The 57,035-nt window shown below is 63.1% G+C and carries 51 protein-coding genes, 1 tRNA gene and 1 pseudogene (2 of these 53 running past the window's edge); 10 read left to right on the top strand and 43 right to left on the bottom strand.

Annotation, left to right across the window (positions count from 1 at the left end):
* Positions 1-71, bottom strand: the start of a protein-coding gene (locus AC0L2U_RS11765; protein ID WP_473601947.1) for a CoA-acylating methylmalonate-semialdehyde dehydrogenase. Its footprint begins 1,426 nt before the window's first position; only the first 71 of its 1,497 coding nucleotides appear in the window; its start codon is at positions 69-71; the stop codon falls past the left edge of the window.
* A 215-nt stretch (positions 72-286) separates the two neighbouring features.
* Here AC0L2U_RS11765 and AC0L2U_RS11760 point away from each other — a divergent pair, with 215 nt between their 5' ends.
* The 3 genes from AC0L2U_RS11760 to AC0L2U_RS11750 all read left to right on the top strand — a co-directional run bounded on the left by AC0L2U_RS11760 (position 287) and on the right by AC0L2U_RS11750 (position 3,984).
* Positions 287-1,168, top strand: a complete 882-nt coding sequence (locus AC0L2U_RS11760) for a LysR family transcriptional regulator (protein ID WP_292139743.1) — start codon at positions 287-289, stop codon at positions 1,166-1,168.
* A 219-nt stretch (positions 1,169-1,387) separates the two neighbouring features.
* Entirely contained in the window at positions 1,388-1,831 is a 444-nt protein-coding gene (locus AC0L2U_RS11755; RefSeq protein WP_292139742.1) for a hypothetical protein, read from the top strand.
* A complete protein-coding gene (locus AC0L2U_RS11750) occupies positions 1,828-3,984 on the top strand; it encodes a phospholipase D-like domain-containing protein (RefSeq protein ID WP_292694680.1) in 2,157 nt (718 codons plus the stop codon). Before AC0L2U_RS11755 ends, AC0L2U_RS11750 begins: the two co-directional genes overlap by 4 nt.
* Positions 3,985-4,414: 430 nt before the next feature.
* Here AC0L2U_RS11750 and AC0L2U_RS11745 read toward each other — a convergent pair whose 3' ends face one another.
* From AC0L2U_RS11745 to rsfS, 10 genes are all read right to left on the bottom strand, one after another.
* Complete coding sequence (locus tag AC0L2U_RS11745; RefSeq protein ID WP_127397566.1) at positions 4,415-5,671, bottom strand: D-amino acid dehydrogenase; 1,257 nt, start codon at positions 5,669-5,671, stop codon at positions 4,415-4,417.
* 121 nt (positions 5,672-5,792) lie between these two features.
* Complete coding sequence (locus AC0L2U_RS11740) at positions 5,793-6,335, bottom strand: GreA/GreB family elongation factor (RefSeq protein WP_245469536.1); 543 nt, start codon at positions 6,333-6,335, stop codon at positions 5,793-5,795.
* A 14-nt stretch (positions 6,336-6,349) separates the two neighbouring features.
* Entirely contained in the window at positions 6,350-6,772 is a 423-nt protein-coding gene (gene rnk, locus AC0L2U_RS11735) for a nucleoside diphosphate kinase regulator (protein ID WP_473601946.1), read from the bottom strand.
* Positions 6,773-7,045: 273 nt separating this feature from the next.
* Complete coding sequence (gene alr / locus AC0L2U_RS11730) at positions 7,046-8,185, bottom strand: alanine racemase (protein ID WP_127267090.1); 1,140 nt, start codon at positions 8,183-8,185, stop codon at positions 7,046-7,048.
* 76 nt (positions 8,186-8,261) lie between these two features.
* Entirely contained in the window at positions 8,262-8,783 is a 522-nt protein-coding gene (locus AC0L2U_RS11725) for an RNA pyrophosphohydrolase (protein ID WP_473601945.1), read from the bottom strand.
* A gap of 30 nt (positions 8,784-8,813) precedes the next feature.
* Positions 8,814-9,983 carry a divergent polysaccharide deacetylase family protein gene (locus AC0L2U_RS11720; protein WP_292681686.1) on the bottom strand — a complete coding sequence of 390 codons (1,170 nt, stop codon included), beginning with the start codon at positions 9,981-9,983 and terminating at the stop codon, positions 8,814-8,816.
* A 212-nt stretch (positions 9,984-10,195) separates the two neighbouring features.
* The gene (locus AC0L2U_RS11715; protein ID WP_292636152.1) at positions 10,196-11,527 is read right to left on the bottom strand and encodes a S41 family peptidase; all 1,332 of its coding nucleotides are present in this window, start codon (positions 11,525-11,527) and stop codon (positions 10,196-10,198) included.
* Entirely contained in the window at positions 11,528-12,865 is a 1,338-nt protein-coding gene (locus tag AC0L2U_RS11710) for a murein hydrolase activator EnvC family protein (RefSeq protein ID WP_473601944.1), read from the bottom strand.
* Positions 12,866-12,989: 124 nt separating this feature from the next.
* Positions 12,990-13,472: a 23S rRNA (pseudouridine(1915)-N(3))-methyltransferase RlmH gene (gene rlmH, locus AC0L2U_RS11705; protein ID WP_127267094.1), complete on the bottom strand. Its 483-nt coding sequence runs from the start codon at positions 13,470-13,472 to the stop codon at positions 12,990-12,992.
* A 27-nt stretch (positions 13,473-13,499) separates the two neighbouring features.
* Positions 13,500-13,877, bottom strand: a complete 378-nt coding sequence (gene rsfS / locus AC0L2U_RS11700) for a ribosome silencing factor (protein WP_013529073.1) — start codon at positions 13,875-13,877, stop codon at positions 13,500-13,502.
* A 242-nt stretch (positions 13,878-14,119) separates the two neighbouring features.
* Between rsfS and AC0L2U_RS11695 the strand changes: the two genes are divergently transcribed.
* On the top strand, positions 14,120-14,971 hold the full coding sequence (locus tag AC0L2U_RS11695) for a mechanosensitive ion channel family protein (protein WP_473601943.1): 852 nt from the start codon (positions 14,120-14,122) through the stop codon (positions 14,969-14,971).
* A 9-nt stretch (positions 14,972-14,980) separates the two neighbouring features.
* Here the strand turns inward: AC0L2U_RS11695 and AC0L2U_RS11690 are convergent, their stop codons facing one another.
* The 5 genes from AC0L2U_RS11690 to obgE form a co-directional block, all read right to left on the bottom strand.
* A complete protein-coding gene (locus AC0L2U_RS11690) occupies positions 14,981-16,264 on the bottom strand; it encodes an MFS transporter (protein WP_128288069.1) in 1,284 nt (427 codons plus the stop codon).
* Positions 16,265-16,332: 68 nt separating this feature from the next.
* Positions 16,333-16,920, bottom strand: a complete 588-nt coding sequence (locus AC0L2U_RS11685) for a nicotinate-nucleotide adenylyltransferase (RefSeq protein ID WP_128288084.1) — start codon at positions 16,918-16,920, stop codon at positions 16,333-16,335.
* A 72-nt stretch (positions 16,921-16,992) separates the two neighbouring features.
* Positions 16,993-18,279, bottom strand: coding sequence for a glutamate-5-semialdehyde dehydrogenase (locus AC0L2U_RS11680; RefSeq protein WP_128363439.1), 1,287 nt, complete (start codon positions 18,277-18,279; stop codon positions 16,993-16,995).
* A 3-nt stretch (positions 18,280-18,282) separates the two neighbouring features.
* Positions 18,283-19,458: a glutamate 5-kinase gene (proB, locus tag AC0L2U_RS11675; RefSeq protein ID WP_128288071.1), complete on the bottom strand. Its 1,176-nt coding sequence runs from the start codon at positions 19,456-19,458 to the stop codon at positions 18,283-18,285.
* A gap of 4 nt (positions 19,459-19,462) precedes the next feature.
* Positions 19,463-20,494 carry a GTPase ObgE gene (gene obgE / locus AC0L2U_RS11670; RefSeq protein ID WP_127266818.1) on the bottom strand — a complete coding sequence of 344 codons (1,032 nt, stop codon included), beginning with the start codon at positions 20,492-20,494 and terminating at the stop codon, positions 19,463-19,465.
* A gap of 134 nt (positions 20,495-20,628) precedes the next feature.
* On the opposite strand from obgE, the gene AC0L2U_RS11665 reads away from it, so the two are divergent.
* Entirely contained in the window at positions 20,629-21,573 is a 945-nt protein-coding gene (locus AC0L2U_RS11665) for an endonuclease/exonuclease/phosphatase family protein (RefSeq protein ID WP_473601942.1), read from the top strand.
* 102 nt (positions 21,574-21,675) lie between these two features.
* Here AC0L2U_RS11665 and AC0L2U_RS11660 read toward each other — a convergent pair whose 3' ends face one another.
* The 3 genes from AC0L2U_RS11660 to AC0L2U_RS11650 form a co-directional block, all read right to left on the bottom strand.
* Positions 21,676-22,263 (bottom strand): GNAT family N-acetyltransferase, encoded by a 588-nt coding sequence (locus AC0L2U_RS11660; RefSeq protein WP_164873766.1) that lies wholly within the window; start codon positions 22,261-22,263, stop codon positions 21,676-21,678.
* 120 nt (positions 22,264-22,383) lie between these two features.
* Positions 22,384-22,653, bottom strand: a complete 270-nt coding sequence (rpmA, locus tag AC0L2U_RS11655; RefSeq protein ID WP_013529063.1) for a 50S ribosomal protein L27 — start codon at positions 22,651-22,653, stop codon at positions 22,384-22,386.
* A 97-nt stretch (positions 22,654-22,750) separates the two neighbouring features.
* Positions 22,751-23,431, bottom strand: coding sequence for a 50S ribosomal protein L21 (locus AC0L2U_RS11650; protein ID WP_128288073.1), 681 nt, complete (start codon positions 23,429-23,431; stop codon positions 22,751-22,753).
* A gap of 404 nt (positions 23,432-23,835) precedes the next feature.
* Between AC0L2U_RS11650 and AC0L2U_RS11645 the strand changes: the two genes are divergently transcribed.
* A tRNA-Ser gene (locus tag AC0L2U_RS11645) sits at positions 23,836-23,925 on the top strand.
* Positions 23,926-24,025: 100 nt separating this feature from the next.
* On the opposite strand, the gene AC0L2U_RS11640 is transcribed toward AC0L2U_RS11645, so the two are convergent.
* Positions 24,026-24,685, bottom strand: coding sequence for a hypothetical protein (locus AC0L2U_RS11640; protein ID WP_473601941.1), 660 nt, complete (start codon positions 24,683-24,685; stop codon positions 24,026-24,028).
* Between the two features lie 385 nt (positions 24,686-25,070).
* Here AC0L2U_RS11640 and AC0L2U_RS11635 point away from each other — a divergent pair, with 385 nt between their 5' ends.
* On the top strand, positions 25,071-27,017 hold the full coding sequence (locus AC0L2U_RS11635) for a TIR domain-containing protein (protein WP_473601940.1): 1,947 nt from the start codon (positions 25,071-25,073) through the stop codon (positions 27,015-27,017).
* A gap of 227 nt (positions 27,018-27,244) precedes the next feature.
* Here the strand turns inward: AC0L2U_RS11635 and AC0L2U_RS11630 are convergent.
* The 3 genes and pseudogenes from AC0L2U_RS11630 to AC0L2U_RS11620 form a co-directional block, all read right to left on the bottom strand.
* A pseudogene (locus tag AC0L2U_RS11630) lies at positions 27,245-27,454 on the bottom strand (HRDC domain-containing protein); the annotation flags it as partial.
* Positions 27,455-28,209: 755 nt separating this feature from the next.
* Positions 28,210-30,054, bottom strand: coding sequence for a DNA helicase RecQ (recQ, locus tag AC0L2U_RS11625; RefSeq protein WP_292337284.1), 1,845 nt, complete (start codon positions 30,052-30,054; stop codon positions 28,210-28,212).
* A complete protein-coding gene (locus AC0L2U_RS11620; protein WP_292337262.1) occupies positions 30,054-30,992 on the bottom strand; it encodes a sulfotransferase family protein in 939 nt (312 codons plus the stop codon). Before AC0L2U_RS11620 ends, recQ begins: the two co-directional genes overlap by 1 nt.
* Before the next feature lie 116 nt (positions 30,993-31,108).
* Between AC0L2U_RS11620 and AC0L2U_RS11615 the strand changes: the two genes are divergently transcribed.
* The gene (locus AC0L2U_RS11615) at positions 31,109-32,530 is read left to right on the top strand and encodes a coniferyl aldehyde dehydrogenase (RefSeq protein WP_292337261.1); all 1,422 of its coding nucleotides are present in this window, start codon (positions 31,109-31,111) and stop codon (positions 32,528-32,530) included.
* A 190-nt stretch (positions 32,531-32,720) separates the two neighbouring features.
* Here AC0L2U_RS11615 and AC0L2U_RS11610 read toward each other — a convergent pair whose 3' ends face one another.
* The 8 genes from AC0L2U_RS11610 to uxaC all read right to left on the bottom strand — a co-directional run bounded on the left by AC0L2U_RS11610 (position 32,721) and on the right by uxaC (position 39,882).
* Positions 32,721-33,059, bottom strand: a complete 339-nt coding sequence (locus AC0L2U_RS11610) for a cupin domain-containing protein (protein WP_292337260.1) — start codon at positions 33,057-33,059, stop codon at positions 32,721-32,723.
* Between the two features lie 67 nt (positions 33,060-33,126).
* Complete coding sequence (kduD, locus tag AC0L2U_RS11605) at positions 33,127-33,885, bottom strand: 2-dehydro-3-deoxy-D-gluconate 5-dehydrogenase KduD (protein ID WP_292337259.1); 759 nt, start codon at positions 33,883-33,885, stop codon at positions 33,127-33,129.
* Positions 33,882-34,733 carry a 5-dehydro-4-deoxy-D-glucuronate isomerase gene (gene kduI / locus AC0L2U_RS11600; RefSeq protein WP_127395856.1) on the bottom strand — a complete coding sequence of 284 codons (852 nt, stop codon included), beginning with the start codon at positions 34,731-34,733 and terminating at the stop codon, positions 33,882-33,884. The genes kduD and kduI overlap by 4 nt, the downstream gene beginning before the upstream one ends.
* 22 nt (positions 34,734-34,755) lie before the next feature.
* A complete protein-coding gene (locus tag AC0L2U_RS11595; protein WP_127808813.1) occupies positions 34,756-35,532 on the bottom strand; it encodes a FadR/GntR family transcriptional regulator in 777 nt (258 codons plus the stop codon).
* A 7-nt stretch (positions 35,533-35,539) separates the two neighbouring features.
* On the bottom strand, positions 35,540-36,820 hold the full coding sequence (locus tag AC0L2U_RS11590; protein WP_127269374.1) for a TRAP transporter large permease: 1,281 nt from the start codon (positions 36,818-36,820) through the stop codon (positions 35,540-35,542).
* Between the two features lie 4 nt (positions 36,821-36,824).
* Positions 36,825-37,355 carry a TRAP transporter small permease gene (locus AC0L2U_RS11585; RefSeq protein WP_127269376.1) on the bottom strand — a complete coding sequence of 177 codons (531 nt, stop codon included), beginning with the start codon at positions 37,353-37,355 and terminating at the stop codon, positions 36,825-36,827.
* A gap of 100 nt (positions 37,356-37,455) precedes the next feature.
* The gene (locus AC0L2U_RS11580) at positions 37,456-38,433 is read right to left on the bottom strand and encodes a TRAP transporter substrate-binding protein (RefSeq protein WP_127808812.1); all 978 of its coding nucleotides are present in this window, start codon (positions 38,431-38,433) and stop codon (positions 37,456-37,458) included.
* Between the two features lie 36 nt (positions 38,434-38,469).
* Positions 38,470-39,882, bottom strand: a complete 1,413-nt coding sequence (gene uxaC / locus AC0L2U_RS11575) for a glucuronate isomerase (RefSeq protein WP_189367524.1) — start codon at positions 39,880-39,882, stop codon at positions 38,470-38,472.
* A gap of 143 nt (positions 39,883-40,025) precedes the next feature.
* Here uxaC and AC0L2U_RS11570 point away from each other — a divergent pair, with 143 nt between their 5' ends.
* Positions 40,026-41,555, top strand: coding sequence for a mannitol dehydrogenase family protein (locus AC0L2U_RS11570; RefSeq protein ID WP_292136215.1), 1,530 nt, complete (start codon positions 40,026-40,028; stop codon positions 41,553-41,555).
* A 45-nt stretch (positions 41,556-41,600) separates the two neighbouring features.
* On the opposite strand, the gene lepB is transcribed toward AC0L2U_RS11570, so the two are convergent.
* The 9 genes from lepB to AC0L2U_RS11525 all read right to left on the bottom strand — a co-directional run bounded on the left by lepB (position 41,601) and on the right by AC0L2U_RS11525 (position 51,539).
* Positions 41,601-42,347, bottom strand: coding sequence for a signal peptidase I (gene lepB / locus AC0L2U_RS11565; protein ID WP_127270502.1), 747 nt, complete (start codon positions 42,345-42,347; stop codon positions 41,601-41,603).
* 326 nt (positions 42,348-42,673) lie between these two features.
* Positions 42,674-43,081: a F0F1 ATP synthase subunit epsilon gene (locus tag AC0L2U_RS11560; RefSeq protein ID WP_127267285.1), complete on the bottom strand. Its 408-nt coding sequence runs from the start codon at positions 43,079-43,081 to the stop codon at positions 42,674-42,676.
* Positions 43,082-43,184: 103 nt separating this feature from the next.
* Positions 43,185-44,777, bottom strand: a complete 1,593-nt coding sequence (gene atpD, locus AC0L2U_RS11555) for a F0F1 ATP synthase subunit beta (RefSeq protein WP_164873751.1) — start codon at positions 44,775-44,777, stop codon at positions 43,185-43,187.
* Positions 44,778-44,847: 70 nt separating this feature from the next.
* Positions 44,848-45,732, bottom strand: a complete 885-nt coding sequence (locus AC0L2U_RS11550) for a F0F1 ATP synthase subunit gamma (protein ID WP_127261419.1) — start codon at positions 45,730-45,732, stop codon at positions 44,848-44,850.
* A 46-nt stretch (positions 45,733-45,778) separates the two neighbouring features.
* Positions 45,779-47,308 (bottom strand): F0F1 ATP synthase subunit alpha, encoded by a 1,530-nt coding sequence (gene atpA / locus AC0L2U_RS11545; protein WP_023811756.1) that lies wholly within the window; start codon positions 47,306-47,308, stop codon positions 45,779-45,781.
* Positions 47,308-47,868, bottom strand: a complete 561-nt coding sequence (locus AC0L2U_RS11540) for a F0F1 ATP synthase subunit delta (protein ID WP_292703439.1) — start codon at positions 47,866-47,868, stop codon at positions 47,308-47,310. The genes atpA and AC0L2U_RS11540 overlap by 1 nt, the downstream gene beginning before the upstream one ends.
* 246 nt (positions 47,869-48,114) lie before the next feature.
* Complete coding sequence (locus tag AC0L2U_RS11535) at positions 48,115-48,510, bottom strand: AGROH133_08824 family phage infection protein (protein WP_127322863.1); 396 nt, start codon at positions 48,508-48,510, stop codon at positions 48,115-48,117.
* 95 nt (positions 48,511-48,605) lie between these two features.
* Positions 48,606-49,301: an aspartate/glutamate racemase family protein gene (locus AC0L2U_RS11530; protein ID WP_473601939.1), complete on the bottom strand. Its 696-nt coding sequence runs from the start codon at positions 49,299-49,301 to the stop codon at positions 48,606-48,608.
* A gap of 54 nt (positions 49,302-49,355) precedes the next feature.
* Complete coding sequence (locus AC0L2U_RS11525) at positions 49,356-51,539, bottom strand: primosomal protein N' (RefSeq protein ID WP_128287928.1); 2,184 nt, start codon at positions 51,537-51,539, stop codon at positions 49,356-49,358.
* Between the two features lie 90 nt (positions 51,540-51,629).
* Between AC0L2U_RS11525 and fsa the strand changes: the two genes are divergently transcribed.
* A complete protein-coding gene (fsa, locus tag AC0L2U_RS11520; RefSeq protein WP_127270489.1) occupies positions 51,630-52,286 on the top strand; it encodes a fructose-6-phosphate aldolase in 657 nt (218 codons plus the stop codon).
* A gap of 77 nt (positions 52,287-52,363) precedes the next feature.
* Here fsa and AC0L2U_RS11515 read toward each other — a convergent pair whose 3' ends face one another.
* The 3 genes from AC0L2U_RS11515 to leuS all read right to left on the bottom strand — a co-directional run.
* Positions 52,364-55,036 carry a DNA translocase FtsK gene (locus AC0L2U_RS11515; RefSeq protein WP_473601938.1) on the bottom strand — a complete coding sequence of 891 codons (2,673 nt, stop codon included), beginning with the start codon at positions 55,034-55,036 and terminating at the stop codon, positions 52,364-52,366.
* Between the two features lie 310 nt (positions 55,037-55,346).
* On the bottom strand, positions 55,347-55,925 hold the full coding sequence (gene lptE / locus AC0L2U_RS11510; protein ID WP_127269446.1) for an LPS assembly lipoprotein LptE: 579 nt from the start codon (positions 55,923-55,925) through the stop codon (positions 55,347-55,349).
* Positions 55,912-57,035, bottom strand: partial view of a leucine--tRNA ligase gene (gene leuS / locus AC0L2U_RS11505; RefSeq protein WP_473601937.1) — the 3' end only. 1,501 nt of this gene lie beyond the right edge of the window; only the last 1,124 of its 2,625 coding nucleotides appear in the window; its start codon lies beyond the right edge, outside the window — the gene reads right to left on this strand; the stop codon is at positions 55,912-55,914. The genes lptE and leuS overlap by 14 nt, the downstream gene beginning before the upstream one ends.

Here is a 57,035-nt window from a genome sequence, read left to right as displayed (position 1 = left end):
ATGACATCCTGCTTGCAGCCGCTGGTCCCGGCGACATGCTTGCCGCCAATGAAATGACCATAGTCGATCATGATTTCTCTCCCTTGTTTGTGATGCTGCATTGTCCGCCTTTGGCCGGCGGATGGCAACGCGACGGAGAACGCAACCGTTGTGCGGAGAATAGATAACGATTGACGAGCGAGCATCAATTCCCGCAAATGGTGGGATGCAATTGCTGCCGTGCGGATTGAGAGATTGAGTTCCACCACAGAACGCAGCGTCGATAATTGTGATCTGGACCCTCCCCATGAACTGGGATGACGTCCGCATCTTCCTCGCCGTGGCGCGCGCAGGCCAGATCCTTGGCGCCGCCAAACGGCTGGAGCTCAACCACGCCACCGTCTCACGCCGCATCGCCGCACTCGAGGAAGCGCTGCGGACAAAGCTGTTTCGCCGCTTGACCACCGGCAGCGAGCTGACGCCCGCCGGCGAGCGTTTTCTCGACATTGCCGAGCGCATGGAGGGCGACATGATCGCCGCGCGCTCGACCATTTCAGGCGAAGGCGACGACGTTTCCGGCACGGTGCGCATCGGCGCACCGGACGGTTTTGGTGTCGCCTTCCTGGCCAAGCGCCTCGGCGAACTGACCGCCCTGCACCGCGAACTGACGATCCAGCTTGTGCCGGTGCCGCGCTCCTTCTCGCTGTCGCGTCGCGAGGCCGACATCGCCATCACCGTCGAGCGGCCGACCGAAGGCCGGCTGGTGGCGGGAAAGCTGGTCGACTACTCGCTCGGCCTGTTTGCCTCGCGCGCCTACGCCGATGCCAATGGCCTGCCCAAAACCGCCGCCGAACTCGGCCAGCACACGCTCATTGGCTACGTGCCCGACCTCATCGTCAGTCCCTCGCTCGACTACGCGGCCGAATTCAGTGCCGACTGGCGCACCAGCTTCGCCATCTCCTCGGCGCTCGGCCAGGCCGAGGCAGTGCGCTCGGGCGCCGGCATCGGCATCCTGCACACCTTCGTCGCCCGCTCGATGCCGGAATTGGTACCCGTCGACGTAGTCGCGCCGATCCGCCGTGCCTACTGGCTGGTCTATCACGAATCGGTCAGGCCGCTGCGCCGCGTCCAGATCGTCGCCAGCTTCATCACCAAGATGGTTGAGCGGGAGCGAAACCTGTTCGTCTGATGCATGTCGCCCAAAAGTGATCTCGGTTTTGGGAGGACTACATGCATAAAACAAAGACGCCAAAGCGCATCGCATGAATCCGGTCAAACGCGATGCGCTTTAGCCGTGCCGCCTTTTCCTTGCCACAAAACCGGCCAGTGTGACATCAGGCGTGCGGTCGCCGGCTGTGGGCGGACGCCGCACGCGGAGAGATCTTTCAGAAAGCTGGCGCGGATAGACATGCGAGCCGTTCTTGCCATCCTGCCGCTGCTTCTCGTTTCCGCTTGCGCCAACCCGTGGACGAAGGTCCCGGAGGCCGAGCTGCCCAAGCCGATCCGCTACGCAATGGCGCGGCCTTCGCCTTTCGTCCTGGGCAATTATTGCGGCCCTGGCACCCGCACCGGCGACCTGTCGGCCCGGCCGGCCGACCGCCTCGATGCGGCCTGCCAGACGCATGATGCCTGCTATATCGCCCGCCACAACCATTGCGACTGCGACGGCACCCTGGTCGCCTCGGCGAAAGCGATCCGCGACGACAAGACAACGCCACGCAAAATGCGCGGCGAGGCCGAACTGTTGATCGCCACCTTCGCCATTCCCGTCTGCAAGGTCTTCCCGCAAGGCTTCATGCCGCCGCGCGATCCCGCGCAATTGAGCGCCCTGAAGGCCGGAGTCGCCGGGTGAAGGGTCGCGCATCCATCGCCATCGTTTTGTTCGGGCTGGCTGTCCTTGCCGGCTGTGCCGGCGCTGGCCGCAATGCCTGCGATCTCCTGCAAGGCCAGAGCGCTTGCGCGCGACCCGCGCTCTCGGCCGGGACAGCTGGGCCGCGGATCGCCGCCGCGCAGTTTTTCGGTGACGCCGGCACGAGCGACTATGAAAAACGCTTCCTGGCGCTGCTCGCCCACCACCAGCTTGGCGCCATGGACCGCGCCAACGGCACCGGCCCTTTCGGCCATGACCGCCATGAGATCGCCAACAGCGATTTCCAGGCGACCTACCGGACACTGCAAAAACTGGCCGGACCGGTTGCCGAAACGCATCTGCCGCCGGCCGGCGCCAGCAGCGGCGAGGGCCATTTCGACGGACGCTGGCGGGTGTCGCGGCAGACACTCTACATCGATGCGGCTGCGCGGCCCTCGGCGCCCAGGATCTTCGATTTCTCCGGCCTGCAGGCGCGCAGCGTCGAGGTCGTGCTGCGCCAGGCCGGCAAGCAACCGGCCGACATCGAAGGCATCTGCGACGGCACGCTGGCGATCCGTGCCGGCGGCGGTTCACGCACCATCGCCATGGGCACGGCATTCCGTTTTCGCCTGTCCGGCGAGGACGACACGGTCAGCCTGTTTCCGAGTGACGGCCTGAACCGCTGCACCGCAAGGATCCGCTCCAGCCTTGCCCCGGCCGGCGCGCCGCTCACCATTCGGCGCGAAGAGGCCGCCGATCCGGCTCTCGCCGCCTTCGACAGTCGCTACGAGCGTTGCACGACGCCTAACCCCACCGGCCTCGATGCGCTCAGCCGCGCCTTCTATGCCAGCCGCTGGCTGTCGCAGACCTGCGCCTTGCCGATCGGAAAGCCGCGCCTGCTGCGCAAATCGCGCGATGGCTTCAACGCCAAGGTCGAGGCGCTGATGGGGGCGCCGCTGTCCGACAGCGCCATCGACAAGGGCGACCCGGAGCTGCCGCTCGACTTCTCCAAGGCGCCAAGGCTGAAGCTGATCTATCTGTCGTCCCTGGAGTTCAAAGCCGACTTTTCCGGCCGCATCATCGAACGGCTGATCCGTCATCATGCGGCCCTCGGCACCAAGGTGCGCATCCTGGTCACCGACGTGCTGGAGCGCGACAAGGACGACGCCATGCTGCATCGGCTGGCGGCCGAATTCCCCAATGTCGAGCTGCAGGAATATCGCTGGCGGGCGGACCGGGGCGCGCCGATCGACGAGCAGATTTCACAATTGCACAAGGTCCATCACGTCAAGATGCTGGCGACGCTTGCCGACGATCCACGGCGGTCGCGCGCCATCATCGGCGGCCGCAACATCCATGACGGCTTCCTGTTCCACCAGCCGATCGATCTGTCGCGCTATCCCGATCTTGAGCAATACGGCAAGACCGACGGGCTCTCGCTGAACTACTATTCGAACTGGAGCGACTTCGACATCGAGTTCGCCGATCCGGCCACGGTCGAGACCCTTGCCGCGCATCTTTCGACAGTGTGGCTGCGCGACGCCGACACCAATCTGGCGCGCCCCTTCTCCATTCCGGTCCGGTCCGACGGCGCCCGCCCGTCAGGCACGGCACGACACTTCATTTCGGTGCCCTACGAGGACGGCCATGCGCTGGAGGACTATTTCGTCGAACTGGTCGACGCTGCCCAGCACCATATCCAGATCGTCAATCCCTACCTCAACCTGACGCCCAAGCTTGCCCAGGCTGTTGACCGGGCGCTCGCCCGCGGCGTCAGGATCGACATTGTCGGCCGCATCGATCTCAAGGGCGATATCGGCGGCAAGTTTCTCACCGCGCTCAACAAGCTGTTCGTCGAGAAATATGGCGACCGCATCAACATCCGCGAATTCAAGGCGCCTGACGTGGTGCTGCATTCCAAGATCATGATGATCGACGAAAGGTTGGTCGCCATCTCGTCGGTCAATCTCAACAACCGCAGCTTCTTCCACGACAGTGAGAACGGCATGATGGTACTCGATCCGGCCTTCTACACCAGGATGAAGCCGATCTATGACGACTATGTCGCCCACTCCAATCCGGTCGCCACCAATGTAGCGATACCGTGGGCCTATCGGCTGCTGTTCGAAGAAGACTGGGTCCGGCAGGCGTTCTGACGGCGATTATTTGACCAACCCAAATTGAGACAGGGATATGGTCCTAACAGGCTGGCAACTAGCGCGTTCGACGCAGCGAGCGAATAAAGAGCATGAGGGATACGAAAGTGAACGCCGGGTTGCGATTGGAGACCCACCATCCTCCTGACCGTTCTAGGAACTCCGCCTCTAGTGGGTCTGTCGGACCAAGCGGGCCGCCTGCGATATGCTCTCCCTCAGGATGAGGCAGCCTTGCGGCCCTAAGTTCTGCAACGCGCGCACCCAGTTGGTTTAGCCGCGCTCGCAACTCTCTCTCAGTGAAGTCTGCACCCATTCGCGTATCATCGCACCACTCAGGATCGGGCGCCAGACTACTCAGCCGTAGGAGATGGCTAGAAGCGCCTCATAAGTGGAGGATAGCGCGCTCTCGCCATTCTGACCAACACATGACTTACCGAAAATAACGCTCCTGCGCGAGGTCGCGGACGTCGATGTCAGGCACCCGGCTGGAGATAATGTCGGCCAGAACCTTGCCCGAGCCGCAAGCCATGGTCCAGCCGAGCGTGCCGTGGCCGGTGTTGAGATAGAGGTTGGAGAGCTCGGTGCGGCCGATCAGCGGCGGACCATCCGGCGTCATCGGCCGCAGCCCACACCAGAACGTCGCATCCCGCATGGCGCCGGCGCCCGGAAAGAGATCGCCAACCGAGTGTTCCAGCGTGCGCCGCCGCGATTCGTGCAGCCTGAGGTCGAAGCCGGAAATCTCGGCCGTACCGCCAACCCGGATGCGGTCGCCGAGCCGGGTGATCGCCACCTTGTAGGTCTCGTCCATCACCGTCGACACCGGCGCCGCCGCGGCGTCCTTGATCGGCACGGTGATCGAATAGCCCTTGACCGGATAGACCGGGATCGGCCGCTTCACCCGGCGCATGAAACCTGCCGAATAACTGCCCAGCGCCATCACATAGGCATCGGCGGTCTTCCAGCCCTTGCTGGTGCTGAGATTGGCAATGCGGTTGCGGCTGCGGATGACGCGCCAGATCGTCACGTCGTATTCGAACTTGACGCCGCGGGCCACACAGAGTTCGGCCAGCCTGTCGGTGAACATCTTGCAGTCGCCGGTCTCGTCGTGCGGCAGCCTGAGGCCACCGACGAACTTTTCGCGCACCCCGGCAAGGCCAGGCTCAGCCGCGATGCAACCGTCCTGGTCGAGGATCTCGTAAGGCACGCCATACTTCTTCAGCACCTCGACATCGCCTGATGTGCCGTCGAGCTGCTTTTGCGTACGGAACAATTGCAGCGTGCCCTGGGTGCGCTCGTCATAGGCGATGCCGGTCGCTTCGCGCAGCGCCTTCAGCGTGTCGCGGCTGTATTCGGCGAGCGGAACCATGCGCGCCTTGTTGATCGCATAGCGCTCGGCCGTGCAGTTGCGCAGCATCTTGATCAGCCATGTCCACATATGCGGATCGAAGGCCGGCCGCACCACCAGCGGGCCATGCTTCATCAGCAGCCATTTGATCGCCTTCAGCGGAATGCCGGGGCCGGCCCAGGGCGAGGCGTAGCCGGGTGATATCTCGCCGGCATTGGCGAAGCTGGTTTCCAGCGCCGGGCCTTTCTGGCGATCGAGAACCGTCACCTCGTGACCGGCCTCGGCAAGAAAGTACGCCGTGGTCACTCCGATGACGCCGCCGCCCAGCACCATGATCTTCATCGTTCACTCCTTGCCGCGCCGCACGCCCTTGAGGACGCCTGGACGCGGCCGTATTTCCGATTTGCGCACGATCCCCAGCGAAAATCGATGCCGACTTTCGGGATCGTGCAGTGTTGCCTGTTCACGCCGCCGTGGGACCGGGGTCGTCATCCCCTGTCTGCCGCATTCCGGCCCTTTCGCCAAGGGGCCGCCAATCGGCTGCGGCGCTGTAGACGAGGGTGAGCCCATGCGGCCGTCGCGCCTCGTCTCGGGATTTCTCCCTGACGGCACGCCGCGCGGCCTCCGGCTGGTAGAGCACGGTCGCGATCAGGACCGACTCCCGCCTGCCGTCGGCCTGTTCGATCCATGCAGTCTGACCCTCGGCCATGCCGAGCATGCAAAGCCCCCGCCTTGTCATGATCGACAGGCTGGAGCCGACCGGACCGCGCACCTCATTCTGCACCAGAGTTCGGGTCTCGGCAGGGCCGGCATCGACACGAAACACCAGCCTGCTGTTCAGCGTCACGATATCGGATCCGACCGAATCGATCGCGACGACCTCGGCTTTGGAAAGCTTCTCTTCAAGCATTGGAACAATCGGATCCGCGAAAGCCCGCCAACGCTCCAGCATGATCTCGAGGACGGCGAAGTCCTTCGTCGTCAGCCGGAAATTCGCGCCTGTCATCGCCGTCTCCATGCTCAGGACCCTTCCCGCCCGCAGGCCGGCGCATCGACCGCTTCGATGGTCGCCGACAGTTCCCGGCCGCCACGGCTGCTCCAGCACACTGTCTGCCCGATCGACGCGCCGATAAGCGCCGTCCCCATCGGCGTCAGCACCGAGATCCTGTTTTCACTGATGTCTGCTTCGCCGGGATAGACCAGCGTGATGCGCTGGGTGTGGCCGCCATCGTTGCGGATTGTCACCGTCGAACCCATCCGCACCACGTTGGCCGGCATGGAAGCCGCTGCCGTCACGAAGGCACGGTCCATCTCCGAAAGCAGTTCTTCGGCCGTCTCGGGCACGCGGTCGAGCAACGCCCGCGCCAGGCCCGTCAGCCGGTGGTGGTCGGCATCGCTGACCAGAAGCCGGCTCGGTGGACGCAATCCTGTTGCATGTTGCATGGCAAACCTCATGACTTGGCGCATCCAACAGACGCGCGCCTGCCGCCGCACAAACGGTGGCTTGATGAAAGCCGGCAGCCGCGAAGCTGTCTGGCTCGGGAATGATGATGTCAGGTAGAAATGCCCCGGTTCGGACGGACGCCAAAAGGCGGCCGCGCCGGGGCTACGATCCCGCGATCGGGCAGACCCGGAACAAGGTTCTGATATAAGCGAGGTTGCTCATGCCCGGAGCCTTGCCGACAGGCGTCCGCTTGTCAAGCGCGGCCAAACCGCTCAACCGCCGACATAGCGCCGATGGAAGCGCGGGCCGAGGCTGGTCAGGATCTCGTAGCCGATGGTGCCGGCATGGCCGGCGGCGTCATCGACGCTTTGCGAGGGACCGAGCAGTTCGACGAGATCACCCTCGCGCAGCCTGCCGACCGGCAGGGCGGAAATGTCGAGAATGATCGAATCCATCGACACCCGCCCGAGGAAAGGCAGCCGCACGCCCTCGAACCAGGCGGCGGACGCGGCGCGGCGTTGCCAGCCATCCGCGTAGCCGAACGAAATCGTCGCCAGCCTGAGCGGGCCTTGCGCATGATAGGTGTGGCCATAGCCGACGCCGGCGCCTTTTTCGACGCTGCGCGTCTGTGCCACCTTTGCCTGCAGCCGCACCACCGGCAGCATCGGATTGGACTTTGCCGGCGTCGGATTGATGCCGTAGAGCGCGGCACCGGGGCGGGCGAGATCGTAGTGAAAGCGCTCCCCAAGAAAGATGCCGGAGGAATTGGTCAGCGATGCCGGCGCCTCCGGCAGCATCTTGCGCAGCCGCTCGAACGCCAGCCGCTGCTTCTCATTGGCCGGATGCTCCGGCTCGTCGGCGCAGGCCAGATGGCTCATCACGTAACGGATGTCGATGCCGTCGAAGGCCTGCGGGTCGGCGGCGATGCGATCCACATCCCGAGGCGCCATGCCGAGCCGCGACATGCCGCTGTCGACCTGGATCGCGGCCTGCAGTTTTCGGCCGGCGCGGCGAGCCGTCACACGCCAAGCCGCCAGTTGCTCGGGGCTGTTGATAACAGCGCAAAGGTTTGCTGCCACGGCGTCCGGCTCGGCACCGGGCGGAATGCCGTTCAACACGAAAATGGCAGGGCCCGGCCCAAGCGAGTGGCGCAGGGCGACGCCTTCGCCCAGAAGCGCAACGAAGAAGATATCGCAGCCGTCGCGCAGCAGCGCCGCCGCGACCTGGCCGGCGCCCACGCCGTAGCCGTCCGCCTTGAGCACCCCAGCGCAGGCAACATCGCCCAACCGCGCCTTCAGCCGCCGGTAGTTTTCACGGATTGCACCGAGATCGATGGTGAGGATGGCCCCAGCCGCCACTTCGCTTGTGGCGGTGACCTCTTCTGGGGGCGACTTTTGGGGGGCGTCGTTCATGGCGACCCTTCGCGTGGTAGTGGAGACATCAATAGGACCGCCGGGCCGGCGCGGCAACCGCGGTTGTTGTATAGCGCTATTGCACCAGATGCCGGAACGCCGCCACCACGTCCTCATAGACATGGCGCTTGAACGGCACGATCAGGTCGGGAAGGTCCCGCATAGGCCGCCATGCCCATTTGTCGAACTCTGCGGTGTGGCCACCCGGCGGCGGGTTGATCTGGATCTCGCTGACATCGCCGTGGAAGCGAAAGGCGAACCATTTCTGCGTCTGGCCGCGATACCGGCCCTTGAAGGCGATGCCGACGAGATGGTCCGGCAAATCATAGTTGATCCAGTCCGGCGCCTCGGCCAGCAGCGAGACGCCTCGCATGCCGGTCTCCTCATAGAGCTCGCGCTCGGCCGCCTGCAATGGCTCCTCGCCCTCGTCGATGCCGCCCTGCGGCATCTGCCAGAGCTGCGTCGTGCCGGCAAATTCGCTGTCCGGTTCGGCAATCCGGTGGCCGACCCAGACAAGGCCCTCGGCATTGAGGATCATCAGCCCGACACATGGACGGTAAGGCAGCGTTTCGCGGTCGATCTTGTTGGTCTTTGGCATCAGTCAGTCTTTCCAGCCGTCTTACGATGGCTAGCCTTTTTGCGGATCTATAGCCACCGCTGAAATCGGCACGATCTCTATGCCGCGCTTCTTGGCCTCGACCACCCAGGACGACACGGTATCGACCGTCAAGTCGAAGGCCGAACCGATGCCGACGGCAGTGCCTTTGGCCCGCGCGGTCGCCTCCAGGCTGTCTAGCTTCTTCAGGATTTCGCCGCGATCCTGCACGGCATCGATCGCCATGTCGCCGGCGACGAAGGGCACGCCATCCTTCAGCGCCAGGTCCGGCGCCAGGCTGCGCGCCGACGAGCCGTCATCGATATAGGCGAGGCCGCGTTTGCCGAGCTCGGCGATGAACGGCTCCATCGCCGCGGCATCGGCGGAAAAGCGGGCGCCCATATAGTTCATGACGCCGGTATAATTGGTCGTCCGCGACAGCGCCCAGTGCAGGCTCTTCAGGTTCTCATCCGCGCTCGCCGCCACCGTCAGCGTGTTGCGGCCCGGATTTACCTTCGGATAATCGAACGGTTCGAGCGGCACCTGCATGACGATCTCGTGGCCACTCTGCCTGGCTGCCTGCATCCACCGGCCGATGCTGTTGCCTTGCGGCGCGAAAGCCAGCGTCACCTCCGCCGGCAGCTTGGCGATGGCCGCCTGGGTGCCGGTCTGCGAAACCGAAAGCCCGCCGATGACGATCGCCACCCGTGCGCCGCGCCCGCCCGACCAGGGCCGCGCATAGACGTCGAACGGCCGCCTGCCATCCGTGGCGCGCACCGGCAACGGCCCGGTCTCGCTGGCCTCGATCAGCGCCCTGTCTGGAATATGCGCGACCTTCAGGTTCTGGCCGATAGTCGACGGATCGCGAATGACGATCGCTGCCTTGGGCGGCCCATCGCCCTCCTCCGTCTGCACATGGATGATCTGCGGCCCGCCTGATTTGACCGGCGCCTCCGGCTTCGGGGTCGATGCGGGCGGCGCAGGGGCAGGCTCGGCCGCCGCGGTCACTTTCGGCGTTGAAACGGCAACCTCTTGCGGCTTTCTAAACGGCTTTTCCCTGAGCGCGATCGCGCCGGAGACGCCGGCCACCGCCAGCACGGCCACTGTCGCCATGATCGCACTGCCGCTGATCTTGCCGGCGGCGCGCGGCGACCGGACTGCCTGTCCGAGCGGGCGTTCGATGTCCTTGCCGATATCAGCCAAGCCTAATCCCCGGGCACATGGCTCCGAAGACGAAGCCGCTTCGAAAAGACATGCGCGAATTCATCAGTCCCGGCGCACCCCGCGCCATGTCTCGGGAGCTTTGCCTCGCCCCCCGAATCAAACTGCCGGAACCTCTCGGTCCCGGCAGCATCGCATTGCTTCCATCTGGCTCAAACAGAAAGATGGGGCGGCGCGTGCGCCGCTCCAGATCCTTACTGGTTGAGAACCGCCTTTTGCGGATTGGGCGGGAAGGACGGATTGGTCTTCTGGCCACGCAGCAGCTGCTCGGCATAGATGAGCTGCAGATCGTCTTTCGGATCCGGCGGCACATAGGCGGCCGAGCCCGAACCCGTCGTGCTCTCGTCGGCGCCCTTGATGTGGCCCTTGAGATCGGATTCGCCACGTGTCAGATCCCTGCCCTGCAGTTCCGGCGGCAGCGGCTGTTCGACCTTGATGTCGGGCGTGATGCCCTTGCCCTGGATCGACTTGCCGGACGGCGTGTAATAGAGCGCCGTCGTCAGCCTGAGCGCACCATTCTCGCCGAGCGGAATGATGGTCTGCACCGAACCCTTGCCGAAGGACTGCGTGCCGACCACCGTGACACGGCGCAGGTCCTGCAGCGCGCCGGCGACGATTTCCGACGCACTGGCCGAACCGCCATTGACCAGGACGATCATCGGCTTGCCGTTGATGTCGTCGACCTGCTTGGGCTTGGCGTCGAAGCGGGTGACGTCTTTGGGGTCGCGGCCGCGTGTCGAGACGATCTCGCCGCGGTTGAGGAAGGCATCGGACACGCTCACCGCCTGGTCGAGCAGGCCACCTGGATTGAGGCGGAGATCCAGAACGTAGCCCTTCAGCTTGTCGTCGGGAATCTGCTTCTTGATGGTGTCGATGGCGTTCTCGAGGTCGTCATAGGTCTTTTCGGTGAAGGAGGTGATCTTCATGTAGCCGATGTCGTTCTCGACCCGGAACTTGACCGCCTTGACCTTGATGATGTCGCGCACGACCGTCAGTTCGATCGGCTTGTCGGCGCCCTGGCGCAGGATGGTCAGCTTGATCGGCGTGTTGACCAGGCCGCGCATCTTGTCGACCGCATCGTTGAGGGTCAGGCCGCGAACCTCTTCGCCGTCGATCTTGGCGATGTAGTCGCCGGCCAGCACGCCTGCCTTGGCGGCCGGCGTGTCGTCGATCGGCGTGATCACCTTGACCAGATCGTTCTCCATGGTGACCTCGATGCCCAGGCCGCCGAACTCGCCCTTGGTCTGGACGCGCATATCCTGCGCCTGCTCGGCATTCATGTAGGAGGAGTGCGGGTCAAGCGAGGCCAGCATGCCGTTGATGGCATTCTCGACCAGCGACTTGTCGTCGGGCGGTGTCACATACTGTGCCCGCACCCGCTCGAAGATATCGCCGAAGATCGCCAGTTGCTTGTAGGTCTCCGACCCTGCAGCGTTCGCCGCCGAGCCGGGCGCGCCATAGACCAGGCTCATGGCGGACGCGCCCATCAGCGCACCGGCAAACAGAAGCGACAGTTTCCGCATTATTCACGTCCTTCCAGAAAAACGGTCCGCCCACCATGGGGCCGGATCGACGGGTTTTCCATCCTTGCGGAACTCGACATAGAGTTCCGGCGTGGCATTTCCATTCTTCGAAACCGAGGTGCTCGCCACCCGGGCCTCTCCCATCGCACCGATCGGCTCTCCTGCAAGCACTGATTGACCGGTCGCGACGCTGATTCTGCTCATCCCCGCCAAAACGACATGATAGCCGTCGCCTGCGTTCAGGATCAAGAGTTGACCATAAGAGCGAAACGGCCCCGCATAAAGCACATTTCCATCCGCCGGCGCGGTAACGATGGCTCCCGATTGTGTCGCAACCATGTCGCCAAGCATCACCGCGCCGTTACCGTCATCGGCGCCGAATCGCCGCTTGATACGCCCGGTCACCGGCAGCGCGATCTGTCCCTGAAGGGCCGAAAAGGGCACCGCGGCGGCAAGTTGGTTGCTTTCCGGAACGGGCAGCGACGCCAGTTCCGCCGGCGCCGATGTGTTGTCGCCGCTTGCCGTCTTCTGCTCGGCGGCCTTGGCAGCATCGGCAGCCTTGCGGCTCTTTTCGGCCTGCGCTTCGAGCGACGCGATCAACTCCTTCAGGCTGCCGGCCTTGGCCGCCAGCGCTTCGGATCGCTGCTTTTCGGCGGCCATTTGCGTCTGCGTGTCGGCTTCGAGCTTCTGCTTGGCCTCCAGCAGCATGCCGAGCCGCTTCTTTTCCGCCGTCTGGTCGCCGACCGCCGCCGTCAGCCGCGCCCGTTCGGCCTCGATCGACGCCGTGATCCTGGTCTGTTCCTTGAGATCGGCAAGCAGGCTATCGGTCTGCTGGCGCAGTTCCGGCACCACCGCGCCGAGCAGGATGGCGCTGCGCACCGACGACAGCGCGTCCTCGGGCTTGACTAGGATCGCCGGCGGCGGGTTGAGGCCCATGCGCTGCAGCGCGCCCAGCACTTCGGCCAGAACGTCGCGCCGCGCGATCAGCGAGGCGCGGATCTTCTGTTCCTGGCCCTTCAGTCCTTCCAGCCGGGCGCCGATGTCCTCGATGTCCTGGCCGAGCTTCTGCTCGGTCATCGCCGACTGGATCAATGCGGCGGTGATCGAGGCGTGATCCTTCTTGATCGTCGCGATATCGGCGGAGAGTTTGGCCAATCGTTCCGACGACAGCGTGATCTCCTTCGAGACCCGTTCATATTCGGCCCGGCTCTGATCCGGATCGGGAGCCATGTCGAGCGTGTTTTCCGCCCGCCCCGCATGCAGCGACAGCACAAGCACCGCCACCGCGATGCCGCAGCGCGCGCGCCAGGAGCCCGTTCTTGATTTTCTGTCTTCAGACATTGAAGCCCGACTCTATGCGTGGCTTCGTTAACGAACAATCAACCATGTTCGAAACCGCCCACTCGATGCAATCTTGCCTCGGCATTGGGGCGGAAATCCGGGTGTACTGCACCAATTCACCGGTTCACGAGCGATGATAGGGATGTCCCGAAAGGATGGTGGCCGCCCGATAAAGCTGCTCTCCCAGCATCACGCGCACCAGCTGATGCGGCCATGTCAACAATCCGAACGACATCACCAGTTCGGCCTGGTCGCGCAGCGACTGATCGTGACCGTCGGCGCCGCCGATGGCGATGACCAGCGCCTTGCGGCCACCGTCACGCAACAGGCCGAGGCGCCCGGCGAAATCTTCCGAGGAAAAGCTTTTGCCGCGTTCGTCCAGCAGGATCAAAGCGGTGCCGGGCTGCAACTGCGTCTGCAGTTTCTGGCCTTCCTCACGCCGGCGCTCGTTGGCGGTCTGGCTGCGCCCCTCGGCAATCTCGGCAATGCCGCCAAATTCAAGCCCCACGGCCGGGCCGCTCTTGGCGAAGCGCTCGAAATAGCGGTCGGCAAGCAGCTTTTCGGGGCCGGCTTTCATCCGGCCCACGGCATGAACTGATATCTTCATCCTCGCCTTGTAAGCCGCGCGAACGACTTAGTGGAGCGTTTCTTCCTCGAGGTCCGGCGCCTGCCACATCTTTTCGAGATTGTAGAATTCGCGGACTTCGGGGCGGAAGACATGGACGATGATGTCGCCAGAATCGATCAGGACCCAGTCGGCGCCGGACAGCCCCTCAACGCGCGCGGTGCCGAGACCGGCATCCTTGATCGCTTTGAGAAGATGATCGGCGACAGCCGCGACATGACGGTGCGATCGGCCCGAAGCGACGACCATGTAGTCGCCGAGGCTCGATTTCCCCTGGATGTCGATGGAGACAATGTTTTCGGCCTTGGAGTCTTCCAGACTGGCAAGGACTGTCTTGATGGCGCGGGACACGGCGTCGTCTACGCTGATCCTGGCCGGCGAAGGCATGATATCGGCCTTCTTCCGCAGTGCTGTTCTCAGTGTATTTCCTTTCGCAGCAAGAACAACCAAATCACCCCTTGAAGCAGGTGACACCCCTTAGATAGGCAGAGTTCCCTGACAGTTTCAAGACGGGACCCTGCCTCGGACGAACGTATTGTCGCTCTTGTGGTTCCGCTGCACGCCGGAAAAGATCGGAACCCTCACCGCCCGCATGGGTTATCGGCTCACCGACCAACCGGATTCCCCCCATGCCGATCGACCCGCAAAACGCCTTTCTCAGCGTCCAGGCTGGCCTCGCCCAACTGAGCACGCTGACTGTTTCGTACTCCTTCTCGGCCATCGGTGCCGTCATCCTCTTGATTGTCGGCTACATCGTCGCCGGTCTTGCCGAACGTTCGATCTTCGCCGGTCTCGGCCATATCCATGGTTTCGATGCGACGTTGCGGCATTTCTTCTCCAAGATCGTCCGCTACGCCATCCTGATCCTCGTCACCATCATGGTGCTCGGCCAGTTCGGCGTGCAGACGGCCTCGATCATTGCCGCGATCGGTGCCATTGGCCTCGCCATCGGTCTGGCGTTGCAGGGCACGCTGCAGAACATCGCCGCCGGCATCATGCTTCTGGCGCTGCGGCCGTTCCGCATCGGCGAATCCGTCGAGGTTGGTTCGATCGCCGGCACGATCGAGGAAATCGGTCTGTTCGCGACCAAGCTCAGGACCGCCGACGGCGTCTACATCCTGGCGCCCAACTCGACGTTGTGGAACCAGCCGGTGCGCAACTTCTCGCGCAACGGCGTACGCCGCAGCGACATCACACTCTCCATCGGCTCCTGGAACGACATCGACAGGGCGCAGAAAACCTTGCTTGCCACTGCCGCGGCCGAACGGCGAGTGAAACGTGAGCCGGCGCCGATCGCTTTCGTCTCGACATTGGGTGACAGCACTGTTTCGATTGCCTTGCGCTATTGGACATCGTCGGCGGACTTCTTCGCCACCCAGACTGATCTCACCAAGCGCGCCAAACAGGAATTCGATAGCGAAGGCATATCGATCCCGCTGCCGCCGCCGGAAGCGCCCCAACCCGAAGCCCGCCGGCAATAGTCGGTTGGCTCAGTGCCGGCCCTCATCGTCCGGTGAGAAGGCAAGTTCGACCGGCAAAGGCGCCTGCGCCGTCATCGGTGCGAAACTGCCGGTTTCACCGACCGGGACCGCACCCGTCGTGAACACGCGCAGAAGCACGAACAGGCAGAAGGCTGCGGCGATGAGAACAGCCACATAGATGAAAGCCTGCGTGCCGAAGACGGCCGAAAGCGCCGTCACGATGCCGGGCACGACGAAACCCGACAACGACCAGGCAAACAAAAGCGAACTGGACAGCGCCACCATGTCATCCTTGCCGGCGCGGTCGGCGGCATGTGCGCTGGCCAGCGAATAGATCGATTCCGAGGCGCCGTCCCACACGATGTAGATCACAACCAACGCGGCCAACGCGCCGCCATCGAACCCGAGCGCAAACAGGCCGGCAACCATGGCGAGCGCGGATGCGGCGATCAGCACATAGCGGCGGTCGGTTCGGTCGGAAATCCAGCCAAGCGGGATCTGCAGGATCAGAGTGCCGAGAGGCATCGCCGAAAGCAGCAGCGCCACATCGGCCTGGCTGTAGCCCTTGGCCGTGGCGTGGATCGGCGCGAAGCCCGCAATCGACATCGACAGGCCGCCAACCGCAAGCATCCCGGCGACGCCGACCGGTGAAACCCGCCAGGCACGGCGCAGCGCCACCGAGGCCGCCTGCGGTGCCGGCGGCTGGGCAAGTCGGGTCATCCCGACGGGAAGGATCGATAGCGCCGTGAAGGCGATGCCGATCAGCGGCGCATCCGCTGTCCTGATATCGACCAGCGCCAGCGTCGCGTAGCCGACGCCGAGCCCGGCGACATAGGCAACGTAGAAGAAAGCCATGACCCGGCCACGGATGGCGTTGGCAACGGCGTCGTTGAGCCAGCTCTGCGCGACGATGAACAGGCCGCAGATGGCAAAGCCGTAGAGCGCGCGGGCGGCAATCCACAGCAGCGGATGGACCCCGGCGCCGACAGCGGCGTTGGCCAGTGCGATCAGTGCCGACAACACCATGAAGGCACGGGCATGGCCGACCCTTCGCACCAGCGGTCCGGTCAGGATGCAGCCCGCCAGCCCGCCGGCCGAAAGTCCGGTGATGATCAGCCCGGCCCAAGTCGGATCGAAACCCTCGGCGCCGAGCCGAACCGGGATATAGGCAAACATCAGCCCGTTGCCGACGGCTATCAGTGCCATCGACACGATGACGCTGGCAATCGCGATCAGCGGTGTGGGCTCGGCGCCCTGCTCGGCTTCGCTACGGGTTTTCCTGGGAATCGACATGCCTGCTCAGGATTGCCCATGAAACGGGCAAAGGGAGCGATAAAAGCGACATGGGCGGGCGGTCGGGCTCACCCCTTCGCCAGCTTGCGGATCGCACTTGATGACAGCGACGAGCGCGGGCCGTGGATGAAGGTCCAGGCCGGTGCTTTCATGCGGGCAAGCCGCGGTGCATCGCCCTCGTCGATGCGGGCATAGTCGAAGGTCTTGGCGACGACGGAGGACAGGAACGACAGCGTCGCGCCCGGACGGTCGATGACGGCGATCGGGAAGGTCATGACGATCTCGCGCCAGCGCTGCCAGCGGTGGAAATCGCGCAAACTATCCGCCCCCATGATCCAGACGTAGTCGACGCCGGGATTGCGCGCCTTGACCAGCGCCAGCGTGTCGGCGGTGTAGCGGACGTGATGGGCGGTTTCGAAGGCGGTGACCTTGATCTTCGGGTTCTTGGCGATCTGCTCCGACAGCTGCAGCCGTTCGCCGAGCGGCGCCAGTTCCCTGGTGTTCTTCAGCGGATTGCCCGGCGTGACCATCCACCACAATTGGTCGAGCGCCAGGCGTCTGAGCGCGATCTCGGCGACCAGCGCATGGCCGGCATGCGGCGGATTGAACGAGCCGCCGAACAGGCCGACGGCGAGGCCTTTCTCGGCATGCGGCATCTTCAGGTAACGGGAGGGTACCGCCGGTTCGGAAGATGCCAGCATTGCCTCAGGCTCTGACAACGAAAAGATTCAAGGCCTCACCTGTCCCGACCCGCGCACGCGGTATTTGAACGAGGTCAGTTGCTCGACGCCGACGGGTCCGCGCGCATGCATCTTGCCGGTGGCTATGCCGATCTCAGCGCCCATGCCGAACTCACCGCCATCGGCGAACTGCGTCGATGCGTTGTGCAGCAGGATCGCCGAATCGATCTCGTTGAAGAATCTTTCGACGGCTTGCGCGTCCTCGGCGACGATCGCCTCGGTGTGATGCGAGGAAAACGTCTCGATATGCTCGATGGCACCGGCAACGCCGTCGACCAGCTTCACCGCGATGATGGCGTCGAGATATTCGGTCACCCAGTCGGCATCGATCGCCGGCTTGGCATCGAAAAACACTTTCAGCACGTCGGCATCGGCATGGATTTCGCAACCGGCGGCGCGCAGTGCGTCGAGGATCGGCACCAGATGGGTGGAGGCGACCGCCTGGTCGACCAGCAGCGTCTCGGCGGCACCGCAGACGCCGGTGCGCCGCATCTTGGCGTTGACGGCTATCCGCACCGCCATGTCGAGATCGGCCGAGCGGTCGATGTAGAGATGGCAGATGCCTTCGAGATGCGCGAAAACCGGCACCCGCGCCTCGCTCTGCACCCGCCCAACGAGGCTTTTGCCACCACGCGGAATGATGACATCCAGCGTACCGCCGAGGCCCTTCAGCATCTCGCCGACGGCGGCGCGATCGGTGGTCGGCACCAGTTGGATGGCGTCGTCCGGCAGGCCGGCTTCCTTCAGCCCTTCGACCAGGCAGGCATGGATGGCGGCCGACGAATTGAGCGAATCCGAGCCGCCGCGCAGGATCACCGGATTGCCGGCTTTCAGGCACAGCGCGCCGGCATCGGCGGTGACGTTCGGGCGGCTCTCATAGATGACGCCGACGACGCCGAGCGGCGTGCGCACACGCTCGATATGCAGGTCGTTCGGCCTGTCCCATTGCGCCATCACATCGCCGACCGGATCGCGCAGCGCGGCGATTTCCCGGATGCCGTCGGCCATGGCGCGAATACGCGCCGGATCGAGCTTCAGCCGATCCATGAAGGAGGCGGAAAGCCCGGATTCCTGGCCGTTCGAGACATCGATGGCGTTGGCGTCGAGAATGTCCTGCTCACGAGCGACGATCGCCTCTGCCATGGCGAGGAGTGCGGCGTTCTTGGCGGCGGTCGTGGCAATGGCCAGCGGTCGGGCGGCAGCGCGGGCACGACGGCCGATATCGGCCATCGTTGCTACGGTGTCATCCCCGGATTTTTCATGCAGTTTCAGCATGGCTCATCCTCCGCTGGTTACCTGGTCACTGGCCAGTACTTGGTCGCCGGCCCGTACTTGGTCACCCGAATGGCTTACCACAAGGTCGTCGCGGTGGATCATCGCCGAACGCGCCTCGTAGCCGAGCACGGTTTCGATCTCGGTCGTCTTCAGGCCCGCGATCCTTACGGCATCGGCCGCATCGTAGGCAACCAGCCCGCGCGCGATCTCGCGGCCCTCGGGCGACAGGATAGCCACCGTGTCGCCGCGCGAGAAATTGCCGCTGACCAGCTTGACGCCGGCCGGCAGCAACGACTTTCCCGACAGCAGCGCACCGATGGCGCCGGCATCGACCGTAAGCCGGCCGGCCGGTTCGAGCTGGCCGGCGATCCAGGTCTTGTAGCCCTTGACCGGGTTGCTGCTCGGCCGAAAGAAAGTAGCGCGCTCGCCGCGTTCGATCGCCATCAGCGGCGACAACCGCGTGCCCGACGTGATGATCATCGCGGTGCCGGCGGCGGTGGCGATCTTGCCGGCATCGAGCTTCGTGCGCATGCCGCCGCGCGACAGCTCGGAAGCAGCCGCCCCCGCCATCGCCTCGATATCGGGCGTGATGCGGTCGACCACCGGAATGAATTTAGCTTGGGGGTCACGCGCCGGCGGCGCCGTATAGAGGCCATCGATGTCGGAGAGCAGTACCAGGAGGTCGGCGCCCATCATGGTGGCGACGCGAGCCGCCAGCCGGTCATTGTCGCCATAGCGGATTTCGGACGTCGCCACCGTGTCGTTTTCGTTGATGACCGGCACCGCCTTCATCTTGAGCAGCGTCGAGATCGTTGCCCGTGCGTTGAGATAGCGGCGGCGCTCCTCGGTGTCGCCGAGCGTCAGCAGGATCTGGCCCGATTTCAGGCTGCCCTTGCCGAGCGCATCCGACCACGCGCCGGCCAATGCGATCTGCCCGACGGCTGCCGCGGCCTGGCTCTCTTCGAGCTTCAAGGCGCGCTTGCCGAGACCAAGGATCGTGCGGCCAAGCGCAATGGCGCCGGACGAGACGACGAGGATTTCAGCGCCGCCCTTGGCCAGCCCGGCAATGTCGTCGGCGAGCGAGGCCAGCCAGTCGCGATTCAGCCCCGTCGTGCGGTCGACGAGCAGCGCCGAGCCGATCTTGACGGTGATGCGCCGATATTTTCCCAGCGACTGCATCGTCCTACTTTTCCCAGCGCGTCTCGACTGGCGCAGCGATCTGCGCACGCGCCTCGGCCACCACCGACATCAACGCCCGCAGCACCGCCTCGACGCCTTCGCCGGTGACGGCCGACAACAGCATCGGTGCGCGGCCGGCGGCACGCTTCAGCGAGGCGACTTTTTTCTTGCGCGCATCGGCGTCGAGCGTGTCGACCTGGGACAGTGCCACGATCTCGACCTTGTCGGTCAGGCCGTTGCCATAGGCCTCGAGCTCCGCGCGCACGGTCTTGTAGGCTTTGCCCGGATTTTCCTCCTGCGCCGAAACCAGATGCAACAGCACACGCGTGCGCTCGACATGGCCAAGGAAGCGGTCGCCGATGCCGACACCCTCATGCGCGCCTTCGATGAGGCCCGGAATATCGGCGATGACGAATTCGCGCGCATCGATGCGGGCAACGCCGAGGCCGGGATGCAGCGTCGTGAACGGATAGTCGGCGATCTTCGGCTTGGCCGCGGTGACCGCCGCCAGGAATGTCGACTTGCCGGCATTCGGCAGCCCGACCAGTCCGGCATCGGCGATCAGCTTCAGCCGCAGCCAGATGTTGAGCTCCTGCCCCGGCAGGCCGGGGTTGGCGCGGCGCGGCGCCTGGTTGGTCGATGTCTTGAAATGCTGGTTGCCAAAACCGCCATTTCCGCCCTTGGCCAGCAGAAAGCGCTGGCCGACCACGGTCAGATCGCAGATCAGCGTCTCGTTGTCTTCTTCGAACACTTGCGTTCCCGCCGGCACTTTCAGCGTGACATCGGCGCCCTTGGCGCCGGTCATGTTGCGGCCCATGCCGTGGACGCCGGTCTTGGCCTTGAAATGCTGCTGGTAGCGGTAGTCTATTAGCGTGTTCAGCCCGTCGACCGCCTCCAGCCAGACATCGCCGCCACGGCCGCCATCACCGCCATCCGGCCCGCCGAACTCGATGAACTTTTCGCGCCGGAACGACACGGAACCGGCGCCACCGTCACCGGAGCGGATGTAGACCTTGGCTTGATCGAGAAATTTCATGGGATTGTACAGTTTCTACTAGTGGCCTTGCGGCATTGCTCTAAACCTTGGCCCTTGCTCTAAACCAAGGCGCGGCGAAGGGCGAGGCCGTTTTGTGACAATGGCCGCGCGGGATCGGCCGGAGAGATGCCGGAATGAAGCTTGTAACCTACAATATCCAGTACGGCGTCGGCCTCGACGGGCAGTACGATGTCGGACGCATCGCTGATGCCGTGCGCGGCGCCGATGTGATCGCTCTGCAGGAAGTGACCCGCAACAATCCCAGGAACGGCGGCCGCGACATGGTCGCCGAGATCGGCGAGGCGCTGCCCGACTACTTCGCCGTCTATGGCAGCAATTTCGAGGCCAATATCGGTTCGCACATCGACAATGGCCGCGCCATCACGAAAACCTTCCAGCTCGGCAACATGGTGCTGTCGAAAACGCCTATTCATCTGTCGCGCAACCTGCTTTTGCCGCGCAGCCGCAGCTTCGAGATGATGAACTTCCAGCGTGGCGCGCTGGAAGCGCTGATCGAGACGCCGCTTGGTTTCATCCGCTTCTATTCCATCCATCTCGATCACCGCAGCCCCGTCGAACGCGCCAGCCAGATCCAGTTCCTGCGCCAACGCATGCTGAACTACGCGCTCGAAGGCGGCGCGCTGTCCGGCGTCGCCGAGATCGGCCTGCCGGAATTGCCGCATCCCGAAGCCTTTGTGGGCATGGGCGATTTCAACATGTTGGCCGGCTCACCCGAATATATCGAACTCGCCGGCCGGCCGGATCATGAATTCGGCATGCCGCTGACCGCCGACTTCGCCGTCGATGCCGCCTTGCGCTTGAACGCCACCGGCGACGATCTCATCAGCTGGGTCGACCCGAAACAACCCACCGATCCCAGCCGCCACAAGCGCATCGACTACATCTTCACCAGCGCGTCGCTCGCCAAATCCCTGCAGCGCCTGTGGGTCGACCGAAAGGCCGTCGGCTCGGACCACCTGCCGGTCTGGGTCGAACTGGCTGATCCAAGTTTGCCTCCCATTGGTTTCGCGCCGTACCCGATGTGTGTCGAGATTCAGGTCAGGCCGAGCCGAGAATAGTGGCTTCCGAGAACCGGAGCGGAGCGTACTTTTCGTACGCGAGCACCGGAAGCGCAGGAAGCCGCCATTCGCAGGCCGGCCTCACCTGAATATCGGCACACATCAAAAGTGGACCCAGTTCCGCAGGCTCGTCCAGGTCTTGCGATCGAGCCGGTAGCGCTCGACCGGCACCTGGCCGGCGACAATCGAATTCAGCATGCCCTGGCCGGCATACTGGAACCCGCACTTGTGGATGACGCGGCGCGAGGCGGGATTGATGACCCGCGTCGAGGCATGCAGAACCTGGATCGACGTCCTCTGGAAGGCGAGATCGACCAGCGCGTGCGCCGCCTCGGTCGCATAGCCCTTCTTCCAGTGCGGCTCGCCGATCCAGTAACCGAGTTCCAGCCCGCGATCGGTGGTGTTGAGACCGGCGCAGCCGACGAAGGTGTCGGTGCCGGCCAACGTCAGGGCATAAGCGATGCCGGCCCGGCGCGACTTGGTCATGGCCAGGAAAGAGCGCGCCTCGGGCTCGCCATAGGGGTGCGGCATGCGGGCCAGCATTTCGGCGACATGGCGGTTGTCGGCAAGTTCGACCAGTTGCGCGATATCGCCTTCGTGAGGCGCCCGCATCACCAGTCGCTCGGTGACCAGCACCGGACAATCTATCGCGTAACTTTCGTCTTCTGAGTCTTCCGCTTCGGCAACCATTTGAAAGTCCTCCAGGCACAAGAAAAAGGGGAGATGGAAACCCATCTCCCCTGATCCTTTTCCTGGCTTTGCCAGACACCGGTTCCCGAGATGGGCGCCGGTGTTCTAGTGCGGAACCGGCTACTCCGCGGCTTTGGCAATCGGGTTGACCGATACGTAGGTTCGGCCGTTGGCTTTTTTGTTGAACGTCACGGCGCCGGTCTCGAGCGCAAAAAGCGTATGGTCCGTGCCCATGCCGACATTGACGCCGGGATGCCACGTGGTGCCGCGTTGACGAATGATGATGTTGCCCGGGATGACGGCTTCGCCGCCGAACTTCTTCACGCCCAGACGCTTGGAATGCGAGTCGCGACCGTTGCGCGACGAGCCGCCAGCTTTCTTGTGTGCCATCTAACTAACTCCGTTGCGCCGCAAGGCGCCTAAAAGGCCTTATGAACGCGTTCGCGTTCCGTTTCAAGTCCGATCCGGCGACCAGGTCGCCAGAAAATTACTTCGCAGCCAATTCCTTGGCCTGCTCGCGCCAGTCCTTGATCTGGTCGGAGCTGAAGGACATGTGCTCGTCGATCTTGGCGACATCCTTGTCGGTCAGCTTGGCGAGCTGCGCGAAGGTGATGATGCCCTGCTCGTTGAGATCCTTGGCTGCGACCGGGCCGATGCCCTTGATCACGGTCAGATCGTCCGGCTCACCCTTCGGCGCCTTGAACAGCGGCGCTGCCGCGGTCTCGGCTGCCTTTGTCTCGGCTGCCTTGGCCTTGGGCTCCTTCTTCGGCGCGGCTTCCGCCTGCACCTCGGTGGCGGCCTCGGCCTTCACCTTCTTCGGCGCCTTGACCGATGCCGTCTTCGTCGGCTTGGCGCCACCCAGCAGGATCTCGGAGATCCGCACGGTGGTCAAAAGCTGACGATGGCCGATCTTGCGGCGCGAATTCTGCCGGCGGCGCTTCTTGAAGGCGATGACGGTGCGGTTCTTGCCCTGTTCGACGACTTCGGCGGTGACCACCGCGCCGTCGACGAACGGCGCGCCGAACGTGACATTCTCGCCCTCGCCATGCGCCAGCACATGGCCGATCTCGACCATATCGCCGACATTGGCTTCGACTTTTTCGATCTTCAGGAGATCGTTGGCGGCAACGCGATACTGCTTGCCACCCGTTTTAATGACTGCGAACATTTTTTGCCTTTCGCTGTTCGGTCGGCCTTGATGAACCGCATCTGGCGGTTCGGCCGTCTTTTTGTCAGTCTGCGGGTTCAAAAAACAAGCGGCGCGGAAGAACCCTCCACGCCGATTGCGCGCTGTCCCTAACCGAAGGTTGGGGGCGAGTCAAGGCAAACAGCTGTTGTCGGGACTGTTGTTGGGAGCCGAAGGACCGAGCGTGTCAGCACGACTGCACGGCGTCACCGTCGTCGAGGCAAGGATGCGTGACTGGTCACCAACCTACCCAGGCCTCGCCGCAGCTGAACCGTCGCGAATCCGCTGCTTGCCCGGCAAGCCAAATAACTGACGGATTGGCCTTGTAACCTGCCCGTTCAGCCGTTATCTAGTGCGCCGCGCCGGCAACGGCCGACCATGACCGCGGAGAGGTGGCAGAGTGGTCGAATGCACCGCACTCGAAATGCGGCATGGGTGCAAGCCCATCGGGGGTTCGAATCCCTCCCTCTCCGCCATATTTCCTTGCGTGTAACGGGTTAGAAAAACGGGCTTATTCAAGCGAGCTATTGACCCAGGTGCCCCACACCGGTGCTCCAATATTAGCAATTCGGCCCGCTATTTCGCGTCCCCTTCAGGTTTCTTGACGGCCCGGCTACGGTATTCCTCCCTTTGCTTTTGCCTATCCCTTTGCTCTCGGGCTCGGTCCTCGGATGAGTAAACGTCTGCCCTGAGCTTCCGCGATCCGCTTGCGACGTATTGCCAGTCCTCGCGAAGCTTCTTAACTTGCTCAGCTATCTGAATGAGCGGAGAGCGAGCCCCTAAGGTACCAAACCCCTCATAGTCGTCCAACGATTGTTCGTAACTGAGCGATAGGCGCCGCTTCTCAGCCGGACGATGTTTCCAGCTTGTCGTGATCTGGTAGGTCTTCTTGTTGTATAGGCTAAACTCTCCGACATAGCTGGATAGCGACTGGCCTGGCTTCAGCACGCTCACGCGCTTTAGTGGCCGTTCTCCTGACAGGTTACCTTTATATTTCTCCAGCTCGGGACTAAAGGTCACTTCAACGTCGTGCGCAGCAGCATTTCCTGTGTTGGTAACGATCAAGTCTAGGTGGTTAATAGCCCAATCATTCGGCTCGAGGGTTGCTACGACGTGCGCCTGAGCCGTCGCATTCGAAAGCCGCTTAGTTTCCCGCGCCAACACCCAAGTGAAGATGCCGAGGCCTATAGTTGCAATGGCGGTGACAACCATAGACGCGGTCTGCACATCTGCCATAGCTCGCAAGCCCGCCAACAAATAGGATAGAACGTCTCCAACCATACTGGCACCCCCCCAATTCTAGGCAGATAACATGAACGCAGAGGATGATCTACTGGCCGCGAAGATAGCTGGTCGGCACCTGTTCTAGTACCTGTTTCTCGGGCTGTAAGATCGAGGGTACTATCAACGCCCATGACTAGGGTGGCGGACAAGCTGTAGATCACCAGTGCATAAGCTGGCAAAACGCAGGCCCGGGTGGGGCAACTGAAACGGCCGCCGGTGCCCTCACGAGAGAACGTCTCAAATGTGTAACACCAGATTTCTTAATGCATGCCTTGAGGTGGAATCAAGTAATCAAGCGACAGCAATTGCGACTGACCCACTCCATTTGGACCGATAAATGAGCAAGCCAAAAATATTCATCGCTTCGTCACGAGAGAACATCGAAACTGCCCGGGCGATCCAAGACGCGTTCGACCACGACGCATTGGTAACGACCTGGGACCAAGACACGTTTGGGCCGTCCGAGTATCCTCTGGAATCCCTCGATAAGGAACTCGATAAGGCTGATTTCGGTGTGTTCGTTTTTTTCCCCGACGACGTGACGGTGATGAGAGGGGAACAGCTAAGCACGGTTCGTGACAACGTGATTTTTGAACTTGGGCTTTTCGTTTGGCGCCTAACTCGGCGACGAACCTTTATTCTGAAGCCTCGCGGAACTGACATTCATTTGCCGTCCGATCTCAGCGGAATCACGCCTGTTGAATACGACCATAAGCGTGAGGACGATAATCTATTGGCGGCGGTTGGACCTGCGGCGCGAAAAATCCGCAAGGCTATGAGAGAAATGGGAACACGGCTCAAGGCCGATACAGCTGGCCTCGTCGAAGCAGAAGACCGTGCAATACCGGCAAACGTCGAGCCAAGCACATCGTCGTACTTGATAGAGCCTGAGCCCTCTTGGTCGCGTTCGAGATTCGAACGAGCTCTTATGATGGCTGTCTTCAGCGACAGTAAGCTTGACGAGGAGGCCGTGGATTCTGCGTTCAGAAGAAGTCCAATGGCGAACTCTGACGAGTCAATTGCAATATGGGAAGCTTGGCAAATCTACGCTCATATGATCGCTGGTGAGCCAGGGGCAATCAATAACATTCAGGAAAAAGTTCACGCGTTTCCAAACAGCAGCAGGCTTCTGCAATTGCTCGGGCAAGCGCTTGCCCACTATGGCGATAAAGAGGCCGCCTCTCATACATTCATGAGTGCACTAACCAATGCCTCAAACATTGAAGCTGCTCAGTCATCTATTTCCAAATTGGTTGACATTCATCAAGACACTCCAGAACTGTTGGACCATGCCAAGCTGCGCGCCCAGTTGATCGCCTTTCCACACACCGCGCCAACGGATCAAAAGCAATTTAATGGTGCGATGAGAAGCTTGGCGGGGTACGCCGGGTTGAAGCACATAGCCCAGGCCATTGATGAGGTACGTGTCAAAAGCGCTCCCGATGACGGATCCTTGAGATTTAGCCTAGCCCATGGCTATAGCGAAAATGATCCAGAACTAAGTTTGCTGCACTATGAATGCATTCCAAACTCAGAGCGGTCAGGCATGGTTTGGAACAATCTTGGGGTGGCGTATTCAGCTTTGACTATGCGAGGGGCCGCAGTTGCAGCCTATCGGATTGCATCCGAAAAGGGCGAGACAATCGCGGACGGAAATCTAGCCCACAATCTCATTCACGCTGGCCTATTTGACGACGCCCGAAAGCAGGCGGAGTCTGCAATCAAAGTGCCAAACCATAACGAAAACGTTGTGACAGCGCTTAACACGCTTAGCGCAGCTATCGCCGAGGAGGAAAAGAAGGCCCAACAAGCAAGAGTCGCTGCGTCTCAAAAGCAAGCATTTTTCGAACGGCTTGGACGAGCAAGCTTGACCTCGGGCGAAAGAGGTATCGTTGGGAATTGGCAGACCCAAGATGGGACGATCAATTTCGAACTGGTGGGGGGTGACAGATATGTTGGAACGGGTGAATTCAAACGCGAAGTACCAAATAACAGTCTAATCGGCTTGTTCGCACCTCAACCTAATACGCGAATTGAAACAATCCTTGTGGAGGTTCATCTCCGCAGATTCGGAGACGCCTTCGAAGGCACAATAACACGCCGCTCTGAAGATGTTAGCGCATACAAAACGATCCTTGGCTCGTTTGGTCGAGACAACTCTGTGACCATTTATCTTGCCGATGACCACATCCTTCTTGGCCAAATCAATAGCTATGAAAAAGAAACAATAAGTTGGCGTAAGGTCGGAGAATCGCCCCTCCAGATTGAGGTGGCGTCGGCATAACGTGTCGATTTTGTTAATCAGCCCGAGAGGTTATTTTGAAGGTCGGGCGGGAGCTTCACGGCGCCCACGAACGCTCTCTTCGCCTTCTCTGGTTCCTGTCCATGTAGTAGTGCTGGCTTAAGTCCAGACTCTTCCCGCGCTAGCTCCCGGCCCAACCACCCACAAAAACGTTCCGCTCTTGCAAGCTGGCATCAGCCGCTTTGCGGATGGTCAGCGGTGGAACGACTTCAGGCCGAGCCATCGGATTGGTGCGCCGCGATTGCATCCAGAAAAACCTGGCCGAACTCCTTGAGCTTTGCCGCCCCAACCCCATTCACTTCGGCGAAGGCGTCGAGGTCGTGCGGGCGGCGCTCGGCCATGTCGATCAGCGTGCGATCCGAGAACACCACATAGGCCGGCACCTGGCGCTCCCTGGTGAGACGCAGGCACAGCGCCTTGCCGGTGCGTGCCGCCGCGGCACGTGGCCCAGTTGGCACGTATATTAGCAATCAACGATATATTAACGGCCATGATGCAACCTTTCAGTGTCGGGGACGGGAACCAAACCCCGATCGACGTTCCAGCGCCCCTCTGTGCCGGGACGTTCCGCCGATGCGGAGCAAAACGCATGAGAGTCGAAACAGCACTGGCACAGCTGCTGCGGATGATTCACCGTCGCGCCCTGAAATTAGCGACATTGCCAGACGATGAAAGAGATCCGCACTACGATCTCATCCGCCTGTCATGTTGCGGAGCCGCTGAGTTGATTGGGCAAAGTCCGGACAGGGCAGCTGTCACGGCAAACAGCATGGTTGAATTTACTCGCGCAATGGTCGGGATCATTGAGACAAGCCGCGGATTAGATGCAGGACGAAGCGACCAATGGGCGCCGAGCGACAGTTCTACAGTTTGGCAGCCTGGGCGATCGCAGTAGGCGTGGTCGCTGATCGCTTTATCGCACGTACCTGCCAACGGCTGGCTGATAGCTGAATAAAAGACCTCGCCGCTCCATTTGCGAAGCGGCGAGGGCCCCATCGCCCCATGCCGGATCCCATGGTCCCAACACCCGGCATTGCTGACATTGCAATTGTGATGCCAGCGGCAAATGACCCATTGTGGGGCAGGCCAACCGGCGCCTTGGCCTACGTCCCGTCCCAGAGCCTCACCAACGCGCGTTGTGGCGGCTGCGGCTGCGCAATTCCTTGGCCTGATTTCAGACCGTTCCACCCGACTGGTGCGCCGCAATAGCGCTCAGAAAAACCTCGCCGAACTCCTTGAGCTTCGCCGCCCCGACACCGTTCACTTCGGCGAAGGCGTCGAGGTCGTGCGGGCGGCGCTCGGCCATGTCGATCAGCGTGCGGTCGGAAAACACCACATAGGCCGGCACCTGGCGTTCCTTGGCGAGCCGCAGGCGCAAGGATTTGAGCGCGGCGAGCAATGACGCATCGATACCCTCGGCGTTCATGCCTGAACCCTCGGCCGCCCGCATCTTGCGCAAGGCGCGGCTGCGCACCTCGACACGGTAGTGGAACGGCATCTCGCCACGGCCCAGCGCATGGCCTTTTTCGGCGATGGCGAGGCCGCCATGACCGGCCGGATCCGGCATCAGGAACCCGCCTGCGACGAGCTGCCGGATCAGCGACAGCCAGAAATCCTTCTTGTGCGCCAGACCGCTGCCGAAACTCGTGAGCCTCTGGTGGTTCCTGGCCAGCACTTTTTCGGTTTCATGGCCGAGCAGGATGTCGATGACATGGCCGGCACCGAAGCGTTCGCCACTCTGCGCGATGGCTGCCAGGATGATCCGCGCCTCCGCTCCGCCATCGGCGCGCGGCGCCTGGTCGAGGCAAGTGTCGCAATTGCCGCAAGGCTGCGCTTCCTCGCCGAAATAGCCGAGCAGCACCTGGCGGCGGCACTGCGCCGTCTCGCAGTAGCCGATCAGCGTGTCGAGCCGGCCATGCGAGCGCCTCTTGTGCTCGGGCGGCGCATCCTCGTCGTCGATGAACATCCGGCGCATGCGGATATCGCCAAGGCCGAACAGCATATGTGCCTCGGCGTCCCGCCCATCGCGGCCGGCGCGGCCGATCTCCTGGTAGTAGGCCTCCAGGCTGCCCGGCATGTCGGTGTGGAAGACATAGGCGACGTCAGGCTTGTCGATGCCCATGCCGAAAGCGATGGTCGCCACCATGACGACACCGGACAAGGTCATGAAGCTGTTCTGGTTAGCGTCGCGCGCCTCCTTGCTCATGCCGGCATGATAGGCGAGCGCGGTGACGCCGTTCTTCTCGAGGAAGGCCGCCATCTCCTCCGTCTTCTTGCGCGACAGGCAGTAGACGATGCCGCTGCGGCCGGGATGGCGCTCGACGAAGCGCAGCAATTGCCGCTTGCTGTCCTGCTTGGCCTCGATGGCAAGCTTGATGTTCGGCCGGTCGAAGCCCAGCACCAGGGTCTCGACGCGCTCGGCAAACAGCCGGGATTCGATGTCGGTGCGCGTGCCTTCGTCCGCCGTTGCCGTCAGCGCGATGATCGGCACGTTGGGAAAGATGCCGCGCAGACGCGACAGGTCCTCGTATTCGCGCCGGAACGCCGGCCCCCATTGCGAGATGCAATGCGCCTCGTCGACGGCGATCAGGCTGACATCGAGCCTGGCCAGCGCCTCGAGCATCCGTTCGGTCATCAGCCGCTCCGGCGCGAGATAGAGCAGGCGCGTCTGGCCTGAGGCGACGCGACGCCATGCGGCGATATTGGCATCGCGGTCGATCGAGGAATTGATCGTATCGGCAGCCACGCCGGCAAGCCGCAAGGCGGCGACCTGATCCTGCATCAGCGCCACCAACGGCGAAACGACAATGGTGAGCCCGCCCAGGACAAGTGCCGGGACCTGGTAGCAGAGCGATTTGCCCGCCCCTGTCGGCATGACGGCCAGCACATGACGCCCGGCCAGCAGCGCATCCATGACATCGGCCTGGCCGGGGCGGAAATCATCGAAGCCGAACACGTCCTTCAGCACGCGCCGCTTGGGATCTCGCTCGTCTGTCGCGAGGGCCGCCGGTGCCTGCATCATCGCGCGTCCACGGTCGGCGTGCTCATTGGCATGTCATAGCCGAACTCGGCGCAGAAACGCCGGACGCCGACGAGAAATGCCGGGGGCAGACCGCCGAGATAGGTCCTGAATTCTTCATTCCGTTCCCATTTTCTCAACGAAGCCACCCGGATCGGATTGTCCGGATCCTCGCTGAAACGAATGCGCGGTGTCAGTCCGAACGACTGCGCGATTCTGTCCTGCTGCGCATTGGGCGCGCCGATCATGTCTTCGTAGCGGACAAAGAGTATCTGCCGGTGCGGTTGTGCCTTCTTCAGCCGGGTCAGCGCGTCGTATTCGGCCAGCCAGCGATGCGGCGTGACGTGGAACCGACGCTCGTTGCGTGTTTGCGGATGCGAACTTGTCAGCGTGTCGAAGGGATGGCGCACGCAATAGATCAAGCCGATGGAGGCAGGGAGCTTCGCCAGATGCGCAAAACCGCGCGCATCGCGCTTGACGACGAGGTTCGATTCCGGCCGGTCCAACATGTCCAGCATTGTGTATCGCGCTTCGGGTGGATGGACGAAAATGTCCTCGAAACACCTCATCAGCCGCTGTGTCAGCGTCGTCCCGCTGCGCGCGCAACCCGAAATGAAAATTCTGTTGGCGGGCGCCGCGCGTGCGTATGTGCGTTTTTGCATGCGCTGTTTCAGAGACAGCGGCACCAACCGCAGAAACTCCCGCACAACCCTTCGCGCAGCCGCTCCAAACGCAGCCTCAAGCCTGTGAGCGCCCTTCATCCGCAATTCCGCTGGGCCGCCCGACACGAAACGCGCCGCTTGGGGTCCATGGCCAAGATACTCGTCGCCGATATCAGCATCAGGCAGACACCGGACTGGAATTCCTGGATGGGAGAGGATGGGAAATCGGTCAAAACGACTCTCTGCATGGGCACCATGCCTTAGCGCAGCTGTCATCGTGCCACAACAGGAACAGGTCGCCCGCAGCTGCGCCTTCCCTAACGACACCTTTACCTCGCTGGATTCCTTTACCCAGCAATGTAAGCTCGGCTCCGCTAGCCAGGGAGGATGCGATGCTGCAGACCAGACAGGATGTTCTCGGCGAGCGGTTCCACCTGCAGCGCGCCGCCTTCGAGGCGCAGCCTTTCCCCAACTTTGGCATCCGCAAGGATCGCCTGAAACGCCTGCTGGCGCTGACCGAGCGGCATGAAGCCGACATCTGCACCGCCATCGACGCCGACTTTGGCGGCCGTTCGGCACACGAGACGCGCCTTGCGGAACTGTTCGTCGTGCGCGCCGGCATCCGCCACGCGCTGTCGCATGTCAGGGGCTGGATGCGCGAACGCCGCGTTGTCACCACCATGCCGTTCCTGCCCGGCCGAAATCGCCTCGTCCCGCAGCCGCTCGGCGTCGTCGGTATCGTGTCGCCCTGGAATTATCCTTTCCAACTCGCCGTCGCGCCGGTGACCGCCGCCCTTGCCGCCGGCAACCGCGTGCTCATAAAACCTTCCGAATTGACGCCGGCATTCTCAGTGCTGCTGGCCAAACTCGTTGCCGAGCATTTCGCATCCGATGAGCTCAGCGTCATCACCGGCGATGCCGAGATGGGCAAGGCCTTCGTGTCGATGCCTTTCGATCATTTGCTGTTCACCGGCTCGACCGCGGTCGGACGCCAGGTCGCGATCGCCGCGGCCGCCAACCTGACCCCGGTCACGCTCGAACTCGGCGGCAAGTCGCCGGCAATCTTCGATCCGTCCTGCCATCTCGATGCGGCGGTATCCAGCATTGCCTATGGCAAGCTCTTGAATGCCGGGCAGACCTGCATCGCGCCGGATTATCTGCTGGTGCCGAAGGGACAGGCAGGCACGGTCGCTGTCAAGCTCGCAACGGCGATCGCGAAGCTCTACCCGACCTTGCGCGACAACCCCGATTATACCGCCATCATCAGCGACCGGCACCACCAGCGCCTGCGCGACATGATCACTGAAGCGCGTGACGCCAGCGCCGATGTCACCGAAATCAACCCGGCCGGCGAAGAGCTGGGTGGCAAAAGCCGGAAGCTGCTGCCGACCCTGGTCCGCAACGCCGGCGCAAACCTGCGGCTGATGCGCGAGGAGATTTTTGGGCCGGTGCTGCCCATCGTAGAATACACCGGGATCGACGAAGCGATCGCGCATGTGAACGGGGCAGCCCGACCGCTGGCGCTCTACTGGTTCGGCCGCGACAGCGGCAATCGTCAACGCATCCTGCACGAGACTATTGCCGGCGGCGTCACCATCAACGACTGCATGCTGCATCTGGTACAGGAAAACCAGCCTTTCGGCGGGGTCGGCGCCAGCGGCATGGGCGCCTATCACGGCGAGTGGGGATTCCGGACGTTCAGCAAGGAGAAGCCGGTTTTCACACAGTCCCGGCTGAGCGCCGGAGCCTTGTTGCGCCCGCCCTACGGCAAGACGTTCGAGCGGCTCTTCAGCCTCCTGCGTCACATCACCTGATCGAGCGAGCGCAGCCTCCGGTTCGTCGTGCCATGCAGCGCCGGCGCATTAAGACTATCTTCACCACGGTGCGGCAGGGTCCTCATCCTGCGGTGATGTCTTGAGTACCGCGGCGCCACAAGCGCCCAGGCAACAGACCCGCGCCTCTTTCTGGGGTGCGGGTCATTCCCGCTCGATCTCTTACCCTTGGCTAGCCGAGGAAATCGGCCCGGTGCGGCGTGAAGCTGTCGACCAGCCGCCCCGCTTCGAGCGCCTTGACGCCGTGCACCAGGCCCGACGGCACGATGAAGCTCCCGCCCGTCCCAACGATCTCGCTCCGGCCGTCGATGGTCACCTCGAAGCGGCCCTCGGCGACATAGCTAGCCTGGACGTGTGGGTGCGAATGCAGGGCGCCGACGCCACCCTTGTCGAAGCCGAATTCGACCAGCATCAACTCGTCGGTGTGCAGGAGAATGCGGCGCCTGTTGCCGTCCGGCGTCGTCGTCCAGGCGCCCTCGCCGGCATGCGCGAAAATCTTCGGCTTCGTCATCGTTGTCTCCTCAGAGCAATTCCAGGAAAAGTGTGAACCGGTCTTCCGTCCGGAATTGCGTCAAAACCTAGCGCGCCAGCCAGCCGCCATCCACCGGCACCACCGCGCCATGCATGTAGTTGGACGCCGGCGCCAGCAGGAAGACGGCGGCGTCGCCAATGTCGCCCGCTTCGCCCCAGCGGCCGGCCGGGATACGCGCCAAGATGGCGGCGCTGCGGTCGAGATCGGCGCGCAACGCCTGCGTGTTGTTGGTTTCGATATAGCCTGGCGCGATGGCGTTGACGTTGATGCCTTTCTGCGCCCATTCGCAGGCGAGCAAACGCGTGATGCCGAGCACGCCATGCTTCGAGGCGGTGTAGGACGCGACGCGAATGCCACCTTGGAAACTCAGCACCGAGGCAATGTTGACGATCTTGCCTTTCCGTTCAGCGGCCAAGACACGCCTGGCAAAGCTTTGGCAGAGCAAAAAAACCGTCTTCAGATTGACATCCATGACGTCGTCCCAATCGGCCTCGCTGAGATCGACGGCATCGGCGCGGCGGATGATGCCGGCATTGTTGACCAGCCCGTCGAGCACGCCGCTTTCGTCCCAGATGCGGTCGAGCAAGGAGCCGGCGGCCGAAATGTCGGCCAGGTCGGCGCTCACCGCCTCGAATTGCCCGCCGACTGCGGCGACCTTGTCTGCCGTATCGTCCATCGACGAGCGGCCGACGCCGACCACCGCGCCCCCGGCGCGTGCGATCGATACGGCGATGCCCTGGCCGATGCCGGTGTTGGCGCCGGTGACCAGAATACGTTTTCCGGCAAGGCTGAAGGGGTCGCTCACCGCAGATCGCCCAACGCCACCGGGTCGACATCGGTATAGTCGACATTGTCGCCAGCCATCGCCCAGATGAAAGCATAATTGGAAGTGCCGGCGCCGGAGTGGATCGACCATCCCGGCGACAGCACCGCCTCCTCATTGCCCATGACGATATGGCGCGTCTCGTCCGGCTCGCCCATGAAGTGGAAGACGCGTGCCGTCTCGGCCAGGTCGAAATAGAGATAGGCCTCCATGCGCCGGTCATGCACATGGCACGGCATGGTGTTCCACACCGAGCCCGGCGCCAGCTGAGTCATGCCGACCACCAGCTGGCAGGTTTTCACGCCCTCGGCATGGATGAACTGGAAGATCGAACGCTCGTTGCAGGCATCCTTGCTGCCGAGATCGAGGCGCTTGGCGTCGCCGATGCGGATCAGCCGGCTGGGCCAGGCCTGATGCGCCGGCGCGCTGAGCAGATAGAATTTTGCCGGCGCGGCTATGTCAGCAGAGGCGAACGACACATCAGCGGTGCCCATGCCGAGATAGAGCATGTCGCGCGCCTGCAATTCGAAGGGCTGGCCGCCGGCGTTGATGACACCCGCACCACCGATGTTGACGGCGATCAGCTCGCGACGGTCGAGAAAGTTCTTGGTGCCGGTCGGCTTGATCGCTTCCAGTTGAAGCGGTGCGCCAGTCGGCACGGCGCCGCCGACGATCATGCGGTCGTAATGTGTGTAGGTCAGGCTGATGCGGCCGGGCTGGAATAGGCCGTCAATGTGAAAGTTGTGGCGCAGCTCATCGGTTCCCATCGCCGCGGCGGCGACCGGGTCGATGGCAAAGCGGGATGTATAGTCGGTGTGGCTCTGGTTCATTTCAATCCTGACTTGAGATGGGTCATTCGCCGGCGGCGGCCTTGACCGAACTGGAATAAAAAGCCTGACGCGCATGCAGGCGTTCGCGGTAACGCTGCTGGCTGGCGGTGAGGTGCGCGCGCATCGCCTCTCGCGCGGCCTCGGCATCGCCTGAGGTGATGGCGTTGAGGATCACCAGGTGCTCGCGCTGCAGTCCGCGCTGGTAGCTATCGGATTGCGCCAGTTCGGTGGACCAGGGCGAAGTCACGTCGCACGGGATGGCGCGCCGGCCGAGCACGTCGAGCATCTCGACATAGAACGGGTTGCTGGTGGCGCTGGCGATGGCGCGATGGAAGGCGAGGTCGGCCGGACCGGTCGGCTCGCTGGCAAGCAGCAGCCGCTCGAATTCGAAGAAGGCTTCCTGGATCGCCGCCTCCTGCGCGGCGTTGCGACGGATGGCGGCGATCCCGGCCGATTCGATCTCGATCGCGAGGCGCACCTCGAGCACGTTGAGCGCGATCGAATCCTTGGCTCCCATATCGGCGGCCAGCGCGCCGAACATCGTCGAGATGTGCTCGGTGACGAAGACACCGGCACCTTGGCGCGGCTCGACCAGCCCATCGGCGGCAAGCTTGGCCAGCGCCTCGCGGATGACGGTGCGGCTGACGCCGAAGGTTTCGGTCAGTTGGCCTTCGGTCGGCAATTTATGGCCAGGCAGGATCTCACCCGCCTGCAACTGCTTGCGGATCGTTGCGACCACGATTTCCGACAGTTTGGGTTTTCTCTCGACCCTGAGGTCGGTTGCGGTGTCCGATGCCATGTCGCCCCTATTTGAAGACGCTCGGTAGCCAGAGCGAAATGGCCGGAATGTAAGTGACGAGCCCCAGTACCACGAGCCCGGCCCCATAGAACGGCCAGATCGAGCGCATCGCTTCCCAGACGGATATCTTGCCCACTGCGCACGCCACGAACTGCACAGCGCCCACCGGCGGCGTGTTCAGCCCGATGCCGAAGTTGAGGATCATGATAACGCCAAAATGCACCGGGTCGACGCCGTAGGCTTGCGCCACGGGCAGGAAGATCGGCGTACAGATGATGATCGTCGGCCCCATGTCCATGAAGGTGCCGAGGAACAGCATCAAGACGTTGAGCAGGAGAAGCACGACCAGCGGATCGTCCGAGATCGCGTTCATGGAGGCTATGAGCGCTGCCGGCACTTTCAGGAAGGCCATCAACCACGAGAACGCCGCCGCCATGCCGATGATGAGCAGCACCATGGCCGTGGTGCGCACGGCACCATGGGTGGCATGAACGAAACCTTCCCAAGTCATCTGCCGGTAAACGAAGACAGTGACGAGCAACGCATAGATGACCGCGACACAGGAACTCTCGGTTGCCGTGAAAACGCCCGATCGTACGCCACCGAAGATGATCGCGATCAGCAGCAGGCCGGGCACCGCGACAGCGAAGAGATGCGCGACGGCGGTGAAGCCCGGAAACGGCTCGGTCGGATAGCCGCGGGAGCGCGCCACGAAATAGGCGGTGATCATCAGCGACAGGGCCAACAGCAGGCCCGGAATGATGCCGGCCGTGAACAGGTCGGCGATGGAGATCTTTCCACCTGCCGAGATCGAGTAGATGATCATGTTGTGCGACGGCGGCAGGAGCAGCGCGATCAGCGCCGCCATCGACGTGACGTTGACGGCGTAATCCGCTCCATATCCACGCGCTTTCATCTGCGGGATCATCAAGCCGCCGACCGCCGCTGCCTCGGCCACCGCGGAGCCGGAAATGCCGCCGAACAGTGTAGCGGTCGCAATGTTGACCTGCCCGAGGCCGCCGCGCAAATGGCCAACGAGCGAGCCGGCGAAGGCAACGATCTTGCTGGCGATGCCGCCGCGCACCATCAAGTCGCCGGCATAGATGAAGAACGGAATGGCCAGCAGCGAAAAGACGCTCATGCCGGAATTCAGGCGCTGGAACACGATGAGCGGCGGCAGGCCCATGTAAAGGACGGTGGCAAAGCTTGCGACGCCGAGGCAGAAAGCGATCGGCGTGCCGATAAGCATCAGAAGGGTGAAGACGCCGAAGAGGATCCAGAGTTCCATGCCGTCAGACCTTCACGTTCGCCGTGTCGAGTTCGGTTGCAACTTCCGCCGGCGGCAGTTCATCGAGCACATCGTCGATCGGCGCACCGGAGAGACGAAGCACGATGCGCTCCAGCGTGAAGAGCACGACGAGCACGCCTCCCGCGACCAGCGGGACGTAGTCCCAGCCCCCGGATATGCCGAGCGACGGCAAGGTAGCGCCCCAGGTCAATGCAACCAGTTGGCTGCCATACCAGATCATACCGATGCCGAAGGCGAGCGCGACGAGGTCCGAGATCATCCGCAGCCAACGCTTGCCGCCTTTGGGCAGCACGTAGAGCAGGACGTCGAAGCCGAGGTGATAGTTCTCGCGCACCCCGACGGCAGCGCCGAGGAAAATGAACCAGCTCATCAGCATCACCGAGCCCTGCTCGGTCCAGCTTGGCGAGCGGTTCAGGACATAACGACCGAACACCTGCCAGGCGACGAAGGCGGTCATCAGCACCAGCCCGATGCCTGCGACCCATAGCGCCGCTGTGCTGACGCGCGACATCATGCGCGCGACGCCGGACAGGGGCGGTCTGTGTTCTGGGCTGGAGGTCACCGGTTCTCTCCGCAAGAGGATGGCGGCGTGGAATGCCCGCGCCGCCGCTTGATCACTGCACGGCCTTGATGGCTTCGACCATGGCCTTCAGCTTGTCGTCCTTGACGTGCTTCTCGTAGACCGGACCCATGGCGTCGATGAAGGGCTGCTTGTCCGGCGTCGTGATCTGCGAACCGGCCGCCTCGACCTTGGCGCGCGATTCCTTGACCTTGGCGGTCCACAGCTCGCGCTGCCTGGCGACGCTCTCCTTGGCGGCCGCCTTGAAGATCGCCTGATCCTCCGGCGTCAGCTTGTCCCAGCTCAACTTCGCCATGACGAAGGCTTCCGGCACCATAGTGTGCTCGTCGAGCGAATAGAACTTGGCGACTTCCGCATGCTTGGCGGTGTCGTAGCTCGGAAAATTGTTTTCCGCGCCGTCGATGACCCCGGTCTCGATCGCCGAATACACCTCGCCATACGGCATCGGCGTCGCGTTGGCGCCGAGTGCCGCCACCATGTCGACGAAGATGTCGGACTGGATGACGCGGAACTTCATGCCGGACAGATCGGCTAATGAGTTGATCGGCTTCTTCGAATTGTAGAAGGAGCGCGCGCCACTGTCATAAAAGGCGAGCAGCACCAGCCCGACCTGTTCGAACGCCGCCGCGATCTGGTCGCCGACCGCCCCGTCCATGACCTTGTGCATATGGTCTTCCGAGCGGAAGATGTAGGGCAGCGAGGGCACCGTGGTTTCGGGAATGAGCCCGTTGAACGGCGCCATCGAGATGCGGTTGAGGTCGATCACGCCGGTGCGAACCTGCTCGATCGTGTCCTTTTCTTCGCCGAGCTGCGCGGAATGATAGAGCTCGACCGCATAGCGGCCGGCCGTACGCTCCTTTACAAGCTCGCCGAAATATTTGACTGCCTCGACCGTCGGATAGCCGTCCGGGTGGGTGTCGGACGAGCGCAGAACCGTCTGGGCGCTTGCCGTTCCGGCCATCAGTGCGGCGGCGAGTAGCGCAGCTCCCGTCAGTCTTGAAAAATGCAACATGGTTTCCTCCCTTTGCATTGCGGGCGAGTTGCCCCTTCAGAGCCGATACGCCTTTTTCGCCAGCGTATAGGTCAGTTCCCGCGCCAGCTCATACGCCTCGTCCTCGCGCAGCCGATGCTCGGCGACGAGACGCGCCAGGAACGCGCAGTCGACTCGCCGCGCCACATCGTGACGCGCCGGGATCGACGGAAAGGCACGGGTGTCGTCGTTGAAACCGACGGTGTTGTAGAAGCCGGCCGTCTCGGTGGTCATCTCGCGGAAGCGCCGCATGCCTTCCGAGCTGTCGTGGAACCACCATGCCGGCCCGAGCTTCAGCGCCGGGTAGACACCGGCCAGCGGCGCCAGCTCGCGCGCATAACTGGTCTCGTCGAGCGTGAACAGGATGACGGTGAGGTCGCGCTCCAGCCCGACGCAGTCGAGCAGCGGCTTCAGCGCCGTCACATAGTCGGTCCTGGTCGGGATATCGAAACCCTTGTCGCGGCCGAATTTCTGGAAGATCGCGGGCGAATGATTGCGCCAGGAGCCGGGATGGATCTGCAGGACCAGTCCATCGTCGAGGCTCATCTTGGCCATCTCGGTCAGCATCTGGGCGCGGAACAGTTTTCGCTCGCGCTCATCGTCGGAACCGCGGCGAATCCGATTGAACAGCTCTTGCGCCGCCGCATCCGAAAGATTGGCGGTCTCGGCCGTCGGATGGCCATGATCCGACGAAGTCGCGCCGAAGCTCTTGAAGAAGGCACGCCGCTGGCGATGCGCATCGAGATAGCCGGCCCAATTGCCGGTGTCGCAGCCGGTGATCTCGCCGAGCCGGTCGAGATTGGTTGAAAACCCTTCGAAATCGGGATCGACGACAGCATCCGGCCGATAAGCGGTGACCACACGGCCCTGCCAGCCGCTGTCGCGGATCATCTGGTGCCATTTGAGATCGTCGAGCGCGCCTTCCGTGGTCGCGATGACCTCGATGTTGAAACGCTCGAACAGCGCGCGCGGGCGAAAATTCTCCCACTGCAGCAGCGTCGCGATGGTGTCGTAGTGGCGGTCGGCGGTCGCCGCGGTCAGCGGTTCGTCGATGCCGAACAGATCGGCAAGCACATGATCGAACCACAGCCGGGTCGGCGTGCCCCGAAACAGATGATAATGCTCGGCAAAAAGCCGCCAGATCGCCCTGCCGTCGGTCTCGACCGGCGCGCCGTCGAGCGTCGCCACGCCGAGATCCTCGAGGCGGACGCCTTGGCTGAACAGCATGCGGAAGATGTAGTGATCCGGGACGATGAGCAGTTGCGCTGGATCCGGGAATGGCTCGTTCAGCGCATACCAGCGCGGATCGGTGTGGCCATGCGGGCTGACAAGGGGCAGGTCCTTGATCCCGGCATAGAGATCACGGGCAACCGAGCGCGAATGCGCCTCGGCGGGAAACAGCAAATCCGCATGGGTCAGTGCCACGGTCATCCTCCCAAGGCCACTATCGGTAGGGGCGGCAAGAAATAATGTCAACATACAAAAATGCGATTGTTGTATGATGACTTTTCGACCCATTGTGTGGCAGGAAATCGAATGTTACGCCGCTTTGCCGATCCCTGCCGAGGTCACTCATGTCATCCGACCAGACCAGTCGCACCACGACGACCGAACGCCTTTCCACGAAGACCGTGCGCGCACTGCCTGCCTCGATCGCGACACCTGCGTATGATCGCAGCCGCGTCGTCCCGGGCATTGTGCACCTTGGTGTCGGCGCCTTCCACCGCGCCCATCAGGCAGCCTATGTCGACGATTGCCTGGCGGCAGGCGAGGCGGATTGGGGCATAACAGGCGTTTCGCTGCGCAGCACCGACACGCGCGACGCTCTCACGCCGCAGGACGGGCTCTACACGCTGGCGATCAGAAGCAGTGGAACCGAAAAGCTTCAGGTCATCGGCTCGATCGGCGCGATGCTGGTGGCGCCCGAAGACCCCAGCGCTGTGCTGGCCACGCTGACCGATCCGCGCACCCGCATCGTCACGCTGACGATCACCGAAAAAGCCTATCTGAGGGCGGCAGGCGGCGGATTGGACGCCGCCCATCCCGATATCGTCCATGATCTGGCCAATCCCCGGATGCCGAAGACAGCGCATGGTTTCCTGACCGAGGCGCTTGCCCTGCGACGCGCCGCCGGCACGCCGCCCTTCACTGTCCTGTGTTGCGACAATTTGCCGGCCAACGGCGCCACGCTGCACCGGCTGTTGGTCGAATTCGCCCAGTTGCGAGATGCCGGGCTCGCCCAATCGAGTGATGTCGGAATTGCCGACCACATCGCACACCAGGTCGCGTTTCCCTCCAGCATGGTCGATCGCATCGTGCCTGCAACCACCGACGCCGATCGGGCGCGGATCGCTGAAGAACTCGGCGTCGAGGATGCCTGGCCCGTGATGACCGAGCCGTTTTGTCAGTGGGTGGTCGAAGATAAGTTCCCGACTGGCCGGCCCGCGTGGGAACAATTCGGCGTCACCATGGTTCGCGACGTCGGCCCGTTCGAGGACATGAAGCTCAGGCTGCTCAACGGCTCGCATTCGGCCATCGCCTATCTTGGCCTGCTCAGCGGTCATGCCACCGTCGACCGCGCCTTCGCCGACCCGGCGATCCGCCAATTCGTCGATGCCTTGTGGGCCGAAGCCATCCCGACCCTGCCCGAGGATGCCGGATTGGACACGAGCGCCTATATTGCGGAGCTCGCGGAGCGTTTTTCCAACACTGCACTTGCCCATCGCACGGCGCAGATCGCCAATGACGGCAGCCAGAAACTGCCGCAGCGCATCATCGCTTCCGCCATCGAATGCCTGGAAGCCGGTACCGAACTGGTCCATCTGACCCTGGTGGTGGCTGCCTGGATCGCCGCCTGCGCCGCGCGAGGGAAAACCTTGCCGGAGGGCCATTTCACCGATCCGCTCGACGCGGCGTTGACGGAACTTTTGAGTGAGCAACTGCCGGCCAACGAAACCGTGACCGCGGTGTTCGACCTGGCCGGCTTCGCTGGGGATCACGCCGAACGCCAGACGTTGATCGAACTTGTGGCTGTGCATCTCGTCCACCTGCGACGCGACGGTCCGACCTTGGCCTTCGCCGCGCTCGGCATAGATATGAAGTAGTCATCAACCAGACTTGGTGCGGGTCCGAACCAACTCGATTCAGGCTTATTTGCCGACCGAACCGTCCAGCGTTTGCCGGGAAGAATACTCCGTGCCTTTTGAATTCCAGAACAATCGCACGGCCTTGCCGACGAGGTTTTCGTAGGGAACGAAGCCGACCATGAATCGGCTGTCGGAGGCATTGTCGCGATTGTCGCCCAGCATGAAATAGTGGCCTTCGGGCACCTCAAATTCCCGCGTGTTGTCGCCGATGGAACTGTCCGTCAGGTCGAGAACGAAATGGGTGACACCACCCGGCAGGGTCTCCCGTTCAAGCCTGGCAGGTTGCTCGCGTTCCTCGTAGGAGAAAGTGCCTGCATCCTTGAGGCCGACGGCCACATCGTTGATGTGCAGCACGCCATTGACCATCTGGATTTTGTCCCCGGGAAGACCGACGATCCGCTGGATGTAATCCACGCTGGGGTCGGGCGGGAATTTGAACACCACCACATCCCCTCGCTTGGGCTCCGCGCCGAACATGCGGCCTTCTATCGGCAACAGATTGAACGGCACGCTGTAGCGGCTGTAGCCATATGCGAATTTGGAGACGAAGAGATAGTCGCCGCCTTGCAATGTCGGCACCATACTGCTGGATGGTATCGAAAACGGCTGGAACAGGAACGAACGGATCGCAAATGCAGCCGGATAGGTAGTCAGAAAGACAAGCACCAGCACCCAAAATCCGTGCGCATACCATCTCACCGGCTTGAACCGATGGGCGAAGGGCAGGACGAGCGCTGCCCCCAGGATCATCGAACCGATACCTGAAAAATTGGCCAGCCAGGCAAGATCGGTTCCCGGCAGAACCGGAAATCCGGTGTAGGCGAGTGCGAAAACGATGGCGCTGATCACCACCAGGCTGGCAACCGCCAGCTTGCCGCTGCCGATCCACAGAAATCCGCCGAATGGACCGCCAAAGGCCGACACCAGGGCCGTCGACCACCAGGAGCGTGAGGCTGTTTCTCGTTGCGCTGTTTCTTCCATCACCGGCCCACCCCCATCCCAAGGCAGCGCGACTGTCCAACAAACAAAAAAGCGAGGCAAGGCCCCGCTTTTTACTCTTTCATCGAAACCTAATTTCAAGCCGGAAGAATAGCGCCTTCCAGCGTGGTGAGCTGGCTAAGGAACTGCTCCGCCTTGCTGCGAGCCTCGTCGTCCTTGGCGTCGGCAGCGTCTTCTTTGGCTTCCTGGATGCGGCGCGCGAGATCGGCGCGGTCGACATCCTTCACCGCGACAGCCGATTCCGCCAGCAGCGTGCAGCCGGCCGGAACGATGTCGGCGAAGCCGCCGAACACCACATAGCGTTCTTCGCCGCCCGCCGCGGTTTTCACGGTGACGACACCCGGCTTGATCGTGGTCATGACCGGCGCGTGATGCGCCATGACGGTCATCTCGCCTTCGGCGCCCGGAATGACGACGGATTCGACCTGCTCGGAAACAAGCAGACGCTCCGGCGAGACCAGTTCGAATTTGAAAGCTTCAGCCATGATCAATTTAGCGAATAGCGAATAGCGAGTAGCGAATTAGTCAGAAGAAGAATTCGCCGGCCCATATTCCCAATTCGCTACTCCCTATTCGCTATTCGCTTGATTACGCCGCTTCAGCCGCCAGGCGCTGTGCCTTCTCGACTGCTTCCTCGATGCCGCCGACCATGTAGAAGGCGGCTTCCGGAAGGTGATCGTAGTCGCCGTTGCAGAGGCCCTTGAAGCCCTTGATGGTGTCGGCGAGGTCGACCAGCTTGCCCGGCGCGCCGGTGAACACTTCGGCGACGAAGAAGGGCTGCGACAGGAAGCGCTCGATCTTGCGGGCGCGGGCCACGGTCTGCTTGTCCTCTTCCGACAGCTCGTCCATGCCCAGGATGGCGATGATGTCCTGCAGCGACTTGTAGCGCTGGAGGATCGACTGCACCTGGCGGGCGACGCCATAATGCTCGTCGCCGACGACCAGCGGGTCGAGCATGCGCGAGGTCGAATCCAGCGGATCGACCGCCGGATAGATGCCCTTTTCGGCGATGGCGCGGTTCAACGTCGTGGTCGCGTCAAGGTGGGCGAACGAGGTCGCCGGCGCCGGATCGGTCAGATCGTCGGCGGGCACGTAGATGGCCTGCACGGACGTGATCGAGCCCTTGGTGGTGGTGGTGATGCGTTCCTGCAGCGCCCCCATGTCGGTGGCGAGCGTCGGCTGATAGCCCACCGCCGACGGGATACGGCCCAGCAGAGCCGACACTTCCGAACCCGCCTGCGTGAAGCGGAAGATGTTGTCGACGAAGAACAGCACGTCCTGACCCTGGTCGCGGAAATATTCCGCAACCGTCAGGCCGGTCAGGCCGACGCGGGCGCGCGCGCCCGGCGGCTCGTTCATCTGGCCATAGACGAGTGCGGCCTTGGAGCCTTCGCCGCCGCCCTTCTTGTTGACGCCGGATTCGATGAACTCGTGATACAGATCGTTGCCTTCGCGGGTGCGCTCGCCGACGCCGGCGAACACCGAATAGCCGCCATGCGCCTTGGCGATGTTGTTGATCAGTTCCTGGATCAGCACGGTCTTGCCGACGCCGGCGCCGCCGAACAGGCCGATCTTGCCGCCCTTGGCGTAGGGAGCCAAGAGGTCGAGCACCTTGATGCCCGTGATCAGGATCTGCGCTTCCGTCGACTGCTCGACATAGGTCGGAGCCGGCTGGTGGATGGAGCGCATTTCGGTCGCGTCGACCGGGCCTTCTTCGTCGACCGGCTCGCCGATGACGTTGATGATGCGGCCGAGCATGCCCGGGCCGACCGGCACGGTGATCGGCGCGCCGGTGTCACGCACTTCCTGGCCGCGAACCAGACCTTCGGTCGAGTCCATGGCGATGCAGCGCACGGTGTTTTCACCCAGATGCTGGGCAACTTCGAGCACCAGGCGGTTGCCGACATTGGTCGTCTCGAGCGCGTTCAGGATCGCCGGCAGGTGATCGCCGAACTGCACGTCGACAACGGCGCCGATGACCTGGCGAACCTTGCCGGCAACGCCGGTTGCCTTGCTGGCCACTGCCGATGTCTTGGCAGCAGCGGCCTTCACCGGTGCTGCCGCCTTGGCCGGGGCCGCCTTCGCGGCTGCTGCTGGAGCCTTTGCCGCCTTCGCGGGGGCTGCGGTCTTCGCGGCAGCGGCCTTGGGGGCTGCCGTCTTGGGGGTCGCTGCTTTCGCCATCGTCTTTACCCTTTTTCGTCCTTTGTTTCTCACGCGGTCCAGTCGCGGGTCGATGACCCGCGAACCACGCCTAGAGCGCCTCGGCGCCCGAAATGATTTCGATCAGTTCCTTGGTGATCTGCGCCTGCCGCTGGCGGTTGTAGGTGATCGACAGCTTGTTGATCATGTCGCCGGCGTTGCGCGTCGCATTGTCCATGGCGCTCATCTTGGCGCCCATTTCGCCGGCCACATTTTCGAGCAGCGCCCGGAAAACCTGCACGGAGATGTTGCGCGGAATGAGGTCGGAGAGGATTTCGCCCGGCTCCGGCTCATATTCGTAGACAGCGTTGCCGCCATCGATCGCCTCGGCCGGAGCCGAAGCAACGCCGGCCGGAATGATCTGCTGCGCGGTCGGGATCTGGCTGATCACCGACTTGAACTGCGAATAGAACAGCGTGCAGATGTCGAAGCCACCTTCGTTGAAGAGGTGGATGACCTTCTTGGCGATCGCATCGGCATTGACGAAGCCGAGTGTCTTGACCTCGCGCAGATCGACGCGGTCGATGATCATCGATGCATAGTCGCGGCGCAGGATGTCGAAACCCTTCTTGCCGACGCAGATGATCTTGACCTGCTTGCCGTCCGCCAAAAGCTTGCGAATATGGTCGCGGGCAAGGCGGGCGATCTGTGAATTGAAGCCGCCGCACAGGCCGCGCTCGGCGGTGCAGACGACGAGCAGGTGCACGTCGTCCTTGCCGGTGCCGGTCATCAGCGCCGGGGCATCGCCGCCGCCGCCGATTGCCTGGGTGATGTTGGCCAGCACGGAACCCATGCGCTCCGAATAGGGGCGCGCCGCTTCCGCGGCCTCTTGCGCACGGCGCAGCTTCGCCGCGGCGACCATCTGCATCGCCTTGGTGATCTTCTGCGTCGCCTTGACCGAGGCGATACGGTTACGAAGGTCTTTTAATGAAGGCATGCTTCAAACCTGATCCCGTCTTGTCTCATCCCGACTGGCAATTCGCTCAGGCGAAGGTCTTGGCGAAAGCGTCGATCTCGGCCTTCAGCTTGGCGCGCAGATCGTCCGACAGCGCCTTTTCCTTGCGGATGGCATCGAGGACGTCCTTGCCGGCCGAACGCATGTGGCTGAGCAGGCCATGCTCGAACTTGCCGACCTGGTTGACCGGCAGCTTGTCGAGATAGCCGTTGACGCCGGCGAAGATCACCGCGACCTGCTCTTCCGTCTTCAGCGGCGAGAACTGCGGCTGCTTCAGGAGTTCGGTGAGGCGCGATCCGCGGTTGAGCAGGCGCTGCGTGGCGGCGTCGAGATCCGAGCCGAACTGCGCGAAGGCCGCCATTTCGCGGTACTGCGCGAGCTCGCCCTTGATCGAGCCGGCAACCTGCTTCATCGCCTTGATCTGCGCGGCCGAACCGACGCGGCTGACCGACAGACCGACGTTCACCGCAGGACGGATGCCCTGGAAGAACAGGTTGGTCTCGAGGAAGATCTGGCCGTCGGTGATCGAGATCACGTTGGTCGGGATGTAGGCCGACACGTCGTTGGCCTGCGTCTCGATGATCGGCAGCGCGGTCAGCGAACCACCGCCCAGATCGTCGTTGAGCTTGGCGGCGCGCTCGAGCAGGCGCGAGTGCAGGTAGAAGACGTCGCCCGGATAGGCTTCGCGGCCCGGCGGGCGGCGCAGCAGCAGCGACATCTGGCGATAGGCGACGGCCTGCTTCGACAGATCGTCGTAGCTGATCAGCGCGTGCATGCCATTGTCGCGGAAGTATTCGCCCATGGTGGCGCCGGCGAACGGCGCCAGGAACTGCATCGGCGCCGGATCGGAAGCGGTGGCGGCGACGATGATCGAGTATTCGAGCGCGCCGCGCTCTTCCAGCACCTTGACGAACTGCGCGACGGTCGAGCGCTTCTGGCCGACGGCGACGTAGACGCAGTAGAGCTTTTCCTTCTCGGGGCCGTTGTCGTGCACCGACTTCTGGTTGAGCATCGTGTCGAGGATGATGGCGGTCTTGCCGGTCTGGCGATCGCCGATGACCAGCTCGCGCTGGCCGCGGCCGACCGGGATCAGCGCATCGATGGCCTTGAGGCCCGTCGACATCGGCTCGTTCACCGATTTGCGCGGAATGATGCCGGGCGCCTTGACGTCGACGCGCTTGCGCTCGACCGCCTTGATCGGACCCTTGCCGTCGATCGGATTGCCGAGCGCGTCGACGACGCGGCCGAGCAGACCGGGGCCGACGGGGACGTCGACGATGGCGCCGGTGCGCTTGACGATGTCGCCTTCCTTGATGTCGCGGTCGGCGCCGAAGATGACGACGCCCACATTGTCGGCTTCGAGGTTGAGCGCCATGCCGCGGATGCCGCCGGGGAATTCGACCATTTCGCCGGCCTGGACATTGTCGAGGCCGTAGACACGGGCGATACCGTCACCGACGGACAACACCTGTCCGACTTCGGAGACCTCGGCCTCCTTGCCGAAATTCTTGATCTGGTCTTTCAGAATTGCGGAAATTTCCGCGGCGCGGATGTCCATCAGCCGACCTCTTTCAGTGCAAGCTTGAGCGAATTGAGTTTGGTTTTGAGCGACGTATCGATCTGGCGCGAGCCCATCTTGACCACCAGCCCGCCGAGCAGCGACGGATCGACGGTAACGGAGATGGCCACGTCCTTGCCGGCAACGCTCTTCAGCGTCGCCTTGAGTTCGGTCTGCTGGGCAGCCGTCAGCTCGTGAGCCGACGTGACTTCAGCAGCGGTTTCGCCACGATGTTCGGCTGATATCTGGCGGAACGCCCTGATCATGCCGGGAATGGCGAACAGACGGCGATTACGGGCGACGACGCGCAGGAAATTGCCGGTGAGGCCGGCAATCCCGGCCTTGTCGGCGATCGCCGCGATGGCCTTGGCCTGGTCCTCGCTGGAGAACGCCGGGCTGTTGATCAGTCGGGTAAGGTCGGCGCTGCCCGCGAGCATGGCTTCGAAGCTGTTGAGGTCGGCTTCGACCTTGGCCACGGAATTTGCCTGCAGGGCGAGTTCGAACAGCGAACCCGCATAGCGTTCTGCGACACCTGAGATTGGCGATGACGATTGAGCCACGGACCGTCTTTTCTCTTGTCTGACAGGCCGTAGATTGTTGGCGCGAGCAAAAACTCTGGCTAAATCTTTGACCTTACTGCATTTTTTCGAGCACGGAGGCGCGGCTTCCGCTATCCCCGGCCGAAAGTCGATTGCCGTCTAGCACAGGCATTTTAAGACCGCAATGCGTCGTTCCGCATGGTTTTCAGGCACTATTGTCGCATCCGGCGAAAGTCGCCCGCCTTCCATCGCGGAATACCCAACGATTCAAGGCAGAAAGCCGAAGGCAAAGGCGAGCGGCAATGCCGCCAGCACCAATTCCACCACGATGGAAACCCAATTGAAAGGCGTGTTGGCGCCATCCGACATCATCGACAGCAGCCGGCCGAAGGCGGTGAACAGCCAGGAGAAGCCAAGCGCCATGTAGATCAGCGGCTGCGCCAGCAGGATACAGCACAGTCCGACGCCGAGATAGAAGCCCGACATCCTGCCGCGCCCCTCGGCGATCGCCGCAGCCTTCTCTGGTTTGACCTGCAAGCGCAGGGCACGGAAGGCGAGGCCAGGGGCCAGAAAAAACAAAAGACCGAGCAGCACGGTGAAGACGGCGCTCGACCAGGCCAGCCATTCGCCCTGGCTCGTCGGCCATGGAAGCGCAAAATCCATCTTGTCCCCTCGAAATGCCTGTTTTGAAATTCCGGGCATTCTAGCGGAGGAAAAGAAGCGCGCCAGATGGATCCACGCACTTTAGGCGGCGCGCATCAACCGAACGCGAATGCCACAGCCGCTTCGGCATGGATGCGCGTCGTGTCGAAGACCGGGATGTCGAAATCCAGCTGGCCTATGAGCATGGTGATCTCGGTGCAGCCCATGATGACGCTGTCGGCCGCCTCGTCGCGGCGCAGGCGCTCGGTCTCGGCGATATAGGCCGCCTTTGAAGTCTCCTTGACGATGCCCTGGCACAACTCGTCGTAGATGACGCGATGGACCATGTCGCGCCCGGCACTATCGGGTACGACAGGGTTCAAGCCAAATCTGTCGGCGAGCCGGCCCTTGTAGAAATCCTGCTCCATGGTGAAGCGCGTCGCCAGCAGTGCCGGACGCTGCATGCCGGCGCGCTTGACCGCCACCGCGGTGGCATCGGCGATGTGGATCAGCGGGATCGACACCGACGCCTGCACTTGGTCGGCCAGTCTGTGCATGGTGTTGGTGCACAAAAGCAGACCCTCCGCGCCGCCGGCCTCGAGCTTGCGTGCGGCTTCGACGAGAAGCACACCGGCGCCATCCCAGTCGCCATGATGCTGCCGCTCGGCGATTTCGGCGAAGTCGAATGACCAGAGCAGAAGTTTCGCCGAATGCAGCCCGCCCAGCCGATCGCGCACGATCTCGTTGAGCAGCCGGTAATAGATGGCGGTCGATTCCCAACTCATGCCGCCCAGAAGGCCGAGGGTTTTCATATGATATTCCGTTCCTCGCTCGCTTGCGGGCAACTTATCGCTGAAAGCGCGACCTTACAAAAAGCTCTGCGGGTCGATGTCGATCTGCACCCTGACCGAGCCGCGCTGCTTCGGCCCGTTGGCCAGCATGGCCCTGATAAAACCTTGCATGTCGGCGCGCCGTTCGCCCTGGATCAGCAGGCGGAAGCGGTGGCGGCCGCCGAGCAGGGACAGCGGCGCCTCCGCCGGCCCCAGCACGAACAGATCTGTTGCCTCGGGCGCGGCGCGGCGCAGGCCGCGTGCGTGGCCTTCGGCTTCCGCTCGTGTCACCGCACTGACGATGACACCCGCGAGCCGGCCGAAGGGCGGCAGGGCAGCCCGTTCGCGCTCGGCAATTTCGCGCTCGTAAAAAGCCTCGGCGTCGCCGGAGACGATTGCCCGCATCACCGGATGCTCGGGCTGAAAAGTCTGCAGCAGGCCAAGGCTTTTCTTGCCGGTTCGGCCGGCGCGGCCGGTGACCTGACTGAGCAGCTGGAACGTCCGCTCTGCGGCGCGCGGATCGCCATTGGCAAGGCCGAGATCGGCATCGACGACGCCGACCAGGGTCATGTTGGGAAAGTTGTGGCCCTTGGCGACGAGCTGCGTGCCGATGACGATGTCGGCCTCGCCATCGGCGATCGCCTCCAGCTCCAGCCGCAGCCGCCGCACGCCGCCCATCAGGTCCGACGACAAGACGATGGTACGCGCGTCGGGAAAATGCGTCACGACCTCTTCGGCGATGCGCTCGACACCCGGCCCGCAGGCGACCAGATGGTCGAGCGTGCCGCATTCCGGGCAGGCTTCGGGGCGGCGCTCATTGTGCCCGCAATGATGGCAGACGAGCTGGCCGCGAAAGCGATGCTCGACCAGCCAGGCCGAGCAGACCGGGCAGCCGAAGCGGTGGCCGCAGACCCGGCACAGCGTCAGCGGCGCATAGCCGCGCCGGTTGAGGAACAGCAGCGACTGCTCCTGCCTCTCCAGCGTCTGGCGCATCTGGTCGAGCAGCACCGGCGACAGGAAGCCACCGCGCGCCGGCGGTGCGCGCCGCATGTCGACCGCCTTCAGATGCGGAAGTGCCGCCTCGGCGAAGCGAGCTGAGAGCACGGCCCTGTTGTAGCGGCCCTGGCTGGCATTGACCCGGCTTTCGACCGACGGCGTCGCCGACGCCAGCACCACCGGAAAGCTGCCGATATGGCCGCGCACCACGGCCATATCACGCGCATTGTAGAAGACGCGGTCCTCCTGCTTGTAGGCAGGGTCGTGCTCCTCGTCGACGACGATCAGGCCGAGCTCCTTGAACGGCAGGAACAGCGCCGAGCGCGCGCCGGCGACGACCCGCACACCGCCCTCCGCCACTTGCCGCCAAACCCGCTCGCGCATCCGCGGCGGCAGGTCGGAATGCCATTCGCCCGGCTTGGCGCCGAAGCGCTGCTGGAAGCGCTCGAGAAAGGCATGCGTCAGCGCGATTTCCGGCAGCAGGATCAGCACCTGCCTGCCCTGGTCGAGCGCAGCCGCCACCGCCTCGAAATAGACCTCGGTCTTACCGGATCCGGTGACGCCGTCGAGCAGCGCGACGTTGAACACGCCGGCTGCGACATTGGCGCGCAGCATCTGCGCCGCGTCGCTCTGGTCCGGCATCAGTTCAGGAATGGTGTAGCCGGGATCGGGCGCGGCCACGACCGGGCGCGGCGGGATCATCACGGTCTCGAACACGCCTTGCGCCCTCAGCCCGTCGATCACCGTCGACGACACGCCGGCGGCGTGAGCGAGGCCGGAGCGCGTCCAGGCAAGGCCGCCTTCGGCCGTCTCCAGCACACGCTGCCTGGCGCCCGTCATCCGGTCGGGTGCGAGAAGCGTGCGCTGCAGCCCTTCGATCCACGGTTCGGGGTCGAAAGCCTCCGGCGCCCTGAGCAGCATGCGCGCCACCATGCCCGGAGGCGACAGCGTGTACTGCGCCACCCAGTCGACGAAACGGCGCATCGCTCGGTCGATCGGCGGGCAGTCGAAGACCTGTTCGATGGGGCGCAGCTTTTTCGCGTCGACCTTCTCGACCGCGCCGTCCCAGACGATGCCGGCGACCTGCCGCGGCCCGAGCGGCACGCGCACGATCGAGCCCGGCACCACGCGCATGCCGGCCGGCACGGCATAGGTGTAGGGGCGTTCGGCGGGCATCGGCACCAGCACCGGTGCGGCTGCGACAAAGGGCGAATCTTCGATCATGAGGCGTGACCTTGCCCTGACTTTGGTCTAGATCAAAGGCCGACCCCGAATGTGCATGACATGCACATGAAAATCTTCAGGAGACCCGCCATGAAATTTTTTGTCGACACCGCCGACGTCAAGGATATCCGTGAGCTGAACGATCTGGGGCTGCTCGACGGCGTCACCACCAATCCGTCGCTGATCCTCAAATCCGGCGGCAAGATCGCCGACGTCACCAAAGAGATTTGCGACATCGTCAAGGGTCCGGTCTCGGCTGAAGTCACCGCCACTGAATATTCCGAGATGATGCAGCAGGCCAAGGTTCTGGCCAAGATCGCCGACAATGTCTGCATCAAGGTGCCGCTGACGCTGGACGGTCTCAAGGCCTGCAAGACGATCCGCACCGAGATGAACCGCCTGGTCAACGTCACGCTGTGCTTTTCGGCCAACCAGGCGCTGCTGGCGGCCAAGGCCGGTGCCTCGTTCATCTCGCCCTTCGTCGGCCGCGTCGACGACATCGGCATCGACGGCATGGAGCTGATCCAGGAGATCAGGCAGATCTACGACAATTACGATTTCCAGACTGAGATCCTCGTCGCTTCGGTGCGCACCGTGAACCACGTCAAGCAGGCGGCCCTCATCGGCGCCGATGTCGTGACCGCCCCCCCGGCGACCCTGAAGGCGCTGGTCAAGCACCCGCTGACCGACAAGGGCCTGGAACAGTTCCTCGCCGACTGGGCAAAGACCGGCCAGAAGATCGGCTGAAGCCGCACCACTTTCAACTGAAAAAGGCCGGGTGACCGGCCTTTTTTAATGTGCTTCAGGCGCCAAGGGTCCGCCGCTCAGTCCGCACTGTCATCGTCAGGCGCGGTCGCCTGCTGGCGCCGTCCCATGATGATTTCGCGTTTGCCGACATGGTTGGGTGCGCCGACCAATCCTTCCTTTTCCATGCGCTCGACCAGGGATGCGGCGCGGTTGTAGCCGATGCCCAGGCGCCGCTGGATGTAGGACGTCGAACACTTCTTGTCGCGCACCACCACCTTGACCGCCTCGTCGTAGATGGCATCGCTGTCTTCGGCTGCAACGGATCCCTTGTCGAAGACCGCCTGGTCGTCTTCGATTTCTTCCTCATCCTCGTCGGCTGTCACGGTTTCCAGATATTCTGGGCGGCCCTGCGCCTTCAGATGCGCCACGACATGCTCGACCTCCGCGTCGGAAACAAAGGGCCCGTGCACGCGCGAAATGCGCCCGCCACCCATCATGTGCAGCATGTCGCCCTGGCCAAGCAGCTGTTCGGCCCCCTGTTCGCCCAGGATGGTGCGGCTGTCGATCTTGGATGTTACCTGGAAGGAAATCCGGGTCGGAAAATTGGCCTTGATCGTGCCCGTGATGACATCGACCGAGGGGCGCTGCGTCGCCATGATCAGATGAATGCCGGCCGCGCGCGCCATCTGCGCCAGACGCTGGATGGCGCCTTCGATCTCCTTGCCGGCAACCATCATCAGGTCAGCCATCTCATCGACGATGACGACGATGTAGGGCATCGGCGCAAGGTCGATTTCCTGCTGTTCGAAAAGCGGCTCGCCGGTGCCTTTTTCGAAGCCGGTCTGCACGGTCATGACAACCGTCTCGCCCTTGTCGCGGGCAGTGGCGGCGCGCTCATTGTAGCCATCGATGTTGCGCACACCGAGCCGCGCCATCTTGCGATAACGGTCCTCCATTTCGCGCACGGCCCATTTTAACGCCGTGACGGCTTTTTTGGGGTCCGTGACGACGGGCGTCAGAAGATGCGGGATGCCGTCATAGACGGAGAGTTCGAGCATCTTGGGATCGACCATGATCAGCCGGCATTCTTCCGGCTTCAGCCGGTAGAGCAGCGACAGGATCATGGTGTTGATGGCAACCGACTTGCCGGAGCCGGTGGTTCCGGCCACCAGCAGATGCGGCATTTTCGCCAGCTCGGCGATAACAGGCTCACCGCCGATCGTCTTGCCGAGACAAAGCGCCAGCTTACAGCTGGTCTTGCGGAAGCCTTCCGATTCGATCAGCTCCCGGAAATAGACGGTTTCGCGCGTTTCGTTCGGGAGCTCGATGCCGATGACGTTGCGGCCAGGCACGACAGCGACGCGCGCCGAAATCGCCGACATGGAGCGGGCGATATCGTCGGCAAGCCCGATAACGCGGGAAGATTTGACGCCCGGCGCCGGCTCGAACTCATAGAGCGTGACCACCGGGCCTGGGCGAACATGAATGATCTCGCCACGCACGCCGAAGTCTTCGAGCACGCTTTCCAGCAGATCGGCGTTCTGCTCGAGCCGCTCCTGCGACATGTAGAAGCCTTGTCCCTCCGGTGGCTGCTGCAACAGCTCTTCCGAGGGAAGCTCATAGGGATCGCCCGCGGTTGACAGCACGACCTTTCCAGCCCCAGGCAAGCGCGCAGAGCGGGCGGCAACGGCCCTGGCAGGGACGTTCACAATTGGCGCGGCCGACGCGGAAACGGCGTCGCTTTTGGCGGCTGGGATTGCGACAGGCTGGACCGGCGACGGCGCATCGCTCGCCGGCACGCCGGGTTGGGCGACGGCCTGGTTCGAATTGGCCGGCCAAGCATCCGGCAACGGCTTCAAGGCCTGGCCCGGAAGGCAGTCGATGACGCGAAACAACGCGGTGGCATCGGTCCCTGGGCGGATGTCGATCGGCATAGTGGTGACTGGCGCCACGGCCAGCGGCGCAGGCGACGCTGGACCGGTCTGCCGGGCCGGCGACGAAACGTCGACCAGATAGGGTGCCATGGCCTCGAAGAAGGCATGATCCGAAAGATACGGCCAGCGCAGCCTTTCGGTTTTGATCGGGGCGCCCGGAGCAACGGACGCGCGCGCGGATGCCCGTCCCGTTGCGATCGTCCTCGGCGGCACCGGCGCAACCGCTGGCACCTTCTCCCTGGCGCGCGCCGTAGGGACAAAAGCAGCAGCCGGCGGCAGTGGCCCTTGTGTGGCGCGGCCGGCCAGCGGCGGGGAAGCAGGGCTTTTCACCGAAGCCGGCAATGCCAGCAGCGAAGGCGCGGAGGACGCCCCGCCGATCATGGATTGCGCAACGGCTTGCTCTGCCGGGCGCGTCGCGGCGTGTTCGACAACACGCTCGTGCTGCGGACGATGCTTCCTGGCCTCATAGTCCGGCGTGCGTGTAAAACGCACGTTGGGTGCAAGGAAGAAATATTCCTGCCAGGCAGGGCTCTCGATATCGCCGATTTTCGAAAGCGTGTCGTCCGAGCCACCCCGCGGCTCCATATAGGGCCGCTTGTTGCCACCGAGATCGACCACCGGCGCTGAATAGCCGGCCTGGCGTGTGGCGGGCTGCCGGCCGCCCGGCTCCTTGCGAGCCGGACGATCAAGGTCGCCTGCCGCGGAAGAACCTCGCTGACCACCCCTGTCGCCGATGCTCTCGGAGCGCTTCCCCTCGGGATCATCAGGCGATGCGGCCGTCGATAAATTGACCCGGGAAAAACGCTTGGCTTCCATTCTCAAGACTCACTCTGAAATGTCTGCCGAGCAATAGGGAGCGAGTGGTTAACAGTTGCTTCCCGGATGGATCGCCGACCATCCTGGGGACCAAAATCTTCGTGGTAATCTGCGAGCGACACGGCACGATCGTCGTCTCGCCGCATCCACGCCGGTGGCGCGATCTACTCGCCGTGCCGCAGCAGCTCGATGGGTATCTTCGGACAATCCCTGTTCGGAATCTGGCTCTGTTCGAGAATCTGGTCATGATCCCGCGATCACCCCATCATGCCTGGGGCGCCGGACCGTTTCCGTGAAGCGATGAGGTGCGCTACCCGGTCTTGCCGTGCCGGACAAGGTCCTGGGCAATGGACAGCTGCAGCGCTTCCGCCAACTCTCGCGCAGCGCGATTCTCGGCGTCGATCTGCGCCCGGTATGCGGCGAATTCCTGACGCGGCCTGTCGAAGGACGAGGTGATCGAACGCTTGCCGGATGCGATCACCACGCCGGTCTTCGCATCGGCCAGCGTATAGCTGCCGGTCAGCGTCACGGAACCGGCGGTCGGTTCGTCTTCATCCGTTCCGACCTGCACGAGTGCCGCGGACTCGACCGCTTCGGTCACGCCGAGATTGAGCGAATAGACCGGCGAGGCCGGCTCGCCGGCGCCTCGTCCAAACCCGAAAATCAGATTGTTGCGCACCTGTTGGCCGTAACGCGTATTGACCGGCTTGATGCCGATCAACGCCAGTTCGGCACTGGCACTGGCCTGCGAACCCGACAGTGGCGCGCTCGAATAGAGCGGCCGCACCGTGCAGGCCGAGACAAGCGCGAGCGAACCTATCAGGCCGGCAAGCGCAATGCGGCGCAGCAAATGGTTCAACTCTGTCTTTTCCCGATCAGGCAACGACATTGACGATCCTCTGCGGCACGATGATCACCTTGCGCGGAGCCTTACCTTCAAGTGCTTTCTGCACGAAGTCGAGAGCCAATACCGCTTTTTCGACCGCACCTTGGTCCGCGTCGCGGGCAATTGTCAAATCCCCCCGCTTCTTGCCGTTGACCTGTACCGGATAGGTGACTTCGTTGTCGACGACCAGCGCCGGATCGAAGACCGGCCAGGGCCGTTCGGCAACGAGATCGGTGCCGCCAAGCGTTGCCCAGCACTCCTCGGCCAGATGCGGCATGATCGGCGCGATCAGATGCACGAGAATCTCCACCGCCTGCCGACAGGCGCCTTTCAGCGCTGCGTCGGCCTTGCCTTCGGCCACTTCGTTGAGCGGCGTGGTCAGCGCGTTGGCCAGTTCGTAGATGCGGGCGATGGCGCGGTTGAAAGCGAGCTTCTCGATATCTTCTCCGACCGCCTTCAGGATCTTGTGCGCGGCCTTGGAAACCACCGCGGCCTCGCCGCTGCTGGCCGCTAAGGGCTTGATGCCGGCCAGTGTTTCGGCCGCCGTCGACACCAGGCGCCAGATGCGCTGGATGAAGCGATGCGCACCGGCAGCGCCATCGTCGGTCCACTCGACATCGCGCTCGGGAGGAGAATCGGACAGCATGAACCAGCGCGCCGTATCGGCGCCGTAGCCATCGGTGATGTCTTCCGGGCTCACCGTGTTCTTTTTCGATTTCGACATCTTTTCCAGCGGGCCGATGGTGACGGCCTCGCCGGTGGCGATGTCGATGGCGCTGCGCTTGCCGTCGACGTCCTCCAGCCGAACTTCGGTGGGCGCCAGCCAGCGGCCATTCGATGCCGAGCCGACGCGATAGGTTTCGTGCACCACCATGCCTTGCGTGAACAGGCCCTTGAACGGCTCGGCCAGATCGACATGGCCGGCCTCGCGCATGGCGCGGGTGAAGAAGCGCGAATAGAGCAGATGCAGGATCGCGTGCTCGATCCCGCCAATATACTGGTCGACCGGCAGCCATTCGTTGGCCGCCTTGGGATCGGTCGGTTCATGCGCCCACGGCGCGGTGAAGCGGGCAAAGTACCACGACGAATCGACGAACGTGTCCATCGTGTCGG

The organism is Mesorhizobium sp. WSM4808 (genome assembly GCF_055811675.1).
Note: the sequence above shows the minus strand (reverse complement) of the source record. Positions and strands in the feature narration are given on the sequence as shown.

Coding starts and splice junctions, on each gene's coding strand:
- AC0L2U_RS11615 (WP_292337261.1), top strand. CDS start 31,109: ATGCTGCAGACCAGACAGGATGTTCTCGGCGAGCGGTTCCACCTGCAG.
- AC0L2U_RS11525 (WP_128287928.1), bottom strand. CDS start 51,539: ATGATCGAAGATTCGCCCTTTGTCGCAGCCGCACCGGTGCTGGTGCCG.
- AC0L2U_RS11515 (WP_473601938.1), bottom strand. CDS start 55,036: ATGGAAGCCAAGCGTTTTTCCCGGGTCAATTTATCGACGGCCGCATCG.
- AC0L2U_RS11760 (WP_292139743.1), top strand. CDS start 287: ATGAACTGGGATGACGTCCGCATCTTCCTCGCCGTGGCGCGCGCAGGC.
- AC0L2U_RS11740 (WP_245469536.1), bottom strand. CDS start 6,335: ATGACAGGCGCGAATTTCCGGCTGACGACGAAGGACTTCGCCGTCCTC.
- AC0L2U_RS11660 (WP_164873766.1), bottom strand. CDS start 22,263: ATGGTTGCCGAAGCGGAAGACTCAGAAGACGAAAGTTACGCGATAGAT.
- uxaC (WP_189367524.1), bottom strand. CDS start 39,882: ATGACCGTGGCACTGACCCATGCGGATTTGCTGTTTCCCGCCGAGGCG.
- AC0L2U_RS11535 (WP_127322863.1), bottom strand. CDS start 48,510: ATGGATTTTGCGCTTCCATGGCCGACGAGCCAGGGCGAATGGCTGGCC.
- AC0L2U_RS11560 (WP_127267285.1), bottom strand. CDS start 43,081: ATGGCTGAAGCTTTCAAATTCGAACTGGTCTCGCCGGAGCGTCTGCTT.
- rsfS (WP_013529073.1), bottom strand. CDS start 13,877: ATGCCTTCGCCGGCCAGGATCAGCGTAGACGACGCCGTGTCCCGCGCC.
- AC0L2U_RS11665 (WP_473601942.1), top strand. CDS start 20,629: ATGAAGCTTGTAACCTACAATATCCAGTACGGCGTCGGCCTCGACGGG.
- AC0L2U_RS11635 (WP_473601940.1), top strand. CDS start 25,071: ATGAGCAAGCCAAAAATATTCATCGCTTCGTCACGAGAGAACATCGAA.
- proB (WP_128288071.1), bottom strand. CDS start 19,458: ATGCAGTCGCTGGGAAAATATCGGCGCATCACCGTCAAGATCGGCTCG.
- AC0L2U_RS11680 (WP_128363439.1), bottom strand. CDS start 18,279: ATGCTGAAACTGCATGAAAAATCCGGGGATGACACCGTAGCAACGATG.
- AC0L2U_RS11620 (WP_292337262.1), bottom strand. CDS start 30,992: ATGACAGCTGCGCTAAGGCATGGTGCCCATGCAGAGAGTCGTTTTGAC.
- alr (WP_127267090.1), bottom strand. CDS start 8,185: ATGAACGACGCCCCCCAAAAGTCGCCCCCAGAAGAGGTCACCGCCACA.
- rnk (WP_473601946.1), bottom strand. CDS start 6,772: ATGCAACATGCAACAGGATTGCGTCCACCGAGCCGGCTTCTGGTCAGC.
- atpD (WP_164873751.1), bottom strand. CDS start 44,777: ATGGCGAAAGCAGCGACCCCCAAGACGGCAGCCCCCAAGGCCGCTGCC.
- AC0L2U_RS11755 (WP_292139742.1), top strand. CDS start 1,388: ATGCGAGCCGTTCTTGCCATCCTGCCGCTGCTTCTCGTTTCCGCTTGC.
- rlmH (WP_127267094.1), bottom strand. CDS start 13,472: ATGAAGATATCAGTTCATGCCGTGGGCCGGATGAAAGCCGGCCCCGAA.
- AC0L2U_RS11585 (WP_127269376.1), bottom strand. CDS start 37,355: ATGATGTCGCGCGTCAGCACAGCGGCGCTATGGGTCGCAGGCATCGGG.
- AC0L2U_RS11530 (WP_473601939.1), bottom strand. CDS start 49,301: ATGAAAACCCTCGGCCTTCTGGGCGGCATGAGTTGGGAATCGACCGCC.
- AC0L2U_RS11745 (WP_127397566.1), bottom strand. CDS start 5,671: ATGAAGATCATGGTGCTGGGCGGCGGCGTCATCGGAGTGACCACGGCG.
- lepB (WP_127270502.1), bottom strand. CDS start 42,347: ATGATCCTGGGGGCAGCGCTCGTCCTGCCCTTCGCCCATCGGTTCAAG.
- AC0L2U_RS11695 (WP_473601943.1), top strand. CDS start 14,120: ATGCCGATCGACCCGCAAAACGCCTTTCTCAGCGTCCAGGCTGGCCTC.
- rpmA (WP_013529063.1), bottom strand. CDS start 22,653: ATGGCACACAAGAAAGCTGGCGGCTCGTCGCGCAACGGTCGCGACTCG.
- AC0L2U_RS11640 (WP_473601941.1), bottom strand. CDS start 24,685: ATGGCAGATGTGCAGACCGCGTCTATGGTTGTCACCGCCATTGCAACT.
- lptE (WP_127269446.1), bottom strand. CDS start 55,925: ATGTCGTTGCCTGATCGGGAAAAGACAGAGTTGAACCATTTGCTGCGC.
- fsa (WP_127270489.1), top strand. CDS start 51,630: ATGAAATTTTTTGTCGACACCGCCGACGTCAAGGATATCCGTGAGCTG.
- AC0L2U_RS11590 (WP_127269374.1), bottom strand. CDS start 36,820: ATGGAACTCTGGATCCTCTTCGGCGTCTTCACCCTTCTGATGCTTATC.
- AC0L2U_RS11690 (WP_128288069.1), bottom strand. CDS start 16,264: ATGTCGATTCCCAGGAAAACCCGTAGCGAAGCCGAGCAGGGCGCCGAG.
- AC0L2U_RS11710 (WP_473601944.1), bottom strand. CDS start 12,865: ATGTCTGAAGACAGAAAATCAAGAACGGGCTCCTGGCGCGCGCGCTGC.
- AC0L2U_RS11610 (WP_292337260.1), bottom strand. CDS start 33,059: ATGACGAAGCCGAAGATTTTCGCGCATGCCGGCGAGGGCGCCTGGACG.
- AC0L2U_RS11685 (WP_128288084.1), bottom strand. CDS start 16,920: ATGCCGCATGCCGAGAAAGGCCTCGCCGTCGGCCTGTTCGGCGGCTCG.
- AC0L2U_RS11650 (WP_128288073.1), bottom strand. CDS start 23,431: ATGTTCGCAGTCATTAAAACGGGTGGCAAGCAGTATCGCGTTGCCGCC.
- kduI (WP_127395856.1), bottom strand. CDS start 34,733: ATGAACCAGAGCCACACCGACTATACATCCCGCTTTGCCATCGACCCG.
- obgE (WP_127266818.1), bottom strand. CDS start 20,494: ATGAAATTTCTCGATCAAGCCAAGGTCTACATCCGCTCCGGTGACGGT.
- recQ (WP_292337284.1), bottom strand. CDS start 30,054: ATGCAGGCACCGGCGGCCCTCGCGACAGACGAGCGAGATCCCAAGCGG.
- AC0L2U_RS11550 (WP_127261419.1), bottom strand. CDS start 45,732: ATGCCTTCATTAAAAGACCTTCGTAACCGTATCGCCTCGGTCAAGGCG.
- AC0L2U_RS11595 (WP_127808813.1), bottom strand. CDS start 35,532: ATGGCATCGGACACCGCAACCGACCTCAGGGTCGAGAGAAAACCCAAA.
- AC0L2U_RS11570 (WP_292136215.1), top strand. CDS start 40,026: ATGTCATCCGACCAGACCAGTCGCACCACGACGACCGAACGCCTTTCC.
- AC0L2U_RS11725 (WP_473601945.1), bottom strand. CDS start 8,783: ATGCCAAAGACCAACAAGATCGACCGCGAAACGCTGCCTTACCGTCCA.
- atpA (WP_023811756.1), bottom strand. CDS start 47,308: ATGGACATCCGCGCCGCGGAAATTTCCGCAATTCTGAAAGACCAGATC.
- AC0L2U_RS11580 (WP_127808812.1), bottom strand. CDS start 38,433: ATGTTGCATTTTTCAAGACTGACGGGAGCTGCGCTACTCGCCGCCGCA.